This is a genomic window from Massilia aerilata, from assembly GCF_042656905.1.
In the GTDB taxonomy this organism is placed as follows: Bacteria; Pseudomonadota; Gammaproteobacteria; order Burkholderiales; family Burkholderiaceae_D; genus Telluria; species Telluria aerilata.
This window is the reverse complement of sequence record NZ_JBHSMZ010000007.1, coordinates 1-55,119: the sequence shown is the minus strand read 5'-3', so window position 1 is coordinate 55,119 and position 55,119 is coordinate 1. Positions and strand designations below refer to the sequence as shown.

Sequence of the window (55,119 nt, the reverse complement as noted above, 5' to 3'; positions counted from 1 at the left end):
TCCAACGATTTGCGCAATAAAATTGCGGGATATATCTGAGGACGAGGGTAGGCATGTCAAAAATCGAGCTGGATAAAACCGACCGGAAGATCCTGGCCATCCTGCAGGCCGATGGACGCCTGTCCAACCAGGACGTGGCCGAGAAGGTCAACCTGTCGCCATCGCCCTGCCTGCGCCGCATCAAGCGGCTCGAGGAAGCCGGGGTGATCCGCCAATACGTGGCGCTGCTCGACGCCGACAAGCTGGGCCTGGGCCTGTTGGCCTATGTAAATGTACGCCTGGAAAAGCATGCGGAAGGCGCGCCGAACGCGCGCGTGCCGGCCACCTCGCCGCGCTTCGAATTCGCCCAGGCGGTGTCGGCCTGGCCGGAAGTCGTCGATTGCTATGCGATGACGGGGGAGATGGATTTCCTGCTGCGCGTCCACGTCGAAGACATGGACCATTTCTCGCGTTTCATGATGGGGACGCTGCTGCGGCATCCGGCGGTGCTGGACGTGAAGTCCAGTTTTGCCCTGCAGAAGATCAAGGAGACGACGGCGCTGCCGATCGTCTAGAACGACTAACAAATCCCTTATGGCGGCGTTGCCTCGTCTCGCCGTACTAACGTACTGTCTTCGACGATGCGCCTTGCCCTAAGGGTTTGTTAGCCGTTCTAAAATGCCTATTTTTTAGGCGCCAACCATTTCAAGGCCGCACGCGTGTTTCGCTTGACCGCGTAGTCGAACTTGGCGACCTGCTCTTCCAGCGCCTCGGCCAGCACGCTCGAGGGGCTGGGCGGCGGCAGGTGCAGGTGGGCGTCGGCTTCGCCGTATTCGCGGTGGATCTCCATGCCGGCCTTCTTGGCGATGTGCATCATGGTGCGGTTCGAGGACAGGCACTGCATGTACAGGGTGTCGACATCCACATTGCGGCAGTGGATGGCGGCGCGCTCGAACAGCCGCGTACCCACACCCAGCCCACGCGCCGATGCCGACACCGAGACGCCGAACTCGGCCACTTTTTCCTTGTCCGTGTAATGGATGCTGTCCGGGTGCGCTTCCTTCGAGGTGAAGGCGAGATGGCCGACACCGACCAGCTGGAACAGGCGGTTGTAGACCCCGAACACGATATCGTTCGCAAAATCGAGCTTGCCGACGTACTTGCCGACCTGCTCGTCGGGCAGCTGGGTGCCGAAGCGCAGCAGGCGGTCGCTGCTGTCGAGCGCCATGAAATGCCGCAGCACGCGCCGGCGATCGCGCTCGCTCAGGGCTTTGACGAGTACCGGCTGGCGGCCGTGTTTGCCGATCAGGTTGTTCAGCCAGCGGCGTAGGGGCTTGTCCTGCATGGGGTCAATTGATTTTGTGCACTGCAACAATGCCGACATTGTAGCGGATTCTTACCCGTCATTCCCGCGCAGGCGGGAATGACGTTCAGCAGCTCGCCACCGCCGCCACCCGCGCCGCGTGCACCGCTGCCGGAATCCCCGCCTTGTTCTCCACAAAGCGCCCGGCAATCTCCCCCGCATTCACGCTTCGCGCGGCGTCGAGCGCCCTCAACAGGCGTGGCGCGTGCGTTTCATGGCCGGGCGACGCGCACTCGGCAGCCTCCAGCATCTGCGCAAAACGCTCCGGCTTGCGGAAGGCGTCGCTGCGTTCGAACAGGGTGACGATGGCTTCCGCATCGAGCGCCGGGGTGCGTTTGACGACGCCAAGCTCGCGCGCCGTCATGACGGCCAGGTCGCGGCAGTCGATCGGGACGCGCAGGCGTTTGGCGAGTGCCGTGATCGCGCCCTGGGCCAGCGCATGCATCAGGACGGCAAAGCGCACCGGCAGCCCGGCGCCGCGGCCGGCGGCATCGTCGATCACCTGCATCAGGGCGGCATCGGCCTCGAGCTCCGGGAGGATGCGCGCCAGCGCCCCGCAGTCCTGCAACACGGCAAACATGCGTGAGGGCGTTTGCTCCATCAGCCCGCGCGACAACTCCTGCCAGACCCGCTCGGCCACCAGGGCGTCCACCTCGCCCTCCTCGACCATCTTGCGCATCAAGGCATTCGTGGAACCGGCCACGCGGAAGTCCGGGAAGCGCGCGGCAAAGCGGGCCAGGCGCAGGATGCGCACCGGATCTTCGGCGAAGGCCTCCGAAACGTGGCGGAAAATACGGTCATGCAGATCCTGCCGCCCGCCGTAGGGGTCGACGATGCTGCCGTCCTCGGCGCGCGCCATCGCGTTGATGGTGAGATCGCGACGGATCAGGTCGTCTTCCAGCTTCACGCCGGGGTCGGTGTGGAACACGAAGCCGTGGTAGCCCGGCGCCGTCTTGCGCTCGGTGCGCGCCAGCGCGTATTCCTCGTGCGTCTGGGGGTGCAGGAAGACCGGGAAATCCTTGCCGACGGGACGAAAGCCCCTGGCCAGCATCTGCTCGGGCGTGGCGCCGACCACGACCCAGTCGTGGTCCTGCACCGGCAGCCCCAGCAATTCATCGCGCACGGCGCCGCCGACGACATAAGCCTGCATCGTGCTTACTCCGGCAGCTCGTCTTCGTGGGCGCCGGCGATTTCCGTCTCGCGCATCGCGTCCTCGACCCAGCGCGCCACGGCCGGGTGGGCCAGCATGCGGTCGCAATAGGCTTGCAGGGCCGGCGCCAGCGCCACGCCATAGGTTTTGAAGCGCATGACGACCGGCGCGTAAAAGGCGTCGGCAATCGAAAAATCGCCGAACAGGAAGCGGTGGTGGCCGAAGCGCGACAGGCACTCCTCCCAGATCTCGCAGATGCGGCCGATGTCGGCCTGGGCGCCTGGCGTGCGGCCGCGGCCCGGTAATCTCGCCTTGATGTTCATCGTCATCGCGGTACGCAGGTCGACGAAGCCGGAATGCATCTCGGCGACCACCGAACGCGCCAGCGCGCGCGCCGCCACGTCCTGCGGCCACAGGTGTTTATCGGGGAATTGCTCGGCCAGGTATTCGCAGATGGCGAGGCTGTCCCAGATCGTCATCTCCCCGGCCAGCAGCACGGGCACGCGGCCGGCGTGCGAAAAGCGCGCGATGTTGGCGGCGGTATCGGGCTGGTCGAGCAGCACGCGGACTTCGGTGAACGGAATCCCGCACGCCACCGCCGCCACCCATGGGCGCATCGACCACGACGAATAGTTCTTGTTGCCGATGACGAGGGTCAGGCCCGCCTGGCGCGCCTGATCGAGGGTTTGCGAAAGCGTCGGGTCGAGTTCGATTGTCTGCATGGTCTCTTTCTATTTCGGATGGGGATGTTCCGCATGCGCATGGCGCGCCCGCGAGCGCAGCTCGTCGAGCCGCGCGGTCGGCGCCAGCCAGCCCGGCGCGACGGACTCGAGCGCCGTGAGCTTGATATCGAGCGCCTCCGCTGTCAAGACCTGTTTGGACGGCGTGACGACATTATCGACCTTCATGGAATCCAGGTTGTCGCGGGTGATCAGCGGCGTGCCGGGCAGGCATTCGAAGAACATCGCCTGCAGCCGCGCCAGCGCATCGGGCAAGGCGATAACGGGGCGCGGATGCAGGCGCGGCACCCTGCCGGCCGCGCAGGCGGCGGCGATGCGGCGCGGCAGCTCGACGTGGACGTGGCGGAATTGCGGCCCGTAGGGCGTGCCGCGGCGCGAATGCAGGATGCCGGCCAGGTTGATGACGGCATCCTTGCCCGCCACCAGGCGCCGCAGGGCGGCATCGTCGTGGAGGTCGGCCTGGACGATGTCCACGCCCAGCGGCATCAGGTGCATGGCGTGCGCCTCGTGGCGCGTGACCGCGACGATGCCGACGTTGCGCTCGCTGAGGCGCGCCGCAATGTGGCTGCCGATAAATCCTGTTCCTCCGAACAACACTACCGACAGCAGGCACATGGAAGCCTCCTAGGGCAGGCCGGTCATGGCAGTCCAATCGTGCTGCCGCGCGGCGCGATCGTCCCCAGGCGGGCCTTGAGCGACTGTGGACGCCTCTCGAACAGTGCGGCGTAGTTCGTTGCGTTCGACATCACATTGCGCACGTAGTTGCGCGTTTCCTCGAAAGGAATGGTCTCGACGAAGACCGCGCCTTCCATCGGCGCGTTCAGCAGTCCGCGCCAGGTGCGGGTGCGGCCGGGGCCGGCGTTGTAGGACGCGGTGGCCAGCACCTGCGAGCCCTCGGCATTGTTCAGCACCATGTTCAGGTAGTTGGTGCCGAGCAGGATGTTGGTGCGGATATCGCTCAGCATGCCATGGCCGTAATCGTCCATGCCGATCTTGCCTGCCACCCACTTGGCGGTCGAGGGCATCACCTGCATCAGGCCGGAGGCGCCGACGCCGGACTGGGCGTCGGAGATGAAGCGCGATTCCTGGCGGATCAGGCCGTACACCCAGGCCTGGTCCAGGCCCAGCCCCTGCGCGGCCGGGTGCAGGATGTCGTTGTGCGGGGCCGGGAAGCGCTGGGTGTAGTCGAATTCGGTGCGGGTGCGCTCCGAGGTGTTGACCATGCGGTCCAGGATCTCGTTCTGGCGCGCATACTCGGCCGCCACCAGCAACTGGCGGTCGGTAAAGTCGCGCAGGGTCCAGTTCCACTCGCGCGTGCCTTCGAAGCGCAGGCGCAGGCTGAAGAATTTCAGGGCACGCTTGAAACCCGGATTGGCGGCCATCTGCGCCAGCTCGGCCGCGGTGGGCGGCGATGCGCTGGGCGGGATCGTGATCTGCTGGCCGACTTCTTCCAGCGCCAGCTGGCCGTAGAAGTTGTTCTGGTCGGCGATGCGGCGGAACAAGGCTTGCGCATCCTCTTTCTTGCCTTGCGCCGCATCGGCGCGGCCCAGCCAGTAAGTCCAGGCCGGTTGCGCGCGCAGGTCGGCCGGCATGGCTTCGATGGTGGCGCGCACCATCTTCCAGTCGCCGCGGCGCAGCGCGATCCGGGTCTTCCACTCGGCCTGGGACTCGGACAGCGGAGCGCCGGCGGCGCGCTGCCAGTCGTCGTAGGCATCCGGCGCCAGCACCAGCGAGGCCGCCAGGGCAATATTCGACCAGCCGATCGCCTTTTCCTCGGCGGACAGCTTGGACGCGTTCTTGTTCAGGGCGACGGTGGCCAGCTTCAGGCTGGTCCGCGCCATGCGGCCGACCGCGACCAGGTAGATCTCGTGCTCGGCGCGCGAGCTGCCGATGCCGCGCGCCATCGCCAGCGCCGGGAAGTCGACCGCCTGGGCGGCGCGGGTATCGGAGGCGCCCAGCAGGATGGCGGTGCGGCGCGAGGGGCCGGTGGCATGCATCTCGCCGGCCAGGCGCAGCTGGGCCAGCAGGTCTTCCTTCGTGAACTGGGCGGACTGGGCCAGCTGGCCGACCAGGGCGGCGCAGGCTTCGCCGTACATCGGCGGATTGTCGAGCAGGGCGCGGGCTTCCGAAGCGACGTTCTGCCCCTTCACGGCGCGCGACAGCAGGGCGTAGCAGCGGACCTGGTAGTCGTCGTTCTTGACGAACAAGGGCAGCTCGCGGTCGAAACCGACCCAGTCGCGCTTGCGGCCGAGTTCCAGCAGCCAGTCGTTGCGCAGGCGGTCGGCGATCGCGCTGCCCTCGTAGCGCTTCAGGAAATCCAGCACTTCGTCGTTCGTCGCGTCCTTCAGCCGTGGTTTGAGACGATAATAGTCGACATACGAGGGGATTGCGTAGCCGGGCAGGCGCCCCGCCAGCTCGGCCGCCTTGGCGGCGTCGTTCTGGCGCGCGGCTTCGCGCAGCTGCAGGAAGAGCGCATCTTGCTCGCGGGCAGCGTCGGTGACGGCTTGCGGCATTGCCGCCGCAGGCGCCGTCACCGCCGCGCTTGCAGGCAAGCTTGCAGGCGCTGCAGGCGGCGGGGCCGCCTGGGCCAGCGCAGACACGAAGGGCAACAGGGTAGAGGCAGCAATACTTGCGCCGGCTAACAATTTCAACGGAAACATCAAACCAACCTCAATGTACGTTTCATTTCATCCATGACCGGCAATTCAAGAATACCACGCCCCCTCTCGGGCCTGCCAGACACGAACTCAAGCGTGACGGGGGATAGCCACACGGCAAAGGCGGCGCTGCGCAAGGCGCTCAGAACGACACGTGGGGCGCTCGATCCAGCAATCAAGGTCCAATGGGATGCCCATATCGGCGCCCAGGTCCTGACCTGGTGGCGCCTGCGCCAGATGGACACCGTCGGCGTCTACTGGCCGCTGGCCGGCGAACCCGACCTGCGCGCCGCCTACGCCGAGCTGGCCCTGGCCGGCGTGCGCCTGGCGCTGCCGGTGGTGATGGAGCGCGACGCCCCGCTTGCCTTCACGGAATGGCAGCTGGACGAGCCCATGCTGGCCGACGAGATGGGCGTGGCGGTGCCGGCCACCCTGCGCTTCATCGAGCGGCCCCCTGCCCTCTTGATTCCCTGCCTGGGTTTTAACGCGGAGAATTTCCGGCTGGGCTATGGCGGGGGCTACTACGACCGCACCCTGGCGCTGGCGCCGCGCCCGCTTACCCTGGGCATCGCGTACAGCAACCAGGAAGCGCAGTTCGGGCATGGGCCGCACGATGTGGCGCTGGATGCGATCGTGACGGAGCGTAGCAACATTCGATGACGGATTTGTGACTGCGGATCACAAATCCCTTGGCCATGAAAAATGCCCGCAGGCTTGTGGCGTGCGGGCATTTTTGTTTGCACTGCTTCAGGCCGCTGCTTGCGTCCCGTGCAGGCGCTGCCAGATGGCGGTGGTGGCCGCCGCCTGGTTCATGCTGTAGAAATGCAGGCCCGGCGCGCCGCCCGCGAGCAGCTTCTCGCACAGCTGGCTGACCACATCCAGGCCGAAGGCCTTGATGGAAGCGCTGTCGTCGCCGAAGCTGGCCAGTTTCAGGCGGATCCAGCGCGGGATCTCGGCGCCGCACATCTCCGAGAAACGCATCAGCTGCGTGTAGTTCGTGATCGGCATGATGCCGGCCACGACGGGCACGTCCACGCCCAGTCTGGCGACGTTGTCGACGAACTGGAAATAGGCGTCCGGGTTATAGAAGTACTGGGTGATCGCGGCGTTGGCGCCGGCCTGCACCTTGCGTACGAAGTTCTGCAGGTCGTCCTGCGGCGACTTCGCCTGCGGATGCATTTCCGGATAGGCCGCGACCTCGATGTGGAACCAGTCGCCGGTTTCAAGACGGATGAACTCGACCAGGTCGCTGGCATAGCGCAGCTCGCCGGCGCCGCCATAACCGCTCGGCAAGTCGCCGCGCAGGGCGACCAGGCGGCGGATATTGTGCGACTTGAACTCGTTCAGAATTGCGCGGACCGAGTCGCGGGTGCCGCCGACGCAGGACAGGTGGGGCGCGCCCAGATGGCCTTCCGACTGGATCTCGAGCACGGTGGCCAGCGTACCCTGCTGGGTGCTGCCACCGGCGCCGAAGGTCACCGAGAAATATTTCGGCTGCAGCTCCGCCAGCTTCTGGCGCGCCACGCGCAGCTTTTCCGCACCCTCGGGGGTCTTGGGCGGGAAAAACTCGATGCTGATATTAGGGGTTTCCATCTTTGTTCAGGAGTAAGGTAGAAAGCGCCCACGAAATCACGCTGTACAGGATGGCCGCCAGGAAGGCCGACCAGAATCCGGCCACATGGAAGCCCTCGACCAGGTGCGCCACCAGCCAGAACAGCAGCGCGTTGATCACCAGGATGAACAGCCCGAGCGACACCAGCGTCACCGGCAGGGTCAGGACGACCAGCACGGGACGGATGATGGTGTTGACCAGCCCCAGGACCAGCGCGGCCACGAGGGCGGCGCCGATATTGGTGACGGTCACCGAGTGCATCAGGAAGGGCAGCGCCATCAAGGCGGCGGCGTTGATCAGCCAGGTCAGGAGCAAGCGCATATCGGTATCTTTCGTGAGGGCGTAAGGGGTCCGGGCGCCGCCCCTTGTGGGGCAGCGCCGAGTCACGGAAAGCTTACCAGACTACTAATTAATAGCGATAGTGCGCCGGCTTGTACGGACCTTCCTGGCTCACCGAGATGTACGCCGCCTGCTCTTCGGTCAGCGTGGTCAGCTGGGCATTCAGCTTTTTGAGCTGCAGGCGCGCGACCTTCTCGTCCAGGTGCTTCGGCAGGGTGTAGACGCCGACCGGGTACTTGTCCGTGTTGGCGAACAGTTCGATCTGGGCGATGGTCTGGTTCGCGAACGAGGAGCTCATCACATAGGACGGGTGACCGGTGCCGCAGCCCAGGTTCACCAGGCGGCCTTCGGCCAGCAGGATGATGCGCTTGCCGTCCGGGAAGATCACGTGGTCGACCTGCGGCTTGATGTTTTCCCACTCGTATTTCTTGATCGCCGCGACTTCGATTTCGTTGTCGAAATGGCCGATGTTGCAGACGATCGCCTGGTCCTTCATGCGCAGCATGTGCTCTTCGGTGATCACGTGGTAGTTGCCGGTGCAGGTGACGAAGATGTCGCCGTGTTCGGCAGCGTAGTCCATGGTCACGACGCGGTAGCCTTCCATCGCGGCCTGCAGGGCGCAGATCGGGTCGATCTCGGTGACCCAGACCTGGGCCGACAGCGCGCGCATGGCTTGCGCCGAGCCTTTGCCGACGTCGCCATAGCCGGCGATCACGGCGATCTTACCGGCGATCATCACGTCGGTCGCACGCTTGATGCCGTCGACCAGCGATTCGCGGCAGCCGTACAGGTTGTCGAACTTCGACTTGGTGACGGAGTCGTTGACGTTGATGGCCGGGAAAGCCAGCTTGCCTTCCTGGTGCATCTGGTACAGGCGGTGCACGCCGGTGGTGGTCTCTTCGGTCACGCCCTTGATTTCCGGCAGGCGCTTCGAGTACCACTGCGGATCGACGGCCAGGCGGCCCTTGATCGCGTTGAACAGGCAGATCTCTTCTTCCGAACCCGGCTTGTCCAGCACCGAGATATCCTTCTCGGCACGCACGCCCAGGTGCAGCAGCAGGGTGGCGTCGCCGCCGTCGTCCAGGATCATGTTGGCGTGATTGTCACCCGGCCATTCAAAGATGCGGTGGGTGTATTCCCAGTACTCGTCCAGGGTTTCGCCCTTGATGGCGAACACCGGGGTGCCGACCGAAGCGATGGCGGCGGCGGCGTGGTCCTGGGTCGAGTAGATGTTGCACGATGCCCAGCGCACTTGCGCGCCGAGGGCTTCCAGCGTGCGGATCAGCACGGCGGTCTGGATGGTCATGTGCAGCGAACCGGCAATGCGCGCGCCCTTCAGCGGCTGGCTGGCGGCGTATTCCTCGCGGATCGCCATCAGGCCCGGCATTTCGGTTTCGGCAATGCGGATTTCCTTCTCGCCCCACGAGGCAAGGCCGATGTCGGCAACGAGGTAATCCTGGGAAGTGTTTTTGAGTACGGCGCTCATCACGCCCTCCTTTCAAGTTAAGAAAAAAGTAACGTGAGCGCGGTGTTGATGATCCGAGCCTGGCGAAAGTGGGAACTTTCGTCGCAACGCTCCTCGGAATTCATAAGTTTAACACGGGTAGAACAAGCAGTGTGCCGGCAAACTTGAACCGTCGGGTGGGGTCCTGAGGCCGGGGGCCTCAGGACGGGCGTGCCCACCATGCGTCCGCGCAATGCCGGCAACCGTGGGCTCGGAGAGCCCACCCTACCTGATTACGCCAGTCCGGCTTCGGCGCGCAGCAGCGCCGCCTTGTCGGTGCGCTCCCAGCTGAACTCCGGCTCTTCGCGGCCGAAGTGGCCGTAGGCGGCGGACTTCTGGTAGATCGGGCGCAGCAGGTCGAGCATCTGCACGATGCCTTTCGGGCGCAGGTCGAAGTGTTCCATCACCAGCTGGGCGATTTTCTCGTCGGAGATCACGCCGGTGCCTTCGGTATAGACGGTGATGTTGATCGGCTTGGCCACGCCGATCGCGTAGCTGACCTGCACCTGGCACTGGCGCGCCAGGCCGGCGGCGACCACGTTCTTCGCCACGTAGCGGGCGGCGTAGGCGGCCGAGCGGTCGACCTTGGACGGGTCCTTGCCCGAGAACGCGCCGCCGCCGTGCGGGGCGGCGCCGCCGTAGGTGTCGACGATGATCTTGCGGCCGGTCAGGCCGCAGTCGCCCTGCGGACCGCCGATGACGAAGCGGCCGGTCGGGTTGACCAGGTAGCGGGTGTCCTGCAGCCACTCTTTCGGCAGCACCGGCTTGATGATCTCTTCGATCACGGCTTCTTCGATCTGGCTGTGGCTGACTTCCGGCGCGTGCTGGGTCGACAGGACCACGGTGTCCACCGCGACCGGGCGGCCGTTGACGTAGCGCAGGGTGACCTGGGACTTGGCGTCCGGGCGCAGCCAGGCCAGGCGGCCATCCTTGCGCAGCTGCGACTGGCGCTCGACCAGGCGGTGCGCGTAGTAGATCGCGGCCGGCATCAGTTCCGGGGTCTCGTCGCAGGCGTAGCCGAACATCAGGCCCTGGTCGCCGGCGCCCTGGTCGAGATCCAGGCCGGCGCCTTCGTCGACGCCCTGGGCGATGTCCGGCGACTGCTTGTCGTAGGCGACCAGCACGGCGCAACCCTTGTAGTCGATGCCGTAGTCGGTGTTGTCGTAGCCGATGCGCTTGATGGTGTTGCGCGCAACTTGAATATAATCGACGTTGGCGTGCGTCGTGATTTCACCCGCCAGCACGACCAGACCCGTGTTGCAAAGGGTTTCGGCTGCCACGCGCGCACGCGGGTCCTGCTCGAGAATGGCGTCGAGGATGGCGTCGGAAATCTGGTCGGCGACTTTGTCCGGGTGGCCTTCCGAGACGGACTCGGAAGTGAAGAGGTAGTCATTGGAAGACATCTAGGCTCCTGATACTGTTGAGATAAATGCCGCAGTACCATTGCCTGCGACGCTTTAGCGATATTTATATTCCGCTTCGCAAGTTGTCATTAACTCCGCGGATCCTGCTTCAAAGTGGTATTTTACGCTCCTTAAAAAATTTTGGTGTAGCAACCCGCATCACCTCTACCCTGAATCAATAGATGCTTGTTCTCTTGTTCCGCCTCTTATCCAGGTTCCCCCTCCCTGTGCTACACGCATTGGGAGCGGCACTCGGCTGGCTGGTTTATCTCATTTCCCCTTCCTATCGCCGGCGCCTGCGCAGCAATCTCGCGCTGGCCGGCTATGGCGCCCTGCGGCGCGCCGCCATCGCCGAATCCGGCAAGGCCCTCGTCGAACTGCCTTTCGTGTGGTGCGCGCCGCAGGAGCGCGTTACCAGGCATGTCACGATGGAAAACTGGGAGCTGGTCCAGCGCCAGCTCGACACCGGGCGCGGGATTGTGTTCCTGACGCCACACCTGGGTTGCTTCGAATTGACTGCTCAACAAGTCTCGCTGCGCCAGGAATTGACGGTCATGTATCGTCCGCCGCGCAAGAACGCGCTGAAGCCCCTGGTCGAAGGCGCCAGGGCCCGCCTCAAGATGCACCTGGCCCCGGCCAACCTGTCGGGCGTGCGCATGCTGGTCAAGGCGCTGAAGGGCGGCCAGCCGGTCGGCGTGCTGCCGGACCAGGTGCCGCAGGAAGGCGAAGGCCTGTGGGCGCCCTTCTTCGGCCGCCAGGCCTACACCATGACCTTGCCTGCCAAGCTGGCCCAGCTCGGGAAGGCCGACATCCTGCTGACCTACGCCGAACGCCTGCCGCACGGGCGCGGCTACGTGATCCGCTTCGTCCCCTTCGACGGCGACCTGTCCGGCACCCCGGCCGAGCAGGCAGCCAGCATCAACCGCGCCATGGAACAATTGATCGCACGTTGCCCGTCCCAGTATTTCTGGAGTTATAACCGCTACAAGCGCCCGCAGGGCGTGGCCGCACCGGACACCGAGGCAGTCGCATGAGAATCCTGATTGCCTTGTTGTGGCTGCTGCACTGGTTGCCGCTGCCTGTCCTGGGCCGCATCGGCAACGCCGTCGGCAGCCTGATGTATGTGGCGATCCCGAAGCGCCGCAAGATCGCCCTGACCAACCTGCGCCTGTGCATGCCCGAGCTGAGCGAAGCGGAACGCGTCGCCATCGCCAAGCGCCACTTCCGGGGCTATTCGCGCAGCATCCTGGAGCGCTCGCTGCTGTGGTGGGCGCCGATCCCGCGCCTGCGCAAGCTGATCCACATCGAACCCTCGGTGCCCCAGGCCGAGATGGAGAGCGGCCCGACCATCCTGCTGTGCCCGCACTTCGTCTGCCTCGACGTGGCGGGCGTCGGCGCGCGCGTGATTCCGGTGTCCTCGATTTATTCGCCGCAGAAGAACAAGGCCTTCGACCGCCTGCTGCGCTACGGCCGCGAACGCTTCGGCCCGGTGCGCCTGTTTACCCGCGACGAGGGCGTCAAGCCGATCCTGCGCGCGCTGCGCGACGGCCTGCCCTATTTCATGCTGCCGGACATGGATTTCGGCGAGAAAGATTCGGCCTTCGTGCCCTTCTTCGGCATCCCGGCCGCGACTCTCACCGCCCTACCGCGCCTGGCAGCTGCCGCCAGGGCCAAGGTGATCCCGGTGATCGCCACCTTCCTGCCCAACTACCAGGGTTATCGGGTGGTGTTCTATCCGGCCTGGGAAAACTACCCTGGCGACGACATGATCGCCGCCACGCGCCGCATGAACGAATTCATCGAGGAACGGGTGCGCGAAAACCCGGCCGAGTATTTCTGGACGCACAAGCGTTTTAAAACCCGGCCAAACGGCGAGCCGTCGTTCTACGAGTAAGGAACACAACATGAAACTGAAATTTACCAAGATGCACGGCGCCGGCAACGACTTCATCGTCATCGACGCCGTCAACCAGCAGGTCGACCTGAGCCCCGAACAGTGGGGCCGCCTGGCCGACCGCCGCTTCGGCATCGGCGCCGACCAGATCCTGATTGTCGAGCGCCCCACCGAAGAAGGCTGCGATTTCCGCTACCGCATCTTCAACAACGACGGCGGCGAGGTCGAACAGTGCGGCAACGGCTCGCGCGCCTTCGTGCGCTTCGTCAGCGACAAGGGCCTGACCGACAAGCGCAGCATCCGCGTGCAGACCATGGCCGGCATCATCGCGCCGCGCCTCGAAGACGACGGCAGCGTGACCGTCGACATGGGCGCTCCGGTGCTGGAAGCTTCGAAGGTCCCATTCGACAGCGACGGCCTGCAAGGCGTGCCGCAGGGCTGCGACACCCTGTGGCCGCTCACGGTGCGCGCGCGCGGCGCCGAGCAGACCGTGCTGGTGTCGGCCGTCTCGATGGGCAATCCGCACGCCGTGCAGGTGGTCGACGACGTCGACACCGCCCCGGTGGCGGAGACCGGCCCGCAGATCGAACACCACCCGCGCTTCCCGAAGCGGGTCAACGCCGGCTACCTGCAGGTGCTGGACCGCCGCCACGTCAAACTGCGCGTGTTCGAGCGCGGCGCCGGCGAAACCCTCGCCTGCGGCACCGGCGCCTGCGCAGCGGTCGTGGCCGGCATCCGGCGCGGCCTGCTCGACGCGAAGGTAGCGGTCGAAGCGCGTGGCGGCCGTTTGAGCATCGCCTGGGCGGGCGAAGGCCAGCCGGTCTACCTGAGCGGACCGGCTGAAACGGTATTCGAAGGCGAGATCAACATCTAATCAAGACAAGAGCGCGCTCAAGCCGCTAAATCCAGGTCGAGCGGCGCATCCGGCCCGCCCGACTCCGGCAGCAAGGTCCGCAGCCGGTACAGGCGCTGCCGGTAATTCCCTTCCGGTCCGCCAGGACCGCAGTCGACATTCTCGAACAGGCGCACCACGCGATCGAGCAACTGGCGTTCCTGGGCCGTTTCGACCGGCACCAGGCGGCGCCGGCTGCGGCCGTAGCTGGCGCGGATATCGACCACCAGGCAGTGCCCGCGGTCCGCATGCCTGACGTCCAGCAGCAGGGCCTCCGCGCGGCTCAGGCCGAACGCCAGCGCCAGCTCGATCCGCGCCGCCAGCAAGGGGTACTCCGACATGTCGCGCCCGGGCAGCGCGCCCAGCTCGCGCCAGGCGCCGGCCTCGCGCGGCGCGATCTTGCGCAGCATCGCCGCCGCCTTGGCGCAGCCCTGGGCTGCCGCCTTCTGCAGCCAGAACACGGCGCGCACGTCATTGCCCTCGTTCTCGCGGCGCGCGCGCCAGGCGGCGTTGCCGCATTCCAGCCGGGCGTCCCGGTAACCCATCTCGGCGGCGCGCTCGAGGTATTTCTGGGCCTCGACCACATTCCTTTGGGAAAACTCCGGCTTCACATAGATGCGCGACAGCGCGTACCAGGCTTCGGCCAGGCCCTGCTCGCCGGCCTGCTGCAGCCAGCGCACTGCTTTCTTGAAGTTGGCGGCGCCGCCGTTGCCGGCGTTGTCGCCGGGAATGCGGCGGCCGTCGACGCGCATGCGGGCGCAGCACAGGCCCAGGGCGAACTGGGCATGACGGTCCTGCTCGGCGGCGGCCAGTTCCCAGAACGCGTGCAGTTCGTCGGGCGCGACGTCGTGGACAGCCATCCCCTCGTCCACCAGCCGGGCGCAGCGCGACAGCAGGGTGACCTCATCCGGCGCCAGGCGCGCGCAGGCCCCGTCCTGCGCCACTTCGGAGCGGGCCAGGGCGCGCGCCAGCGGCAGCGCGCGTTCGAGGTAGGCCTGGTGCTGGCCGGCGTTCCACTCCTGCTCCAGCAAGGCGAACTGGGCCGGCGTCACGCCGCTGTCGGCGGCGCTGCGCAGCCAGCGCTGGCCGGCGCGGTCGGGCGCGCCGTTGCGCGATGCCCCCGGCTCATCCGGGCGCCGGGGTTCGGGGCGCGGCATACGGGCATCCGGCGTGCGGGCATCCGGCATACGGCCATCCCCTTGCCCGGCCGCCGCTTCGCCTGCCGGGCCGCCGAAACGCGGCGGCGTCGCCCCATGTTCACGCGCCAGCAGCCACTGCGCTTCGGGAAAGCCGCCGCGTGCCGCGTCTTCGAGCGCGCGCAAGGCCTTGGCGCGCTGCCCGGCCGGCACGCGCTCGCCGCCCAGCACCAGTTGCGCATACACGAGGCCGGCCCGCGCCAGCCCGCCGTCGTAGGCGCGCTCGTACCAGCAGGTAACGGGCTGCGGGCTCTGGCGGGCCAGGTCGAGGGGTATGTGGTTGCCGATCAGCTGCCAGGCCTCGGCGCAGCCCTGGCGCGCGGCGCGATCCAGCCAGTGCAGGGCCGTGGGCAGGCTCTTGGGCAGGCCGGCGCTGCCGAACAGGTAGAGCCGGCCCAGCGCCAGCTGGGACTCGGTCCGCCCGGCGCGCGCGCCACGGATGATTGCTAACTCTTCACGGTTTGCCATCGTTCTTTTTCGGTAGTGAGACACTGCCGCAGATGCGCGCAGATACATGCAAATCACGCCAGGCAGGTGATGGATCAGGCCGCCAGATCGCCGGCTGCAGCATGTACTTGTCGGATTGGCCAGAGTCTATAGCCGGCTCAGGGGCGATTCGTTTGCGATTCCATGTGCATTTGAGGCTGCACAAATCTTATCGGTCGGGCAGGACTGGTATGATGACGTAGGGAAACTTAATCAATGCTTAAGGTTTCCATGCTGAACGGCCTCAGCCGTTTCGAAAATACAACAGCACGATTGGATTTATTGGCTTTCCACCAATTGAAGCCGTCATAATTGACTAATCCGACAACCTTGACGCATTGAGCAATTAAGGTTCACACATCCGAGTGTTCAGCAACAATAAAAAGTCTCAATGCTCTCTGGATTCCTGCGTTTCACTTTATAAGGATACAAATAGATGAAAAAATCACTCTTGGCAGTCGCTCTGCTGGGCGCATTCGCCGGTGTGGCGCAAGCGCAAACCGCCGTGCAGATCTACGGTAACATCGACGCCGGCCTGGTCAAGCGTACCGACCAGACCCTGGCCATCGGCAAGCGCGCCTCGAACACCCTGGGCTTCAAGGGTACCGAAGACCTGGGCAACGGTCTGAAAGCACTGTTCCAGATCGAAATGCGTTACGAGCCGGACACCGGCACCACCGAGAACAACGGCCGTCCGCTGTTCCAGGGCCAGAGCCGCGTCGGCCTGCAGGGTGATTTCGGTATGGTCCGCCTGGGCCGTGGCCTGACCCCGTTCCAGGAAGTCGTCGGTTCGTTCGAACCGTGGCACGGCCTGCCGACCCCGGCCGGTTTCTATACCGACATCTCGGTCGCTGGCTACAACTCGACGCCGCTGGACACCAACACCAGCGGCGGCTCGCCGAGCAACAACCGTTTCTCGAACGCGATCTTCTACAACTCGCCGGTCGCCAGCGGCTTCCAGGTGAACGCTGCCTGGGCAAGCAAGGAATCGACCGGCGGCGCGCTGGCCGGTATCGGCGCAGGCGCAGCTTCGTACGCTGCCAACTCGGAAGCCACCGTGAACCCGTTCTCGGTCGCCGGCACCTACAACAACGGCCCGGCCGCTGCGATGGTTGCCTACGAGCGTAACGCCGTCGAAAGCAAAGTCTGGTCGATCGCCGGTTCGCTGGCTGCCACCCCGGAACTGAAACTGATGGGCACCTACACCCGTCAAGACCAGGGCCACACCAACACCCTGCGTCCGAAGACCAAGGGCTGGGTGCTGGGCGCAACCTACGCTGTCGGCCCAGGCAAGGTCCTGGCTGGCTATGGCCGCAAGCACATCGACAACACTGCTTCGACCAAGCAGTTCTCGCTGGGCTATGAGTACAACCTGTCGAAGCGTACCTACCTGTACGTCGACGCATCGCGCAAGAAGGACATCGTCAACGCCACCACCGGCAACCTGGCTGGCGTCCCGACTGTCAACCACTACGACGTGGGCGTGAACCACTCGTTCTAAGCTGCCTGGGGGTTCGCCCCCTTCAGCTGGAAGTCCGCAAGGGCGGACCTGGGCAACCAGGTCCGCCCTTGTTGCATCCAGGCCTTGTGCGATTCGCGCAACGCTTACGCGGCTGAGCAATACCAACCCGCGCGAATTGATGGGCATCCGAATGTCATCAGTGGGAGGTGCAATGAAGAAGATCGTGCTGGGCGCGCTCGCCGCCTGTTTTCCGACTTTCGTGCTGGCCCAGTCCAGCGTTCAGCTCTACGGCATCGCCGACGCCGGCCTGATGTGGCAGCGCGGCTCCTCGCCCAAGCTCATCAGCGGCGGCGAAGACGGCTCGCGCCTCGGCTTCAAGGGCAGCGAAGATCTCGGCCGGGGCATGAAGGCCATCTTCAACCTGGAGGCGCGCATCGAGCTCGACACGGGCAGGCAACAGCCCATCCTGCTCAACGAGAACCAGGGCTTCTACCTGACGCGCGGCATGGAGGCCCTGCCACCCAACCTGCTGGCGGCCGTGCGCGGCGCGCTGCAGCAGCGCGGCGGCCCGGCCGTCAATCCGGAGAACGCCCTGTTCGACCGCACTTCCATGGTCGGCCTGGTCACCCCGGTGGGCGCGGTGCTGCTGGGACGCATGTACACGCCGGGCTACGAAGTATTCGCGGCGGCCGACACCTTCGAGGTCGGGACCGGCGGCACCTGGGGCAGCGTGACCGGCGGCACCGCCGGCTTCCAGGCGCTGGGCGCCGACATCCGTTCCCAGCGCGCGCTGCAGTACCGGTTCGCCCTGCCCTCCGGGCTCGGCGGCTCGCTGATGATCGCCGGCCGCGGCTCGGGCTACTATGGCCTGTACAACAAATTCTGGGGCGCGGCCATCACCTATAAAGCGCGCGGCTGGGACGTCGGCATCGGCCACAACCATGGCTACGATCCGTCCGGCGCGCCGAGCCTGCGCACGACCACGGCCGGCGGTTCCTATACCTGGAACGACTGGAAATTCTTCGCCGGCTGGCACGACCAGCGCAACCAGCATTCGACGCTGCTGCCTACCTATGTCGCCGGCTGGGATGCCCTGATCGCGCCACAGCTGGCGCCGCTGGGTCCGGCCACCGCCGCCGTCCTGCGCGCGGTGTTCGTCAACAATATTGCCGCCAACACCCGGCAGGATGCGGTCAGCGTCCAGGCCGGCGTGCAGTACCGCGTCGGCCCCAACCGCTTCCTGGCCTCGGTCGCGCGCCAGAACGACCGCACGCCGTCCAACAGCGACGCCACCCTGTTCGCGCTCGGCTACAACTACTTCCTGTCGAAGCGTACCGACATCTACGCCGTCGCCGCCTTCATCAAGAACGACAACGAAGCCCAGTACAGCCCGGCGTCGGCGGGCGTCCCCGGCGGTTTCACCAAGACCCCGGGCGAGGATGGACGCGCCTTCCAGCTGGGGGTAAGGCACCGCTTCTGAGCTTGGCGCCACGGTGGCGGTGGAATCGCATGATTATCTGCTGATGGCGGTTGCAGTCAGGTAAAATTAGCGGTCTACCTATTTTGCAAGACCATGCAATGACCGCAACACTGGATTCCGCTGCCATCGCCCAATACCTGGCCGATCATCCGCAGTTTTTTGAAGAATATGCCGGCCTGCTGGGCGAAGTAAAACTGTCGAGCCCCTTGACCGGCCGCGCCGTCTCGCTGCAGGAGCGGCAGATGGAAGTGATGCGTGACAAGTACAAGGCGCTCGAGCTGCGCATGGCCGAGCTGATGCGCCATGCCGAGGAAAACGCGGCGATCGCCAACCGCTTCCATGGCTGGACCCGCCAGCTGCTGGAAGCCGGCGCGCCCGACGAAGCGCCTGCCGCGATGCCGCGCGCCGTGGTCGATGGCCTGATCCAGCACTTCATGGTGCCGCAGGCCACGCTGCGCCTGTGGAGCCTGGCGCCGGAGCACGCGTCCGAGTGGTATGCGAGCGACGTTTCCGACGACGTACGCCTGTTCGCCAACAGCCTGCGCGCGCCCTACTGCGGTCCGAACCGTGATTTCGAAGCCGTGCGCTGGCTCGAGGATGCCGCCGGGGTGCGCTCGACGGTGCTGGTGCCGCTGCGTGCGGCCGGCGCGGCCTTCGGCCTGCTGGTGCTCGGCTCGCCGGATCCGGAGCGCTTCAGCGCCAGCATGGGGACCGACTTCCTGGTCCACATCGGCGAAACCGCCAGCGCCGCGCTGCTCCCCCTGCGCGCCGCCTGAGGCCAGGCGAGCCCGCCATGGACATCCCGGCCGCCGACGACTGGACCGGCCGCTACCTGGAAGAGCTGCGCACCCAGCGCAAGCTCTCCGGCCACACCATCGCCGCCTACGCGCGCGATCTCAAGGAACTCGCCCACCTGGCCGGCCACACCGACTGGACCGGGCTGACCCACTTCGAGATCCGCCGCTTCACCGCCAAGCTGCATGCCGGCGGCCAGAGCCCGACCTCGATCGCGCGCAAGCTGTCCGGCTGGCGCGGCTTCTTCAACTGGCTGGCGCGCCACACTCTGCTTCCGGCCAATCCGGTCGACGGCGTGCGTGCGCCGCGCCGCGCCAAGCGCCTGCCGAAAGCCTTGCCCGTCGACGAGGCCGTGCGCCTGATGGACGCCAACCGGCACGGCCATCCCGAGCCGGCCGAGCTGTGCGAACGCGCGATGTTCGAGCTCCTGTATTCCAGCGGCCTGCGGGTGTCGGAACTGGCCGGCCTGGATGTCGCCTTCACGCCCGCCAGGGATGGTGCCCCCGCCTCGCTGGGCTGGCTGGAACTGGAAGCCCAGGAAGTCGTGGTCACCGGCAAGGGCAATAAAATGCGGAGGGTGCCGGTCGGCGGCCCGGCACGCGAGGCGATCGCGGCCTGGCTGGCGGTGCGTCCGCCCGCCGCCGACGGCAGCAATGCCCTGTTCCTGTCCGCGCGCGGCGCCCGCGTCAGCCCGCGCGTGGTCCAGCACCGCCTGAAGAACCATGCGATCAAGGCCGGCCTGCCGGTCCATGTGCATCCGCACGTGCTGCGCCACTCCTTCGCCTCGCATCTGCTGCAATCCTCGGGCGACCTGCGCGCGGTGCAGGAACTGCTGGGCCACGCCAGCATCACCTCGACCCAGATCTATACCTCGCTCGACTTCCAGCACCTGGCGGCGGTCTACGACAAGGCCCATCCACGCGCCAAGCTGAAATAAGGAATTCAAGTACTCAGGACTGGATCAAACGAACGCCACGGCACAAGACCGTGGTCGGTGGTGACATTCCACAAATTCCGGCATAATCCCCCGATTCTCGGCCGCCGGACGGCCTATTTAAATCGGATAGCGAAATATGGAATTGATCCCCAGCACCATCCTGACCGGCTTCCTCGGCGCCGGTAAAACCACGCTCCTCAACCGCATCCTGCAGGAAAACCACGGCCTGCGCATCGCCGTCATCGAGAACGAGTTCGGCCAGGAAAACATCGACAACGAAATCCTGGTGCAGGACTCGGGCGAGCAGATCGTCGAGATGAACAATGGCTGCATCTGCTGCACCGTGCGCGGAGACCTGATCGTGGCGCTGGGCAAGCTGGCTGCCAGGCGCGACGCCGGCGAGCTGCGCTTCGACCGCGTCGTCATCGAAACCACCGGCTTGGCGAATCCGGGCCCGGTGGCGCAAACTTTCTTCGTCGACGAGGAAGTAGGCGCTCACTACCTGCTCGACGCCGTGGTGACCGTGGTCGACGCCCGCCATGCCATGGACCAGCTGGACCGCCACGAGGAAGCCCAGCGCCAGGTCGGCTTCGCGGACAAGATCCTGCTGTCGAAAACCGACCTGGTCGATGCCGCCGCGCTCGAGGAACTGAAGGCGCGCATCCGCCGCATCAACCCGCGTGCGCCGATCAGCACCTCGGACTTCGGCCGCGCGCCGATCCAGGAGGTGCTCGACCTGCGCGGTTTTAATTTGAACGACAAGCTGGAGCTCGACCCGGCCTTCCTCACCGCCGACGAAGCCGACGAGCATGGCCACGATCACGATCACGACCATGATCACGTGCACACCGAGGCGTGCGACCACAGCCATGACCACCATCACGGCCACCACAGCGACGATATCGCCGCCTTCGTCTTCAAGAGCGAGCGCGCTTTCGATCCGGAACGCCTCGACCAGTTCCTCGGCAGCATGGTGCAAGTGTTTGGCCCCAACATGTTGCGCTACAAAGGCGTACTCTTGATGGCAGGCGCCGACCGCAAGGTCGTATTCCAAGGCGTGCATCAAATCATGGGCAGCGACCTGGGTGCAAAGTGGGGCGATCAGGAGATCCGCGGCAGCAAAATGGTGTTTATTGGTAAAAATTTACCGAAAGATGTCTTTATCCGAGGATTGGAACAATGTTTGGTATAAACTACTCCGGTTCTGCAAGCCGGTAGTTGAACGACTGAACACGGCGGGGTGTCCAAACCCGCCTTTACGGCAGCGAACCAGCGCGCACGAAGCAACAGAAGTAACCGCTGAGTAAGCTGATAAAATGGAAACTCTGTCGTATCAAAGGTAGTGAAGTCATGACTAAAACAACGAAACCGAATACCGTGGCGCAGCCCGAAGACCGCCTCCTGACGGAAGAAGAGATTCGGGCGATGGGCGACGACGACTACATGAACCCGGCCCAGCTGGCGTTCTTCAAGAACCGCCTGCAGGAGCTCGAAAAAGAGTTGCTGAAAAATGCGGGCGAGACCACCGAGCACCTGCGTGAAACGGTGCTGGTGCCGGACCCGGCCGACCGCGCCACGATCGAGGAAGAGCATGCGCTCGAGCTGCGTACCCGCGACCGCGAACGCAAGCTGCTCAAGAAGGTGCAGCAGTCGCTGGCGGCCATCGAATCCGGCGAATACGGCTGGTGCGACGAGACCGGCGAGCCGATCGGCGTGGCGCGCCTGATCGCCCGCCCGACCGCGACGCTGTCGCTGGAAGCGCAGCAGCGCCGCGAACTGAAGCAGAAGCTCTACGGTGATTGAACCGTGACAGGCTGACCCGAAAAAAGCATGCGTACTCCGCATGCTTTTTTTATTTGGGCGCCAAAGATATTTCCCGTGGGATACACTAGCGTCGACTTGACGCAGCTCAGGCGTGCGCACCACGCATCACGGGCCGCCGTGCTACTGTCTCGACCGGTGAAAACGGGTACAAGGACCGACGTGGGACTCTTTTCCTTCCTCAAGAAAAAGAACGAAGCGCCCGAGGCGCGGGCCGGCGCGCGCCCGCGTCCCGAGCTGGCCAATCCCGCCAGCGTGTTCGCCCCCACCACCCGCATGCCGCTCGACACCGAATCCGAACGCGAGCGCCAGCGCGAGATCGCGCGCGCTACCGCCGCCAAGATCGACGAGATCGAACTGGAGATGGCCAACGACATCTTCGACGACCATGCCTGGGCCGGCAACCGGCGCGCCCCGGCGGTGGCGGCCGGCGCCCCCAGCGCGCCCCTGCTCGACCTGAACACGGCCGACCTTTTGGTCGAGGAAGGCATGCCGGATGCCGCCATCGCGCCGTCCAGTGCGCCGGCGGTCGAGGAAGCCGCCATCCTGTATGCCAACGGCCAGTTCGAGGCCGCAGAAGCGGCCCTGCGCGCCTGCCTGGTCGGCGCCTGCCGCAACGAGCGCCAGCCCTGGTGGATGCTGTTCGACCTCTACCAGGCCGGCGGCCGCGAGCCGGAATTCGAGAGCATCGCGATCGACTACGCCAGCCATTTCGAGACCTCGCCGCCCGCCTATTCGCCGGCCTTCGCGCCGTCCGCGGGAAGGGCTGCGCAGGCGGCGGGGCAGCCTTTTGCCGGCGTGACTCCGACCGCCACCCTGTCGGGCCAGCTCGACGCCACCGCCGGCGCCCAGCTGGCGCGCGTGCTGGCCTCAAGCATGCCGCTGGTGCGGCTGGAGTTCAGCACCATCGCCTCGGCCACGCCGGCAGGCTGCGCGGTCCTGCTGCAGGCATTGCAAACCCTGCGCCGCGCCGGCCGCGAGCTGGTCGTGGCCGGCGCCGACCAGCTGATTGCCGTGCTGCGCCCGATGCTGGCGATCGGCGACCGCGGCGCCGGCGAAGCGCCCTGGCTGCTGCTGCTCGAGCTGCTGCTCCTGATGAACCGCGAAAAGGATTTCGAGGAGACCGCGATGGATTATTGCGTCACCTTCGAGGTCTCGCCGCCCTCGTTCGAGGCGCCGGCGCGGGCCGCCGTCAGCGTCGGCGCCAGCAGCCCGAATACGGTCACCGGCGACCGCTTCCTGCTGCCGGGCATCATCGAAGGCGCGGGCACGGCCCTGCTGGACGCGATCTCGGTCTATGCCGGCCAGCACGCATCCCTGGTGCTCGACTGCTCGCGCCTGGCGCGCATCGACTACACGGCGGCAAACGCCCTCGGCGCGCGCCTGCGCCAGCTGGCCGACAAGCAGGGCGAAGGCGACGGCGCCGAAAAGCGCAGCATCGAGCTGCGCGACCTGAACCACCTCGTGGCTGCCCTGCTGCGCCTGCTGGGCGTGGGCGAGCACGCGCGTCTGTACGCACACAAGTACTGAGCAGCCACCTTCTTGCAATATGGTGAATGGTCCCCACGTTCGGTGGGCAATCAAACCACGAGGCAACTATGGAACAATTTCACGGCACGACCATTCTGAGCGTGCGGCGCGGCGAACAGGTCGCGCTTGGCGGCGACGGCCAGGTCACCCTGGGCAATGTCGTCATGAAGGGCTCGGCCCGCAAAGTACGCAAGCTGTACCAGGGCAAAGTGCTGTGCGGCTTCGCCGGCGGCACCGCCGACGCCTTCACCCTGCTCGACCGCTTCGAAGCCAAGCTGGAAAAGCACCAGGGCAACCTGCTGCGCGCCTCGGTCGAACTGGCCAAGGACTGGCGCACCGACCGCGTGCTGCGCCGCCTGGAAGCGATGCTGCTGGTGGCCGACCGCGAGAAAACCCTGATCATCACCGGCAACGGCGACGTGCTCGAACCCGAGGACGGCATCGGCGCGATCGGCTCGGGCGGCGTGTATGCGCAGTCGGCCGCCAAGGCGCTGCAGGAAAATACCGATTTGGCCCCGGCTGAGGTCGTCAAGAAGGCGCTCACCATCGCCGGCGAGCTGTGCATCTATACGAACATGTCCCACATCGTCGAGACGCTGTAATGAACAATCACCTGAACACCCACATGAGCATGACCCCGTCCGAAATCGTGTCGGAACTCGACAAGCACGTGGTCGGCCAGGGCAAGGCCAAGCGCGCGGTGGCGATCGCCCTGCGCAACCGCTGGCGCCGCCAGCAGGTGGAAGAATCCCTGCGCCACGAGATCACGCCGAAGAACATCCTCATGATCGGACCGACCGGCGTCGGCAAGACCGAGATCGCGCGCCGCCTGGCCAAGCTGGCCGATGCGCCCTTCATCAAGGTCGAGGCGACCAAATTCACCGAGGTCGGCTATGTCGGCCGCGACGTCGACACCATCATCCGCGACCTGATCGACATCGGCGTCAAGCAGACCCGCGCCAGCGAGATGAAGAAGAACCGCCAGCGCGCCGAGGACGCGGCGGAAGACCGCGTGATCGACATCCTGGTGCCGCCGGCGCGCGACTTCGGCTTCAACACCGCCAGCGCCGATGCGAAGGACAGCGACACCACCCGCCAGACCTTCCGCAAGCGTCTGCGCGAAGGCGCCCTCGACGACAAGGAAGTCGAGATCGAGGTGGCCGACGCCGCGCCCCAGGTCGACATCATGGCACCGCCGGGCATGGAAGAAATGACGGAGCAGATCAAGTCGATGTTCGCCGGCGTCGGCACAGCCCGCAAGAAGCCGCGCAAGCTGAAGGTCAAGGATGCGATGAAGATCCTGATCGACGAGGAGGCCGCCAAGCTCGTCAACGAAGACGAGATGAAGCAGAAGGCGATCCAGAACGTCGAGCAGAACGGCATCGTGTTCCTGGACGAGGTCGACAAGATCGCTTCGCGCTCCGAGCATGGCGGGGCCGATGTCTCGCGCGCCGGCGTGCAGCGCGACCTGCTGCCGCTGGTCGAGGGCACCACCGTCAACACCAAATACGGCATGATCAAGACCGACCACATCCTGTTCATCGCCTCGGGCGCGTTCCACTTGTCCAAGCCTTCGGACCTGATCCCGGAGCTGCAAGGCCGCTTCCCGATCCGCGTCGAACTGGAAGCGCTGTCGGTGGAAGACTTCAAGAGCATCCTGACCTCGACCGACGCCAGCCTCACCAAGCAGTACGAGGCCCTGCTGGAAACCGAGGGCGTGAAGCTGGAATTCGCGCCGGAAGGCATCCATCGCCTGGCGGAAATCGCTTATTCCGTCAACGAGCGCACCGAGAACATCGGCGCGCGCCGCCTGTACACGGTGATGGAAAAGCTGCTCGAGGAGATCTCGTACTCGGCCACCGAGAAGTCGGGCCAGACCCTGGTCATCGACGCCGCCTACGTCAACGAGCGGCTGGATGCGCTGGCGGTCAACGAAGACCTGTCGCGTTATGTACTGTAACTAAGCAAGGAGGAGGCGAAGATGGCGAACAAGGCGCTTGCAACCCGGCAGAGGATGATGCTGCGCGTCGAACCGGCGCCGCTCAAGCCGCGCAACCCGTTCGCCGGCTTCGCCAAGCAGCGCGCGGCCGGCTCGCATGCGAAGCCGGTGGCCAGCGAACGGCAGGCCGCCAAGCGCGCGCTCAAGAAGCTCAAGCTGACGCCCGACGAGGAGTGACAGGCGGGCCCTTCTTCTGTACAGTCAGAACCCATGAGCTCCCCTGACATGGTCCTGGATGTCCTGCGCGCCGAACTGCGCGCCGCCGGCATCACCTACAAGATGCTGGCCGACCGCATTGCAATGAGCGAGTCGAGCATCAAGCGCATGTTCGGCCAGAAGGACATGACCTTGTCACGCCTGGCCCAGATCTGCCAGGCGGCCGGCATTGCGCTGGAAGACGTGCTGCGCCGCGCGGCCGACGCCCGGCCCCAGACCGACACCCTCACCCTCACCCAGGAAACCTCGCTGATCGCCAAGCCGCACCTGCTGCTGATGGCGATCTGCTGTCTCGGGCACTGGAGCCTGGAACAGATCACCGAAACCTACCGCCTGACCGAACCCGAATGCATCGGCCTGATGGCCGAACTGGACCGGCTTGGCCTGATCGAACTGAAACCCCTGAACCGCTACAGCCTGCGGGTGTCGAACGCCTTCCGCTGGCTGCCGGATGGTCCGGTGCAGCGCTATTTCCGCGAGCATGTGGTGGGGGATTATTTCGACGGCCGCTTCGACGGCCCCGGCGAGGCGCTGATGTGCCTGCCTGCGCGCCTGTCGCTGGCCAGTGCCGGCGAACTCACGGAAAAGATCCATCAGCTGGCCGGCGAACTGGCCCGGCTGCACCGCAACGACCGCCGCCTGGCGCCGAACGATCGCGACGGCTTCACCCTGCTGGTGGGGTTCCGCTCGTGGGAGTTTTCGGCGTTCACGGCCTTGCGCCGTTAAACGCTACAGAAGTAAAGCTTATTGGGTGTTTGGCGATGCGCCGCTGACCGGGCTGCCGGCCGGACGGGTCGGCGGCGGCATCTGCACCGGCGTCGGCGCCTGGTTGTTCGCGTTTGGATTGTTGAGGTTGGCCGGTGCGCTGTTCGGGTTGGCCGGTGGCGGTGCGTCGTGCTGGCCGACGTCGCCCGGGCTGGCGAATTCCTGGTTCTGCGGCTGCTGCTGCGGCACCGGACCCGGCGACATCGGCGGCTCCGGCACCGTCGCGCCCGGAGCAAGCGTGGCCGGCATCGCGGCCGCGGCCGCTCCCGGAGGCACGGCTGCGCCACCCATCGCCGCCGCCGGCTTGGTGTCCGCCGCCAGGTCGAGCCGCTTCATGACGCCGCCATCGGACAGCATCACATAGCGCGCATGCACCTCGGCCAGGGTAATGCCCGGCACCAGTTCCTTGCCCACCACCAGCGCCTTCGGCGGTGAGCCCTCGGCCACGATGATGGCCACGCTTTCGCGTCCGGCCGAGACGATGCCGGTCAGCTGGTAATTGGCGGCGCTGGCCGTGGCGACCTGGCCGCCGAACAGGGTCGCGGCGGCATCGATGCTGGGGTCCGGCAGGCTGGTGTGCGGCACCGCGGCGATCGGACGCTGCGGCGGCTGGTACAGCTGCAGGATCCAGTACGCGAGCGACGCGGCCAGCAGAATCACGCCCAACAGGCTCAAAAGAAGGGGCAAACGCTTGTTCATCTGGTTCCTTGTCAGCGCACCAACTGGTTGATTTCAATAATCGGCATCAGCACCGCCAGCACGATCAGCAGCACGACCAGGCCCATGGCCAGGATCAGCACCGGCTCGAGCAGGCCGGCGATGGTCAGCGCACGGCGCTCGAGGTCGGCCTGCTGCGCATCGGCGGCGCGCTCCAGCATGGCCGGCAGCTCGCCGGTGATCTCGCCGGCGCGGATCATGTGCACCAGCATCGGCGGAAAATACTTCTGCACCGACAGCGCGCGCGCCAGGCTCACGCCCTCGCGCACGCTGGCGGTCGCGTCTTCGACCAGGCCTTTCATGGCCACGTTCGACAGCGTGTCGCGGCTGGTTTCGAGCGCGCGCAAAATCGGCACGCCGGAACCGGTGGTGATCGCCAGCGTGCTGGCGAAGCGCGCCGTGTTCAGGCTGCGCTCGAAGCGGCCGTAGACCGGGGCGTCGAGCAGCCAGGCATGCCAGCGCAGCTTGAGCGCGGGATTGCGCAGCGCGCGGCGCCACATGATCCAGGCCCCGACGATGGCCAATCCCACATAGATGCCATAAGCGCGCGTAAAGTTCGACACGCCGAGCATCATGATGGTCAGGAAAGGCAGTTTCTGCTTGGTGTTGGCGAACACCGAGACGATCTGCGGCACCACATAGGTGAGCAGGAAGATCACGATCGCGAACGCGACCACGGTGACGATGGCGGGATAGGTAAATGCCAGCCGCACCCGCGACACCAGCGCGTTGCGGCGCTCGATGTAGTCGGCCAGGCGCGCCAGCACGCGCGCCAGCTGGCCGATCTGCTCGCCGGACGAGACCAGCGCGCGGTAGATCTCGGCAAAGTCGCGCGGATGCCGCGACAGTGCGCTGGAGAAGGACGCGCCGCCCATCACTTCGGAACGGATCGAGGCGATCAGGTCGCGCATGTAGGCGCGCTCGGCCTGTTCCAGCAGCGCGGTAAAGGCCTGCTCGAGCGGCAGGCCGGCTTCCAGCAGGCTGGCCAGCTGGCGCGTGAACAGCGCGAGTTCGACCTGCGACAGGCGCTCGCCGAAGCCGCGCGCGCGCGCTGTCCCGCTGTCGTCGACCTGGGCCGCGATGGCCTCGACCGCCAGCGGCGTCAGGCCCTGCAGGCGCAGGTCGGCGCGTGCGGCGCGCGGGCTGTCGGCGTTCAGCACGCCCTTGCGAGTGACGCCGCCGGTGTCGACGGCTTCGTAGCGGAAGGCCGGCATCAGGCAGCCTTCGTCACGCGCAGCAGCTCGGCTTCGGTAGTGACGCCTTCGCGCACCCAGCGTTCGCCGTCGTCATGCATGGTCTTCATGCCGGAGTGCAGGGCGGCGTCGCGGATGTCGGCTTCCGATACCTGGTTGTGGATCTGCGCGCGGATCTGCTCGTTCGTTTCCAGTAGCTCGTAGACACCGACCCGGCCGTGGTAGCCGGTATGGCCGCAGCGGTCGCAGCCGACCGCGCGCCAGCGGCCCGGGCCTTCCTGCTGCTTGCAGTACTCGCACAGCTTGCGCACCAGGCGCTGCGCCATCACGCCCAGCAAACTCGACGAAAGCAGGAACGGTTCGATGCCCATGTCCAGCAGGCGGGTCACGGCCGAGGCCGCATCGTTGGTGTGCAGGGTCGCCAGCACCAGGTGGCCGGTGAGCGAGGCCTGCACCGCGATCTGCGCGGTTTCCAGGTCGCGGATCTCGCCGATCATGATCACGTCCGGGTCCTGGCGCAGGATCGCGCGCAGGGCCTTGCCGAAGGTCATGTCGATGCGGGCATTGACCTGGGTCTGGCCGACACCGTTCAGGTCGTATTCGATCGGGTCTTCCACCGTCATGATGTTGGTGGTCGAGGCGTTCAGGCGCGACAGCGCGGCGTACAGCGTGGTGGTCTTGCCGGAACCGGTCGGGCCCGTCACCAGCACGATGCCGTGCGGCTGGTTGATCATCCTGTCGAACTGCGGCAGCAGGCCTTCGCTCATGCCGAGATGGCTGAGGTCGAGGCGGCCCGCTTCCTTGTCGAGCAGACGCAGCACCGCGCGCTCGCCGTGGCCGGTCGGCAGGGTCGACACGCGCACGTCGACCGGCTTGCCGCCCACGCGCAGGGTGATGCGGCCGTCCTGCGGCAGGCGTTTTTCGGCGATGTCCAGCTGGCTCATGATCTTGATACGAGAAATGAGCGAAGCGTGGATCGCCTTGCGCGGGCGCACGATGTCGCGCAGCGCGCCGTCGATGCGGAAGCGCACCACCGAGGTCTGTTCAAAGGGCTCGATGTGGATATCGGAGGCACCTTCGCGCAGCGACTGCGTCAGCAGCGCATTGATCATGCGGATGACGGGCGCATCGTCGGACGATTCCAGCAGGTCTTCGATGGCCGGCACATCCTGCAGCAGCTTGGTGAGATCGAGGTCGGCATCGAACTCGTCGGCGACCTGGGAGGCGTCGCCGCCGGCGTTCGCGTAGGCGGCGGCGATCGCCGCTTCCAGCTCGGCGCGGTCCATGCGGTGCAGCACGATGCGCCCGAAGCGGCGCGAGACTTCCGCGATCGCGGCCGGTTTCGTTGCGTTCGACACCAGGACTTCGACGGCCTGCGACGGGTCGCCGTTGGAACGCGCCAGCACGCCGTAGTCGCGTGCAAATGCGTAGGGCAACAGGTTATTCATGGTCTTCAGTTCCGGATCGGCGATGCCGGCCGGTATTCCGGCTGCGCCGGCTGGGGCTGCACCGGCCGGAATTCGGGCTGCGGCTGCTGCCCGCGCTGGCCCGGCTGCACCGGCTGGGTCGTGCCCGTGCCGGTAGCGGCGCCCGGACGCGGCGCGACTGGCGCCGGCGGCGGCATCGTGGCCATCGCACCGCCCGCGGGCGGCTGGCCATTGTTATTCAAAGGCGGCAGCATCGGCGCGCCGAGGTTCTTGATCAGGATGGAATCGTCGGCCGGCTGGCTGGTAGCGCCGGCTGCGCGCATGAGCTCGTAACGGTCCATCGAGATACTGTTGTTCTGTTCCTTGCTGCGCACCACCACGGGGCGCAGGAAGACCATCAGGTTGCGTTTGTTGCGGGTGCGCGTCTTGTACTTGAACAGGTTGCCGAGCACCGGGATATCGCCCAGGCCGCGCACCTTCTGTTCGCTGTCGCTCTCGTCGTCCGAGATCAGGCCGCCCAGCACGATGATCTGGCCATCGTCGGCCAGCACATTGCTTTCGATGGCGCGCACGGTGGTGATGATGCCCGACGCATTCGTGGTCGAGTCGATGCCCGAGTTCTCGTGGTAGATCGAGAGCTTGATCGTACCGCCTTCGGAAATCTGCGGGCGCACCTTCAGCAGCAGGCCCACGTCTTTCCGGTCGACCGTCTGGAAGGGGTTGCTGGCGCCGCTCGCGCCGGTCGTGAACGAACCGGTGATGATCGGAATGTTCTGGCCGACCTTGATCGTTGCCAGCTCGTTATCCAGCGTGATCATGTTCGGCGTGGACAAGATGTTGGCGTTACCCGTGTTTTCAAGAGCGCTGGCGATCGCGCCCAGGCCCAGCTGGCCATTGATCTGGCGGAAGATGCCGATCGACAGGCCGCCCAGCGTCGGCAGGCTGCTGCCGGTGGTGCCGGTGGTGCTCGTTCCGCCCGCGCCGGTCGCCGCGGTGACCAGGTTGACGATATTGTTGCCGGTGGTGCCGTTGGTAAAGGATTGCAGGCCGCCGACGCGATAGCGGCTGCTGTCGTCGCCGGAAATGCCGACCCACTGCACGCCGAATTCCGAAGCCTTGTTCGAGGTCACTTCGACCACCAGGGCCTCGATATAGACCTGGGCGCGACGCACGTCGAGCTGGTCGATGACGCCGCGCAGGTTGCGGTAGACCGCGTCCGGTGCGGTGATGATCAGGCTGTTGGTCGAGATGTCAGCCTGGATGAAACCGGAACCCTGGCCGCCGCCGGCGCCGCCGGCCGTGGCCTGGCCCTGCTGGGCGAAGGTGTTGCCGGTGCCGCCCATGCCGACGCTGCTCTGCTGGCCTTGCTGCCCGCCGAGCCCGCCGGCGCCGGCGCCACCTGTGCCGCTGGACTGGATCGAGCCGCCGGCCGTGCCCTGCTGCTGCACCGGCACCGCCGAACTGTCCTGCGACACCACGGCGCGCAGGGTTTGCGCGACCTTGCTGGCGTCGGCATTCTTCAGGTAGACCACGTGGATATTGCCGAGTTCCGAGGTCGGCTGGTCGAGCTTGGCGATCAGGCTCTTGGCCATGTTCGCGCGCGCGGCCGAGGGCGCACGCACGATGACGGCATTGGTGCGCGGATCGGCCAGCACGGTGACGCGGCCGGCGTCGCCGCCCGGGCTCGGCTCCATCAGGCGCGTGACCAGGGTGGCGACGTCGCTGGCGATGCCATTGCGGATCGGCACCACGTCGAGGTCGCCGGTCGAGGGCGCGTCGAGGGCGGCGATGATCTTCGAAAGGCGGCGCAAATTGTCCGCGTAGTCGGTGATGACCAGGCTGTTGTTGCCTGGGTCGGCCATGATCGAATTGTTCGGCGAGATCAGCGGGCGCAGCACCGCGGTCAGGTTGGCCGCCGATTCATGCTGCAGGCGGTAGACCTGGGTCGCGACCTGGTCGCCGCGCACCCTGGAGCCGCCGATCCCGACCTGGGTCGGCGAGGATTGCAGCTTGGCCTCGGCTTCCGGCACCACTTTCGCATAGCCGTCGCCGGTGACCACCGCATAGCCCTGCAGGCGCAGCGCCGAGGTCAGCAGGGAGAAGGCCTGGGCCTTGCTCAGGGTGCGCTCCGACACCAGGGTGAGTGTCCCCTTGACGCGCGGGTCGATGATGAAGGTCATGCCGGTGTAGTGGCCGACTGCCTTGATCACCGACTCCATGTCGGCGTTGACGAAATTCAGTGCGGCGCCATTGCCGTCCTGGGCGAACGCGGGTGCGGGCGGCACTGCGCCGAAGACGGCGCAGCACAGCATGACACGGGCGGCGATGCGGCGCAGGGCCGGGGTTTGCGGGGTCTTTTTCATTATCTGAACTCTAATGCGATTATGTTCTTGCCGTTCACCATACGCCGTTGGCCCAGCAGATTGAGCAGGTTGCCCAGCGTGTCTTCGTATCCGTCCGCCGCTTGCGCCTGGCCCGAAAAGCGGAGGCGACCGTTTTGCAGCGTACCACTTCCGGAGAGTAGTAGCGCACCGCGAACGGTTCGCAGCGCCAAATCGGCCTGCTGTCCGCGCCAATCCATCGCCACCTCGTAGCTGCCCAGCGGCTTCACCGGGCTCATGCGCGATCCCATATCGGTCAGCGACAGCACGGTCCTTCCCTGCACCGCCACCGTCTGGCCCTGGCGCGCGATGTCCAGCAGATTCCAGGACAGCTTGATCGTGCCGGACGGCGCCAGCGTGTTCAGCGGCGCCCCCAGCCCGGCCAGGCCCTCGGCCGGCAGCAGCAGTTCGCCGGCGCTGACCTGCCATTGCGACCAGCTGCCGCTGATGCGCACCGGCTGCGCCAGCGCCTTGTCGTTGGCCAGGTCCATGCTCACCTGGCCGAACAGCACCAGCGGCGACAAACGCCAGCTGAAGCGGCCCGGCAGCAGCGGCGTGACCGATCCGCCCTCGCCCGGCGCGCCGCCCACGAAGGCCGAGCCGCGCCAGAGCGTACCTTGCGCATCTCCGAGAGTCAAACGGCCGCCGGTCTGGCGCTCGACCATCGGCCCCAGCCAGGCAGCCGGCAGGAACAGCAGCACCGTAACGGCGACCGCCAGCACGGTCAGTCCGATCCACAGCAGCGCTCGCTTCATTGGGCGGCGCCGGTGTTCTGACGCAGCGTCATGCTGGCGTCGACCTGGCCGGCCGCCGGCAGGGCGGTGACGACGGCGTCCTGCACCAGCACGCGGTTGGCGCGGCGCTGCTCGTCGAGCCAGGTCGCCAGGTTGGCGAAGGACACGTTGGTCAGCTGCAGCTTGATGTACTCGCCCGTCATCGACAGCGATTGCGGCGTCAGGCCGCGGCCGCTGAGGCTGGTGTTGACGGTTTCGCGCGTGAGCGGGGTGGCCTGGGTGCTCGGCGCGGCCGCCAGCCTGCCGGCTTCCTGGGCCATGGCCTGCAGCTCGGCGGCCTGCTGGCGCAGCTGCGGCAGGCTGCGGCGCAGCTGGGCGCGGCCCTCGACGGCGGGGTCGACCAGGATCATGTACAGCAGCGCCAGCAGCACGACGGCGCCGCCGACGCCCAGGAAACGCCGTTCCTGTTCGGTGCGCGCCAGCCACATGGCGGTGGCGCGCTCGCGGTATTGGGCGATGGTGGTGGCGAGACTCATTGCTTGGCTCCTGTGCTGCGGATCACCCAGCTGCCCGGGGCGGCTTCATCGAGGCTCATGTTGCGCTGCGCGAGGGCGGTGCGCAGCTGGCCCGTCAAACCAGGGTCGACGGTATCGGGTTTGACTTTGACCGAGAGCGCGCGTTCGCGGTATTCGATTGACGCAATGCCGGGTTGGCGTCCGAGCGAACGCGTAGCTTCGCCGAAGGCCGCCGCCATGTAGGTGAATTCGTCGGGCGCCACCTCGCCGGTGTTGGCGCGGGCGCGGGCGATGTTCTGGCGCATCTGGGCGACCGGATCGAGGATCGTGGTCTGGTTCGGATACGCCGAGCGGAAGGTCTGGGTCATCGACTGGCGCACGGTTTCCGCTTCGCGCTTGAGGCGCAGCCATTCGAGGTTCAGGCCGATCAGGTTGACCGCCAGCGCCAGCAGCGCCAGGCGGATCGGCCAGCGCCAGCGGCGCCAGTCGCGCGGCTGGCTGCCGGCGGCGCCGAGGCCGCTGACCAGGTCGAGCGCGGTGGTCTTCGAGCCGGCGATCCAGTGCGCCCAGTCGTCGGTTTCCAGCGTGATGCCGGGCCCGGCTTCCGAAGCCAGGGCCTGGTACTCGCCCAGCTGGCCATGCGGCACGTACAGCACCAGCGGCGCGTCGCCGCTGAAGGCGCGCGCGGTCTGCAGCACCACGGCCGGCACGGCGTCGAGCGCCAGGCCGAAGCCCTGGAACAGGCCCTGGCGCAGGGTGAGTTCCGAACTCTGGATCGCGGCCGAGACGCTGCCCGGCTGCAGCGGCAGGCACAGCTGGGCCGGCAAGGCGCTCACGCTGCGCGCGCCTTGCGCCAGCAGGCTGCGCACGATGCCTTCCAGCCAGTCGCGGTCGATCACGGCGATCGGGCGGCTGTCGTCCGGCTGCTGGGGCGCGGCCACCAGCACGTGATCGAGCGGGTCGCCCAGGATCTGTTCTTCGACCAGGCCGGGCAAGGCGGCCTTCAGGCGCGCGCCGGTCAGCGGCGGCGCCTGCACCTGCAGCAGGCTGACGTCGGCGCCGGCCAGCAGCAGCACGATGCGGCGGCTGGTGCCGACCAGGTCGCCCAGGTTGCGCAACGGGCCTTCGCCCTGCTGCTCGATGACGCCGCCGTCGTTGACGAGGGCGAAGCGGCTCAGCGCATGCTCGCCTTCCGCGCGGGCGGGGTGCCGGATATATAGTGTGCTCAAACCGTCTCTCTCTATTTTTTAGTACTGGCGGATCCAGACCACCTGTGTGCCGCCACCGGCAATCAGCGTCGGAAAGCGGTGGATCAGCGCCTCGGCATCCAGGGCCGCGCGGTCCAGGCGGATGCGGCTGTTCACCAGAAACCAGTCGCTTCTCACGCCCGCCGCATTGGGCGTGATCGGCCTGCTTTGTCCGATCTCCGACGAAAAATAATTCATGTCCCGCCAGGCCGCGCGCTGCCGCCGCACGACCAGCGAATTCGCTTCCGACACCGACATGTTCGGCATCAGCGAGGCCAATACTTCCGCCGGCGCCGTGTTGACGTTCACCAAGGTCACTTCCGGCAGCACGATCACGAAGGGCCGCAGGCGCTCGACCATGGCCGGCGTGAAGCCCGGCACCGTCAATAAATCGTCCACCGCCAGGAACTTGATCGGCGAACCGGCCACGCTGCTGCGCGCGGCGCGCTGCGCCGTCGTCGGCGTACCGGCGCCGCCGCCCGCGCCACCCTCGCCTGCCGCCGCACCGGCGCCACCGCCAGCCGCGCCCGCACCTGCGTCCACACCGCCGCCCGAGCCATCCGGATTCGGCGCCCCGCCCGCCGGCGTCACCGTCTCCAGCGGCTGGCCGGCCGCCACGAAGGAGGCGACCCGCCCCGCCAGCTGCTGGTCCATCTGCAGGTTGCGCAGCAGGCGCCCGAACACTTCGGTCTGCTGGGTGTCGACGATGCCCTTGTCGGCCAGATTACGTAAATTGTAACGTGAGCAGGCGTCGATAATGTTACCCGACAAGGTCGCGTCGAAGTTTTCTCCTTCGACCCGTTCGCGTTCGATGTATTGGTCGAGCCGGGTTTCGGCCAGCGGCGTGGCCCAGACGTGGTCGAGGGCAGTGTAATCGCGGTGGTCGAGGCCGTCCTGGAACAGCACCAGGCTGGCCCAGTCGAGGGCGCCGCGCAGGATCCACTTGGTCTGCAGGTGCAGGCGCTGGTTTTCCATCGAGCGCACCTGCACCTGCTGCTGCCAGAACAGGCTGGCGACGATCGAGATCGCCAGCGTGGTCAGCAGCAGCGCGGTGATGACGGCAACGCCGCGTTCGCGCAGTCCCCGCATGCGTGGCCGGCTCATGGTTCCCCCAGCAGGAAAGACTTGGTCATCGGTACTTGCTGGCCCTGCACCTGCAGCGCCACCTGCATGCCGGTCGGCGGCAGCGGCACGGTATTCGGGTCCTGCTGCTGGGCCTGGCCGCCGGCGGCCGCGGCCGCCGCGGCGGCGCTGCCGGCGTTCGCGGCGCTGGTCGACTGGCGCCAGGCCTTGTTCTCCCAGGTCAGGATCTGCATGCCGGCCACCCCGGACTGCAGCGCGACGGCGCCGCTGGTGTCGGTGTCGCTGACTGCGGCCTGCCACAGGCCGTCGAGCTGGACCAGGTCGCGCACGCCCGGCGACTCGCGCCGCACCAGCGTACCGTTGACGATGCGATAGGCCACCACCTGCAGGCGCGAGGGCTGGTTTTCGGTGAACACCTCGCGCACCATCGTGAAGCGGTCGGTCCCCGTCAGCAGATACGGGCGGCGGTCGAGCACGTCGCGTCCGGCGATGTGTTCGCAGTCGCTCTGCATCTGCGCAAAGGCCAGTTGCATGCCGCGCGTGGTTTCCATCTGGTTCGTGAGCGCCACGCGCGCGCGGATGATGCCGTCCAATCCGCGCCAGCCGAGCACGGCGACGATCGCGAGAATGCTGATCGCCACCAGCAACTCCACCAGGGTAAAACCGCGCTGCCGCTTCGGCTGCTTGCTCATAGACGCGGCCTCAGCACGAGTTGGACCAGTTTGACGATGCGCCGGTTCGGATTTTCGATGTCGAAAACGGAAACTTCGACGCGGCGCAAACGTGGGTTCGGACTGGAGAACACTTCTTCCTGGCAGACCAGGTGCAGATCGCCCTGCGGGCAATCGAAGCCGCGCTTGCCGATTTCCGGGAATTCCTTGCCGAGGCGGATTTGCACGAGCCGGTTCTCGGCCGACCAGGTCGCCATCATCGAGGTCCGCAGGCCGCTGCTGTTGGCGGTCAGGCTGCCGACCGCGCGCAGGCCGGCGCCGAGGGCCGTGCCGACGATGACCAGGGCCACCAGCACCTCGAGCAGCGTGAATCCACCTGAGCGCAAGGTCTTCATGCGGGCTTTCATTCGACGGTGAAATGGCCGACGCCATCGGCGCGGATGGCGACGCGGTTGCCGCCGGTCGCCAGCACCAGCACGAAGGGTTTATCGACCGGCTCGCGGCCGAAGGTGATGCGCAGGGGATTCACGGTGCCGGCGCTGGCCGGATCCAGCAGCAAGGTCAGCGGGCCGTTCTTGAAATCGCGTTCGCGCAGCAGGTCGTCGCCGGTAATCAGGTCCCAGCGCGTTTCGTTGCGGACCAGGAAGTGATAGCGCTCGGGCGTGGCCTCGAAGGTGACCGGGCGGTTGCGCACGATGGCTTCGTCGCGCGCCAGCTGCAGCAGCAGGGTCAGGCGCTGGGCCTCTTTTTGCAGGTCCTGCTGCGGGTTGGGCATGGCGTTGAGCGAAGCCATCCCCAGCGTGATGCCAATGATGACCATCACGACCATGATCTCCACGAGCGTGAAGCCGCGGGTCCGCGCGTGCTTGGTCATCGGGCTTGTTCTCCTCAGGCTGCGAGGCTCCGCTTATTTATCCCAGGAGCCGACGTCGGCATCCTCGCCGGCGCCGCCCGGCTGGCCATCCGCGCCCAGCGAGAACACGTCGATCTCGCCGTGCAGGCCCGGCTGCAGGTACTGGTAATTGTTGCCCCATGGGTCCTTCGGCAGCTTCTCGACGTAGCCGCCCTCTTTCCAGCCATTGGCGGCCGGGCCGGTGGTCGGCTTCTGCACCAGTGCGGTCAGGCCCTGCTCGTTGGTCGGATAGCGCTGGTTGTCCAGCTTGTACAGTTTCAGGGCCTGCATCAGGGTCGCGATGTCGGTCTTGGCGGCGGTCACGCGCGCCTCGCCGGTACGGCCCAGCAGCTTGGGCACGACCAGCATGCCGAGGATGCCGATGATGACCACGACGACCATGATCTCGACGAGGGTGAAACCGCGCTGGCGGCGCCGCTGCATACGATGCGAAATGTTCTGCATAAAATAATGATGGGTGGTGGTCGAAAGAGGCGAAATAATCGAACTAGTATAAAGCCGAATGCCGTAAAACCCTCATTCGGAAGACTTTCCAATTGTAAGCCACCTGGACACTTGCCGAAATGCTCAGCCGCGCGCACCGCAGACCGGGCAGGCGTGATTGCGCCCGACCTGCAGCGCGGTCCATTCCATGGCGCGGCCATCGAGCATCAAGAGGCGCCCGACCAGCGGCTGCCCGCAGCCGGCCAGCAGTTTCAGGGCTTCGGCCGCCTGCACGGCGCCGATCACGCCGACCAGCGGCGCGAACACGCCCATCGTGCTGCAGGCCACGTCCTCGACACGGCTGTCCTCGGGGAACAGGCAGGCGTAGCAGGGAGACGCCGGGTCGCGCACGTCGAACACCGAGACCTGGCCGTCGAAGCGGATCACGGCGCCGGCCACCAGCGGCACGCGCGCCGCCACGCAGGCGCGGTTGACGGCCTGGCGGGTGGCGAAGTTGTCGCTGCAGTCGAGTACGACATCGCTGTCCGCCACCAGTTCCCGCAGCCGTTCGCCCCGCACCCGCTCGCGCAGGGCAATAACCTCGATCTCGGGATTGATCTGGAGCAAAGCCTCGCGGCCGGACTCGACCTTGGGCTGGCCGATGCGCGCCGTGCTGTGCATGACCTGGCGCTGCAGATTGGTGAGATCGACCTCGTCGTCGTCGACCAGGGTGATGCGTCCGGCGCCGCTGGCGGCCAGGTAGAGCGCGGCGGGCGAGCCGAGGCCGCCGGCGCCGACGATCAGGACGCGCGCGCCCAGCACCCGTTCCTGCCCTTCGATGCCGACCTCGTCGAGCAGGATGTGGCGCGAGTAGCGCAGCAGCTGGCGGTCGTCCATGTTTCCCCGATTACTTCCTGGGGCTGCCCTTCACCTCGGGCGGCTTCTGCTCGGTGCCCGGCAGCCTGGCCGGCGCCGGGGCGTCGTCGAGCGGGTCGGCCTTGGCCAGTTTCACGGGCAGGCCCTTGAAGTGGTTGATGGCCTGGGCCAGCTGGAAGTCGTCCTTGCCGCCAAACTCGGGCGCCTTGCCGCTTTTGAGGATCGCCAGCGCGCGCTGTTCTTCCTCGAGCTCGTCGCGCTTGGCGCTGACGGCGTTCGGCTTGGCTTCGCCTTCGTTCGACAGGTGGCGGTCGAGGTCGGCTTCGCGCACGCGCAGGGCGTTCAGGCCATCGCCTTCCGGGGTCTCGTCGACTTTCAGGTCCGGGACGATGCCCAGCGCCTGGATCGAGCGCCCTTTCGGCGTGTAGTAGCGCGCGGTGGTGAGTTTCACCGCGGTGTTCTCGGTCAGCTGGCGCAGGGTTTGCACCGAGCCCTTGCCGAAGGTCTGGCTGCCCATCACGATGGCGCGCTTGTAGTCCTGCAGGGCGCCGGCCACGATTTCCGAGGCCGAGGCCGAGCCGGTGTTCACCAGCACCACCATCGGCACCGTTTTGAGGGCCGCCGGCAGCTTGGCCAGCGGATCGACGCCCGGCCTGGCGTAGAAGTCGCGGCGGCCGTAGAAGGTGGCATTCGATTCCGGCAATTGCCCCTTGGTCGAGACGATCACCTCGTTCTGCGGCAGGAAGGCGCTCGACACCCCGATCGCGCTCGGCAGCAGGCCGCCCGGGTCGTTGCGCAGGTCGAGCACCAGGCCCTTGATGTTCGGGTTCTGCGCGTACAGTTCCTTGACCTTGCTCGCCAGCTCATCCACCGTCTCTTCCTGGAACTGGCTGATGCGCAGCCAGGCATAGCCCGGCTCGACCAGCCTGGCCTTGACACTGGCCACGCGGATCTCTTCGCGCTCGACCGGCACCACCCAGGGCGTGTCGGCGCCGCGGCGGGCGATGGTCAGCAGCACCTTGCTGTGCGGCTCGCCGCGCATGCGCGAGATGGCCTCGTCGAGGGTCAGGCCCTTGACCGGCACGTTGTCGATGCGGGTGATCAGGTCGCCGGCCTTGATGCCGGCCTTGAATGCGGGCGTGTCCTCGATCGGCGAGACGATTTTCACGTAGCCGTCTTCCATCGCCACCTCGACGCCGACGCCGACGAATTTCCCTTGCACGGATTCGCGCATTTCCGCGAAGTCCTTCTCGTCGAGGTAGACGGAATGGGGATCGAGCGAGGCGACCATGCCGGCAATCGCATCCGACAGCAGTTTCTTGTCCTGCACCGGTTCGACGTAGTCGCTCTTGATCAGGCCGTAGACGTCGGCCAGCTGGCGCAGCTCGTCCAGCGGCAGCGGTGCTTCGGCGCCAGCCTTCTGCGCCATTGCCGAGAACTGGACCGAGGCCGCCACGCCGGCCACCATGCCGATGCCGACCAGGCCGAGGCTCTTGAGTTTATTGCCCATTGCTATTCCTAACGACTTAGAATTTGACCCAGCCGGCCGGATCGATCGGTTTGCCCAGATGCCTGAGTTCGAAGTATAGACCCGATTCTCCGTTACCGCCGCTGCTGCCCGCGCTGGCAATGACTTCGCCGGCCTTCACCGAATCGCCCACGTGCTTGATCAGGGTTTCGTTGAAACCGTAGATGGACAGGTATTCGCCGCCGTGGTTGACGATGATCATATTGCCCCAGCCGCGCATCCATGCCGCATGCACGACCCGGCCCGGGCCGATCGCGCGCACGTCGGTCCCTTCCGGCGCCTTGATGAACATGCCCTTCCACACCGGGCCGTCGGCGCGCTTGGCGCCGAAACGGGCGGCGATGGTGCCGGAGATCGGCGCCATCAGGCGGCCGCGCAGGTTCTCGAAGGTGCCGCTCGGCAGGTCGGCGGCGAGAGCGGTGTCGGCCGATCTGGCCGGCGGCTTCGTCTCGGCAGGCTGCTCGGCCACCTGCGGTTCTTCTTCCTTGACCGGTGGCGGCGGTTTGTACGGCTTGCCGTGCTTGGCCGCTTCGCGCGCCAGGCGTTCGCGTTCGGCCTGCCGTTCCCTGGCGCGGGCCAGGGCGCGCGCTTTCGCTTCCGCCTGCGCCTTGGCGCGTGCAGCGGCAAGCTCCTGCTGGCGCTTGCGCTCTTTCTCGGCAGCGATTTCCTGTTCGCGGATCAGTTTCGTCAGGCGATCGACCAGGCCGCTCATGCGCTGGGCATCCTGCTCCAGCTTGCTGGCTTCCTTGCGCTGGCTCACCAGCTTGCTAGACAGGTTGGCCACCAGCGAGGCGTGTCTGGCCTTCTCTTTTTCCAGCAGCGCCTTCTGGTCGCGCTGCTCCTGGGCGATTTCTTCGAGTTCGTCCCTGGCGTTCTGGGTCTCGGCCTGGTTGGTCTCGACCGCCGCCAGGTTGGTGCGCAGCGAGCCCAGCAGCTTGGCCTGGGCCTGCGACACATAGGCCATCATCTGCAGGTCGCGGTTGATGCGGTTCGGGTTGTCGCCCGACAGCAGCAGCTTGATGCGGTCTTCATTTCCCGCCACGTATTGTTCGCGCAACAGCTTGGCCAGTTGCTGCTTTTGCAGCGCGATGGTCTGTACCAGGCGCTCCTGCTGGGAGGCAAGCTCCTGCAGCTTGGTATTGGTCGCGGCCTGCTCGCCGGCCAGTTCGCGCAGCGAGCGGTTGGCGTCCGAGATCGCGCTTTCCGACTCGGCCAGCTCGTCGGCCGCGTCGTCCTTTTCGTTCTCGGTGCGGCTGATGTCCTTCTTCAGCGCGTTCAGCTTTTGCTGGATGCCGGCGCGCTGGGCCTCGGCCTGCGCCTTCTGCTTGCTGCGCGCGGTCTGGCGTGGCGCTGCCTCGGCGGCGCCGATCGACAGCGCACAGGCCAGCAGGCCGCACAGCAGCGCGCTGCCGGCGGACTTCAATGCGGGAAATGACAAGGTTACTTCGCTTTCCCTTGGTTGGCCACGGCGGCCATCGCGGCGGCGATCGCATCCTGGTCGCCCAGGTAGTAATGGCGGATCGGCTTCAGGTTCTCGTCCAGCTCATACACCAGCGGGGTGCCGTTCGGGATGTTGAGGCCGACGATGTCGGTGTCGCTGATGTTGTCGAGCATCTTGATCACGGCGCGCAGGCTGTTGCCATGGGCCGAGATCAAGATCTTCTTGCCGGCGCGGATGGCCGGGGCGATTTCCTCGTCCCAGGCCGGCATCACGCGCGCCACGGTGTCCTTCAGGCATTCGGTCAGCGGGATCTGGCCCTTGTCGAGACCGGCGTAACGCGGGTCGGCGAACGAGGTGCGCGGGTCATTGTCTTCCAGCGCCGGCGGCGGGGTGTCGTAGCTGCGGCGCCAGACCAGCACCTGCTCGTCGCCGAACTTGGCGGCGGTCTCGCCCTTGTCCAGGCCCTGCAGGGCGCCGTAGTGGCGCTCGTTCAGGCGCCAGTCGTTCTTGACCGGCAGCCACATCATGTCCATCTCGTCCATGGCCAGCCACAGGGTGCGGATGGCGCGCTTCAGCACCGAGGTATAGGCCAGGTCGAAGGTGAAGCCGGCTTCGCGCAGCAGGCGGCCGGCGGTTTTCGCCTCGTTGACGCCCTTCTCGGTCAGGTCGACGTCGGTCCAGCCGGTGAAGCGGTTTTCGAGGTTCCAGGTGGACTCGCCGTGGCGCATGAATACGATTTTGTACATAAGCTCTTCGGATCGGATAAAAGTGAGAAGGAATACGGATTCAGCTTCTATTTTATAATGCGACGATTCAATTCAGTTCAACCGACGGAAACTTCGTGAAATTCATCCTAGACCATATCTTTGTTGTAGCGATCGCCGTGATTTCCGGAGGCGCCCTGCTGTGGCCGGCGCTGGCTCCGCGCGGCCGCCGCGCTTCCCCGCTCCAGGCGACCCAGATGATGAACCGCGGCAAAGGCACCGCCGTGGTCGACGTCCGCAGCAACGAGGAGTTTGCCGCAGGGCACCTGCGCGACGCAAAACACATTCCGCTGGCAGACTTGGGCAATCGCATTGGCGAATTCGACAAGTCGAAAACCAAGACCGTGATCGTGGTGTGCCAGAGCGGCGCGCGCGCCGACAAGGCGGTGCGCCAGTTCCAGGCGGCCGGCTTCGAAGACGTCTACGCACTGGAAGGCGGTCTTGCAGCCTGGACGGCTGCCGGCCTGCCCGTGACCAAATAATCGTACGAAAGGATTACTGATGACTGCCCATGTCGTTCTCTACCACACCGCAAGCTGCCCCTACTGCGTGCGCGCCGAGCGCCTGCTAGAAGCCAAGGGCGTGACCGACATCGAGCGCATCCGCGTCGACCTCGACCCGGAACAGCGCGCGATCATGATGCAGCGCACCGGCCGCCGCACCGTGCCGCAGATCTACGTGGGCGAGACCCACGTCGGCGGCTTCGACGACCTGTACGCGCTCGACCAGCAAGGCCGCCTGGACCCGCTGCTGCAGGGCGGCGCGGCCTGATCGCAGGCTTAAAAGCCACGTAAACGCCAGTAAACTGCAGGGTCGTCGGCAATGCTATTGCAACCGAATTGGTTTTGATACAATTGCCGACGCCTTGATATTCAAGCATGCGGCAGCCTTTGCTGTCCCTTACATACAAACTGAAAGCGTTCCATGGCTGACGAAAATCTGCAACCCGTGTTCCAAATCCAGCGTATCTACCTGAAAGATATGTCGCTGGAACAACCGAATTCCCCGGCAGTCTTCCTCGAGCAGGAAGCCCCGACCATCGAGGTCTCGCTGGACGTCGGCGCCGAAGGTATCGCCGATGGCATCTACGAATCGACCGTGACCATCACCGTGACCGCCAAGGTCAAGGACAAGGTCGCTTTCCTGGTCGAAGGCAAGCAGGGCGGCATCTTCGAAGCCCGCAACATCCCGGCTGACCAGATGGATCCGCTGCTCGGCATCGGCTGCCCGAACATCATCTACCCGTACCTGCGCGCGAACATCGCCGACCTGATCACCCGTGCCGGCTTCCCGCCTGTGCACCTGGCCGAGATCAACTTCGAAGTGTTCTACCAGCAGCGTCGCCAGGCACTGGCCGAGCAGGCTGCCACCGCCGGCACCCCGGCAGGTAACCAGTAATTTGTTGTCCCGGGCGTTCCGGCCGCTCCTTTCGCGGGCAGGCCGGAACGCCTTGCCGTTCTCTTTTCCGCCTTTTGGCGCGTGTTGCGCTGTTGTTCCCCCCAAAGGCCTGTCATGCTCTCCGCCCCACTTCGGCTACGTCTGATCGCAGGCAGCATCCTGATGCTGGCTTCCTGCACGGCCTTCGCATTCGATTTCAAGACCGTGGGCCCGCGTTCCGTGATCCTGTACGACGCCCCGTCCGCCAAGGGCGGCAAGCTGTACATCGCCCCGAGCGGCATGCCGGTCGAGGTCATGCTCAGCTATGGCGAATGGGTCAAGGTGCGCGACGCCAGCGGCGACCTGGCCTGGACCGAAGCGCGCGGCCTGTCCGCCAGGCGCAACGTGATCGTGCGCGTGGCCGGGGCCAGGGTGCGCGCCGCACCGGAAGAGAATGCCGCCGTCCTGATGACGGCCGATAAGAACGTCCTGCTCGAACTGATCGATCCCGAAGCCGGCCCGTGGGTGCGTGTGCGCCACCGCGACGGCATCAGCGGCTACGTCAAGGCCGCCGACGTCTGGGGCATTTAAGCCCCGCATCTCAGCTCGCTCCTCCATGCCCGATACCAAACAACACCAACCCATCACTGTCCTCGGCGCCGGCGCCTGGGGCACGGCGGTCGCGATCGCACTGGCCGCCCGCCACGACGTCCTGCTGTGGGGCCGCAACCCCGAGCAGATGGCCGCCACCGAAGCGGCGCGCGACAATGTTTCTTACCTGCCCGGCCATCCGCTGCCTTCGTCCTTGCGCGTCACGGCCGATTTCGAGGCCGCCCTCGCCCACGTCACCGGCGCTGCGCCCGGCGCCACGCCGCTGCTGATCGCGGCTAGCCCGGTGGCCGGCCTGCGCCCGCTGTTGCAGCAGCTGAAGGGACGCGCCATCCCGAACATCGTCTGGCTGTGCAAAGGTTTTGAATACGAGACCGGCCTGCTGCCGCACCAGGTGGTGCGCGAGGTGCTGGGTGACTCGGTGCCCGGCGCAGCCCTGTCCGGCCCCTCCTTCGCCCAGGAAGTGGCGCGCGGCCTGCCCTGCGGCCTGACCGTGGCGTCCGCCGACGCCGAATTGCGCGAGCGCGTGGTCTCTCTGGTGCACGGCGGCAGCGTGCGCGTCTATGCCTGCGACGACATGGTCGGCGTGGAAGTCGGCGGCGCCGTCAAGAATATCCTGGCCATCGCCACCGGCGCGGCCGACGGCCTCGGCCTGGGCCTGAATGCGCGCGCGGCCCTGATCACGCGCGGCCTGGCCGAAATCACCCGCCTCGGCGTCACGCTCGGCGCCCAGGCCAGCACCTTCATGGGGCTGACCGGGATGGGCGACCTGATCCTGACCTGCACCGGCGACCTGTCGCGCAACCGCCGCGTCGGCCTGGCGCTGGCCCAGGGCAAGCAGCTCGACACCATCGTCCGCGAACTCGGCCACGTGGCCGAGGGGGTCCCCTGCGCAAAGGCGGTGCGCGAACTGGCGGCGAAACTCGGCGTGGACATGCCGATCACGAATGCCGTGGCCGGCGTGCTGTTCGACGGGGCGTCGGTGCAGGAGACCGTGGATCGTTTATTGGCGCGCGATCCGCGTAATGAACTAGCTTAACCGCTCGACTCGCGGCGCGTCGGACCGCCGCCGTTGTCGCCCGGGCGCAGCAGGATGGTCAGCAGCGCCACCGCGTCCTGGTTGGCGCGCACCGCATGCGGTTCGCCGCCGGCCAGGTAGACCAGCTCGTTCGGGCGCAGGATGGTGGTGCGGCCGTGGGCCTCGAAGGCGATTTCCCCCTCCAGGCAGAGCAGGGTCATTTCCCCCTCGACCCAGTGTTCGGGCATCGGCTTTTCCTTCGGCAGCACCAGCCGGATCAGCTCCATGTGGTCGGTCTTGATCAGTGCGATCGATGTGAAGTTCGCGATGTCGTCCTCACCGCGCTCGAGCGCGATGCATTCGCCGGATCTCGCATGCTGCAAGGCCATGGTGGTTCTCCTTTACGCTGTCTCTTCGAATACCTGCGGCACCCCGCGCAGCCAGTTCACCAGCGCGGTGGCGTCCTTGAATCCTTGCGCGAGCTGGGGCACCAGCTTTTCCGGGGCGTTGATGTCGAGCTTCACCTCGGTCCAGACAAAATAGCTCTTGAGCTTCAGATACTCGACCAGCGGATGGTCCGGGTCGAGGCCCTTTGGCGGACGCTGCAGTTTGTCTTCGGCCGTCAGGTCGCCATAGGTCTCGCGCAGATGTTTATTCTTCAACATTTTGGCGAAGCCTGTCGCATCGTTGACCACGTGTTCGCGGATCGCTTTCAGGCGCGCCGCCGGCGGCAGGTATTCACCGGCGCCGAAATGCAGGGTGCCGTTGGCCTCGATGTGGAAGTAGTAGGTCGGGCCGCCGGCCGCGCTGGGACGGCGCTTGTCGCCCGGCGCGATGCCCGCCGAAAAATGCGTTTTATAGGGCGTCTTGTCGTGCGAGAAGCGGGTGTCGCGCTGGAAGCGGAACGCCGCTTTCTTCGGATCGCAAGCCGCCACCTGGCGGTCGAACTGCGACACTGCCTTGATCAGTTCCGCCAGCGTTTCCAGGAATTCGGTGCGCAGGATGTCGTAGCGGGGCTTGTTCCAGAGGAACCAGGGGCGGGTGTTGTTGTCTTTGAGTTCGGTGAGGAATTGCGTCAGGTCGCGCAGATGCATAAGTTTTTCTTATTCATTAAAGTAAAATCAGGGAGCCTGGCGTGGGCGGCGGCCGACCGTGACGGCCAGGGTCGCCTGGCGGTTCTTGCGCATGACCGTCATGGTCGATTTGCCGCCAGGCGCCAGCTCGGCGATCAGGTTGAGCATGTCGTTGGTGCTGGAGACTTTCTTGCCATCCACCGACAACAGAATATCACCCGGGCGCATGCCGGCGCGGTCGGCCGGACCGCCACGCACCACGCCGGCGATGATGGCGCCGCTGTCGCGCGCGAGGCCGAAGCTGTCGGCCAGTTCCGGCGTGATGTCCTGGGATTCGATGCCGATCCAGCCACGCACCACCTGGCCGTTCTTGATGATGGAATCGAGCACCGTCTTCGCCGTCGAGACGGGAATCGCGAAGCCGATGCCGACCGAGCCGCCGGTCTGCGAATAAATCGCGGAATTTATGCCGAGCAGGTTGCCGCGGGTATCGACCAGGGCGCCGCCCGAGTTGCCGAAGTTGATCGCGGCGTCGGTCTGGATGAAATTTTCGAAATGGTTGATGTGCAGGTTGTTGCGGCCCAGGGCGGAGATGATGCCGAGGGTAACGGTCTGGCCCACCCCGAACGGGTTGCCGATCGCCAGCACGACATCGCCGACCCGCGCTTCATTGGGGTCGCCCAGCACGATCACCGGCAGCTTATCGGTCTTGATGCGGATAACGGCCAGGTCCGTCTCCGGATCGGTGCCGACGATGCTGGCGGCGGCTTTCCGGCCGTCGGCCAGGCCGACTTCGATCTCGTCGGCGCCCTCGACCACGTGGAAATTGGTCAGGATGTAGCCGTCGGCGCTGACGATCACGCCCGAGCCCAGGCTGGCCATCTGTTCCTGCGGCGGCAGCTTGTCGCCGAAGAAGCGCTTGAAGAACGGATCCTTCAGCAGCGGATGGGTGTCGCGCAGGGCTTTACTCGTCAGGATGTTGACGACCGCCGGCATGGCCCGGCCGGCCGCCTCGCGGTAGCTGCCCGGTGTCGGCATCCCCGCCGGGCCGCCGCCCGGCGCCTGCAGCACCGGCACCGCGCGTCCCGGCCCGCCAATGCCGACCTGGACCGGCTCCCGGCTCGATGGCAGCGAGCTTATCCATTCCGGGCGCAGGGCCGCGATCGCGGCATAGACGCCAAGGGCGATCGTGACGGTCTGCGCGAACAGGAGCCAGAAGCGCCGCATGGCCGGAACTTATCTGCCCTTCAGCGAGTCGCGGATCTCGCGCAGCAGCAGGATTTCTTCCGCGGTGGCGGCCGCGGCCACCTCTTCTTCCCTGGTCACGAAGGTCGCCCGCATCCGGTTCATGACACGCACCATCTGGAAGATGATGAAGGCCAGAATGATGAAGTTCAGCAGGATGGTGAGGAAATTACCGTAGGCCAGCACCGCGCCGGCCTTCTTCGCTTCGGCCAGCGGCAGGCCATAGGCTTGTCCGTTCAAGGGCAGGTAATAACTGGCGAAGTCGAGGCCGCCGAAGAGCTTGCCGATCGGCGGCATGATCACGTCCTGCACCAGCGAATCGACGATCTTCCCGAAGGCCCCGCCGATGATCACGCCGACGGCCAGGTCGACGACATTGCCCTTCATTGCGAACTGCCTGAACTCCTGCATCATGCCCATTTGCGCCTCCGTTGAAGTTTTCGACATACCCCCGGCGATCATACCTGAAAGCCGGGCCGTTTCTGGCGCGAGAGAGTTCCGATGCCCCAGTACGGGGAAGCGGAAAATGCGCATTTGGAAGGCATCATGACCCAAAGAACATTTTTTCTTTAATTTGCAAAACTGTTCACATATAATCGACTGTTGCAAAAAAGGTTTTTACCTGATTGCAATCTATTGCATTGCAGCATTTCGCATTTGACGAATGGAGTTGGTATGAGTGAAGAGAAGCAGGTCGATTCCGGCCGGCGAAACTTGCTCGTGGCTACATGCGCGGCGGGTGGCGTTGTCGGTGTTTCAACGGCCGGAGTCCTGGTAAGTACTTTCCAGCCTTCGGAACGAGCAAAGGCGGCGGGCGCGCCGGTCGAGGTGGATATCTCCGACGTCAAGCCTGGCGAACTGAAAGTGGTGGAATGGCGCGGCAAGCCGGTCTGGATCCTGCGCCGCACGCCGGAAATGCTGGCGAGCCTGAAGAAAAACGATGCTTTAGTCGCAGATCCGAACTCCGACAAGCCGTATCAGATGGATACGCCAGGCTATGCCAAGAACGAGACCCGTTCGCGCGCCGAGCACAAAGAAGTGCTGGTGGCGGTGGGCATCTGTTCGCACCTGGGCTGCTCGCCCTCTTCACGCTTTGCCGAAGGCCCGCAGCCGAACCTGCCGGACGACTGGCATGGCGGCTTCCTCTGCCCTTGCCACGGCTCGACCTTCGACCTGGCCGGCCGCGTCTTCAAGAACAAGCCGGCGCCGGCCAACCTCGACGTCCCGCCGTACATGTACCTGGCCGATAACAAGATCGTGATCGGCAAAGACGAGAAAGGCGAGGCATAAGATGGGCGCAGCGTTCAAGGAAACCAAACTCCCGGCGGATGCCCCGAAGAGCCAGAAAGCCCTGGCCTGGATCGACGACCGCTTCCCGCTGACCAAGCTGTGGAACGACCAATGGGGCAAGTACTACGCCCCGAAGAACTTCAACGTCTGGTACATCTTCGGCTCGCTGGCCATGCTGATCCTGGTGCTGCAGATCGTCACCGGCATCTTCCTGACCATGCACTACAAGCCGGACGCCGCCCTGGCCTTCGGTTCGGTCGAATACATCATGCGTGAAGTCCCGTGGGGCTGGCTGGTGCGCTACATGCACTCGACCGGCGCCTCGATGTTCTTCATCGTGGTCTACCTGCACATGACCCGCGCCCTGCTCTACGGTTCCTACCGCAAGCCGCGCGAACTGATCTGGCTGTTCGGCTTCGCCACCTTCCTGTGCCTGATGGCGGAAGCCTTCTTCGGCTACCTGCTGCCCTGGGGCCAGATGTCGTACTGGGGCGCCCAGGTGATCGTCAACCTGTTCAGCGCGATCCCGGTCATCGGCCCGGACCTGTCGCTGTGGATCCGCGGCGACTACGTGGTGTCGGACGCGACCCTGAACCGCTTCTTCGCCTTCCACGTGATCGCGATTCCGCTGGTCCTGCTGGGCCTGGTGGCCGCCCACCTGATCGCGCTGCACGAAGTCGGCTCGAACAACCCGGACGGCATCGAGGTCAAGGAAAACGTCGGCCCGGACGGTCATGGCGTCGACATGATCCCGTCGCATCCCTACTACACCACCAAGGACTTGTTCGGCGTGTCGGTGTTCCTGTTCATCTACAGCGCGGTGATCTTCTTCGCGCCCGAGATGGGCGGCTACTTCCTGGAGTACAACAACTTCATCCCGGCCGATTCGATGAAGACCCCGCCGCACATCGCGCCGACCTGGTACTTCACGCCTTTCTACTCGGTCCTGCGCGCCACCACCTCCGACTTCATGTGGGTCGTGATGGCCGGCGTGGCGGCCTACGTCGTGTTCATCTGGCTGCGTTCGCGCCTGTCGTACAAGACCAAGGTCGCCATCACCGCGATCGCCGTGGTGCTGGAAATCGGCATGCTGTTCCTTGATGCGAAAGTCTGGGGCGTGGTGCTGTTCGGCTCCTCCGTCGTGATCCTGGCCCTGCTGCCGTGGCTGGACCACTCGCCGGTGAAGTCGATCCGCTACCGCCCGAGCTGGCACAAGTACGTGTACATCGTGTTCGGCATCTGCTTCGTCGCGCTGGGCTACCTCGGCACCCAGCTGCCGACCCCGGCCTACACGCTGATCGCACAGGCTTGCACGCTGATCTACTTCAGCTTCTTCCTGCTGATGCCGTGGTGGAGTGCGTCGGGCCGCTTCAAGCCCGTGCCGAATCGCGTGACGTTCACCCCGCACTGATCGCCAAGGAATAGGACAACCATGAAATTATCGAAGAAGATACTCGCGGTCCTTGCCTTGCTGCCGGGACTGGTCTTTGCGAACGAAGGCACTTTCCCGCTGGATCACGCGCCGGAACGCAACGACGTCGCCTCGCTGCAGAATGGCGCCAAACTGTTCGTGAACTACTGCCTGAACTGCCATTCGGCGTCGGCAATGCGCTACAATCGCCTGAGGGATCTGGGCCTGTCTGAAGACCAGATCAGGAACAATCTGCTGTTCTCCGGCGAGAAGGTGGGCGACATGATGACCATCGCGATGCGCCCTGCGGACGCGAAAGCCTGGTTCGGCGCAGTGCCGCCGGACCTGTCGGTGATCACGCGCGCCCGCGCATCCGGCGCCGGTTCGGGTGCGGACTACCTGTATACCTATCTGCGTACTTTCTACAAGGACGATACCCGCCCGACCGGCTGGAACAACATGGTGGTGCCGAACGTGGCCATGCCGCATGTGCTGTGGCAGCTGCAGGGCGTGCGCACCGTGAAGATGGTCGAGGAAGACGATCCGCACGAGCACGGCAAGAAGGTGCACAAGTTCGCCGGTTTCGAGCAGGTCGGCAAAGGCCAGCTCACGCAGCAGGAGTTCGATACCCAGGTGGCCGATCTGGTCGCCTACATGAACTGGATGGCGGAGCCGGCGCAGGATCTGCGCAAGCGCCTTGGTGCAATCGTGTTGCTGTTCCTTGCTTGTTTCGCTTTCCTTGCGTGGCGTTTGAACGCTTCTTATTGGAAAGACGTAAAGTGATTTGATTGCCCGGTTATAATGCGGGCAATTATTATCCTGGGGTGAGCCGCATGGCGCTTCACCCCTTTGTTTCTTGAAGGAACTATAAACCATGATGGTTCTCTACTCCGGCACCACGTGCCCGTTCTCCCAGCGCTGCCGTCTGGTCCTGTTCGAAAAGGGCATGGACTTCGAAGTGCGCGACGTGGACCTGTTCAACAAGCCCGAGGACATCTCGACGATGAACCCGTACGGCCAGGTGCCGATCCTAGTCGAGCGCGAGCTGATCCTGTACGAATCGAACATCATCAACGAGTACATCGACGAGCGCTTCCCGCATCCGCAGCTGATGCCGGCCGATCCGCTGATGCGCGCGCGTGCCCGCCTGATGCTGTTCAACTTCGAAAAAGAGCTGTTCGTGCACGTGAACACGCTCGAGAACGAGCGCAACAAGGTTGGCGACAAGAGCCACGACAAGGCCCGCGCCGAAATCCGCGACCGCCTGACCACCCTGGCTCCGCTGTTCTTGAAGAACAAGTACATGCTGGGTGACGAGTTCTCGATGCTGGACGTCGCCATCGCCCCGCTGCTGTGGCGCCTCGATCACTACGGCATCGAACTGTCGAAGACCGCCGCCCCGCTGATGAAGTACGCCGAGCGCATCTTCTCCCGCCCGGCCTACATCGAAGCGCTGACGCCTTCGGAAAAGGTCATGCGCCGCTAAGCTGCACCGTTGCACGCCAGTCGTTCGACGCCCTCCGGCGAATCGGATTACACTGGCGTGTAACAACTTGTAAGCAATCTGATCCTGAACATGCCAGACATTTCAACGAAGCCATATCTCCTCCGCGCCATCTACGAATGGTGCACGGACAGTGGCTACACGCCTTACTTGGCGGTCAAGGTCGACGCCGCCACCACGGTTCCGATGGAATACGTGAAGAAGGGCGAGATCATCCTCAACATCAGCTACGGCGCAACTTCCGGGCTGAAGATGGACAACGACGCCATCACCTTCCGCGCCCGCTTCAACGGCGTCTCGCGCGAGCTCTACATTCCCGTGCAGAACGTGCTGGCGATCTACGCCAACGAGAATGGCCAGGGCATGGCTTTCGATGTGAGCACCACGGCTGCCGATATGGCGCCGCCTGCTGCTTCTCCTTCTGCTCCCGAGGCCGTTCCAGCTTCGCCCGCTCCTGCAGGGCTGTCCGCTGTACCGGGCAAGACTTCGAGTGTGCCGACTGCCGAGGTGTCGCATCTACCCGACGGCGACAATGAGCCACCGAAAAAAGGTGGCCGCCCGACGTTGACCAGGATCAAATAAGGGTATAATTCTGGCCACATTGCCGGCTTAGCTCATCAGGTAGAGCAGTTGATTTGTAATCATCAGGTGGCGGGTTCGAGTCCTGCAGCCGGCACCAATAAATTCAAGCACTTAGCCCAGCCTTCATGGTTGGGCTTTTTGCTTTCTGGGGTTCATGTAACCGCTGTGTAACCCAGCTTTGCAATTTCTCGATTCTATTGCAGCAAGCAACGGGTCCATGGTCCATATGGTCAGGTCCGGCCAAGCCAGGTCCGAACAGAAAGTTTTATAATCCGTGAACAACATCCTGCCGCGTTAGCGCCGAAGGCCAAGGCTGGCCTTCATAAATCATTCACTTATGAAATTTGACCTAAGCACCATAGCTGACCTAGCGGCTTTTTCCGAGACGGTGTCTCTAGAATGTAAGTTAGCGCAGGGCGAGGATGGAAAAGGAGCGGTACCAAAAGATTTTTGGCGCACCTACTCAGCCATGGCGAACACACAAGGTGGCATCGTCTTGCTTGGCATTCGAGAACAGGCGGGCAAGTTCTCCATAGCTGGTATCGAGGACATTGATCGGGTGCGTCGCGACCTCTTTAACAACCTCAATAACCAAAGCAAGGTCAGCACGAACCTGCTGCTTGATTCTGATGTGGAAGAGGTGTCCTTAGAAGGCAAAAAGGTTCTCGCTGTCCACATCCCCCAGGCACCACGTAAGAGGATGCCAGTGTTCCTTAACGGACAGCCGTTAGGTAATACTTGGCGTCGGCTCAATGATGGTGATCGCCTTTGCGATGAGGAAACTGTCAAGCGGATGCTGGCGGAGCAAATCGAGGATGTACGTGATCGACGCGTATTACCACATTACGGTTTAGCTGATCTCGATCAGGAGAGCGTACGCATCTATCGCCAGATGCTCAAGGATGAGTCGCCAGCCCACCCGTGGTTGGAGCTTACGGATGCCGACTTCCTCCGGCAAATCGGGGCTTGGCGACGTGACAGAGAGAGCGGGGATGAGGGCTTGACCTTAGCTGGGCTGCTGATGTTCGGCAAGTGGAGTTCAATTCAAGAGGCAGTTCCTCATTACTTCGTTGACTATCAAGAGCGACCGGAAGCTCGTACTGAACGTCGTTGGGTAGACCGTCTAGTGCCAGACGGCACTTGGTCAGGGAACGTTTTCGACTTTTATCGTAGGGTGTATCGTAAGCTCGTAACTGACTTGAAAGTCCCGTTTGCGCTTAAGGATGGCCAACGTCAGGACGATACTCCAGTTCACGAAGCTTTGCGGGAAGCTCTTGTGAACGCACTTGTGCATGCAGATTACACAGGCCGCGTGTCAGTACTTATCGTTAAGCGTCCAGATATGTTTGGCTTTCGCAATCCTGGATGCTTACGGCTACCGCTAGAGCAAGTTCTGCAAGGCGGAGAAAGCGACTGTCGTAACCGTCTAATGCACCAGATGTTTCTCATGATCGGACTGGGAGAGCGCGCGGGATCAGGAATGCCAAAGATCCTAAGCGGCTGGCGTAGCCAACATTGGCGTCAACCGTTGTTGAGAGAAAAGAACGAGCCAGATCAAACGCTGTTAGAGCTGCACATGCTTGATTTGTTACCAGATGCAGTAGTGCAACAACTTCGGGCACGCTTTGGAGAGACGTTTGATACTCTTGATCACGGTGAGCGCCTGATTATGGCAACAGCTTCGATCGAACAGGTAGTTAACCATGCTCGCCTTATCGAAATACTGGACCTTCATCCACATGACCTAAGTATGAAGCTTGCACGTCTTGAAAGAGACGGGTTACTGCAATCATCAGGGCAGTCGCGCGGTAAGGTGTACTACTTACAGGGCGAACGCCCCCTATCTCCGGAGGACGTCTTCCCTGCTTCGAGTACGGATACCTTCAGCCTTCCAGGCGTTATTGAGTTTACCTCCGGAGGTAAGACAGTAAGGTTCGTACCTAACGTCCCCAGCTCCGTACATAGCATTACTAGCTCCGTACATAACGACGCACTAGACCGAGATAGCGATGGTTGCCTGCTTGCCCAGCGTCTAGACGCTCCTGTAGTAGACGACTTGCAGGCAATAAGTGCTGACCTAAAGGAAGAGCTGGAACAGCGAGCAGCACTGCCCAGGAGCAAACCTCGCTTGAACCCGGCTGAGATGGAACCAGTCATCCTCTCTGTGTGTCGTGGACGTTACATCCGGCTCAATGTGCTAGCAGAACTCCTGAACAGGAACCCCGATGCCCTACGTCGGCAATACATGGATAAACTTGTAAAGAGTCAGCAAATGCTACGCGCATTCCCTACTAAGCCTAACCATGAAATGCAGTCTTACCGGACGAAAGATTAGCCCACGCCTTAGATATCCGAACCAATGTTGCAATTGATTGCAAGGGTGATCCAATCAATTGCAACCCAACTACGTCGCAGCCCTGCTAACTGCATGGGCCTTAGACCAACAGTGATGTGAAAAAGCCCTTTACTTTGTCGAAGAGAGTGGTCGCGATTGGCTACATGTACAGCGTGGCACACCTTTAGCAATCTTATGGGCGGTGCTCCTTCCATGGGGCCGCTGACAGCATGTAAACAAGGCCCACCCACTGTATGCTTCGCCGTCTGGCTTCAGCTTGAGCGCTCCCATCGGTTTTAAAAAGGCCCCGCCAAGCTGGGGCCGGGCAGAAGCTAATCATTGAGACATGCTGGTTTTGCCTGTAAGACATTCAACTCTCTAGGCACTACTCAACTGATGCACTGCGGTGCTTGACTGCAGCGTTTTAATTACGAACGAACGAGAACACCGACAACACATGCCGATTAAGAAGTCTTGATGTTGCCCCGCTATTCCCGGACACAGCCTGATGCTTAGTTAGCGTCAGTTTTCAGAGCCTGACG

At 64.9% G+C, this 55,119-nt stretch carries 57 protein-coding genes, 1 tRNA gene and 1 riboswitch; of the genes, 28 read left to right on the top strand and 30 right to left on the bottom strand.

From position 1 onward, the window contains the following. The first annotated feature begins 53 nt into the window (after window positions 1-53). The gene (locus ACFPO9_RS12420; RefSeq protein WP_230025014.1) at window positions 54-554 is read left to right on the top strand and encodes an Lrp/AsnC family transcriptional regulator; all 501 of its coding nucleotides are present in this window, start codon (window positions 54-56) and stop codon (window positions 552-554) included. A gap of 107 nt (window positions 555-661) precedes the next feature. On the opposite strand, the gene ACFPO9_RS12415 is transcribed toward ACFPO9_RS12420, so the two are convergent. The 5 genes from ACFPO9_RS12415 to ACFPO9_RS12395 form a co-directional block, all read right to left on the bottom strand. Further along, on the bottom strand, window positions 662-1,324 hold the full coding sequence (locus ACFPO9_RS12415) for a GNAT family N-acetyltransferase (protein WP_379771165.1): 663 nt from the start codon (window positions 1,322-1,324) through the stop codon (window positions 662-664). A gap of 85 nt (window positions 1,325-1,409) precedes the next feature. After that, a complete protein-coding gene (locus tag ACFPO9_RS12410; protein WP_379771162.1) occupies window positions 1,410-2,492 on the bottom strand; it encodes a multifunctional CCA tRNA nucleotidyl transferase/2'3'-cyclic phosphodiesterase/2'nucleotidase/phosphatase in 1,083 nt (360 codons plus the stop codon). Window positions 2,493-2,497: 5 nt separating this feature from the next. After that, window positions 2,498-3,214, bottom strand: coding sequence for a glutathione S-transferase family protein (locus tag ACFPO9_RS12405; protein WP_379771159.1), 717 nt, complete (start codon window positions 3,212-3,214; stop codon window positions 2,498-2,500). 9 nt (window positions 3,215-3,223) lie between these two features. Next, a complete protein-coding gene (locus ACFPO9_RS12400; RefSeq protein WP_379771157.1) occupies window positions 3,224-3,847 on the bottom strand; it encodes an NAD-dependent epimerase/dehydratase family protein in 624 nt (207 codons plus the stop codon). A 23-nt stretch (window positions 3,848-3,870) separates the two neighbouring features. Then, window positions 3,871-5,892, bottom strand: coding sequence for a lytic transglycosylase domain-containing protein (locus ACFPO9_RS12395; RefSeq protein ID WP_379771155.1), 2,022 nt, complete (start codon window positions 5,890-5,892; stop codon window positions 3,871-3,873). Between the two features lie 93 nt (window positions 5,893-5,985). On the opposite strand from ACFPO9_RS12395, the gene ACFPO9_RS12390 reads away from it, so the two are divergent. Beyond that, complete coding sequence (locus tag ACFPO9_RS12390) at window positions 5,986-6,549, top strand: 5-formyltetrahydrofolate cyclo-ligase (protein WP_379771152.1); 564 nt, start codon at window positions 5,986-5,988, stop codon at window positions 6,547-6,549. An 87-nt stretch (window positions 6,550-6,636) separates the two neighbouring features. Here ACFPO9_RS12390 and metF read toward each other — a convergent pair whose 3' ends face one another. The 4 genes from metF to metK all read right to left on the bottom strand — a co-directional run bounded on the left by metF (window position 6,637) and on the right by metK (window position 10,747). Beyond that, complete coding sequence (metF, locus tag ACFPO9_RS12385) at window positions 6,637-7,482, bottom strand: methylenetetrahydrofolate reductase [NAD(P)H] (protein WP_379771150.1); 846 nt, start codon at window positions 7,480-7,482, stop codon at window positions 6,637-6,639. Further along, window positions 7,469-7,822 carry a phage holin family protein gene (locus ACFPO9_RS12380; protein WP_230025029.1) on the bottom strand — a complete coding sequence of 118 codons (354 nt, stop codon included), beginning with the start codon at window positions 7,820-7,822 and terminating at the stop codon, window positions 7,469-7,471. Before ACFPO9_RS12380 ends, metF begins: the two co-directional genes overlap by 14 nt. A gap of 88 nt (window positions 7,823-7,910) precedes the next feature. Further along, window positions 7,911-9,326 (bottom strand): adenosylhomocysteinase, encoded by a 1,416-nt coding sequence (gene ahcY / locus ACFPO9_RS12375; RefSeq protein ID WP_379771147.1) that lies wholly within the window; start codon window positions 9,324-9,326, stop codon window positions 7,911-7,913. Between the two features lie 28 nt (window positions 9,327-9,354). Continuing rightward, window positions 9,355-9,427: riboswitch (S-adenosyl-L-homocysteine riboswitch) on the bottom strand. 150 nt (window positions 9,428-9,577) lie between these two features. Beyond that, window positions 9,578-10,747 carry a methionine adenosyltransferase gene (metK, locus tag ACFPO9_RS12370; protein ID WP_379771144.1) on the bottom strand — a complete coding sequence of 390 codons (1,170 nt, stop codon included), beginning with the start codon at window positions 10,745-10,747 and terminating at the stop codon, window positions 9,578-9,580. Window positions 10,748-10,929: 182 nt separating this feature from the next. Here metK and ACFPO9_RS12365 point away from each other — a divergent pair, with 182 nt between their 5' ends. Genes ACFPO9_RS12365 through dapF form a run of 3 tightly spaced genes read left to right on the top strand, consistent with a single transcriptional unit; the run spans window position 10,930 to window position 13,515 of the window. Then, the gene (locus ACFPO9_RS12365) at window positions 10,930-11,781 is read left to right on the top strand and encodes a lysophospholipid acyltransferase family protein (protein ID WP_379771142.1); all 852 of its coding nucleotides are present in this window, start codon (window positions 10,930-10,932) and stop codon (window positions 11,779-11,781) included. Beyond that, window positions 11,778-12,641, top strand: coding sequence for an LpxL/LpxP family acyltransferase (locus tag ACFPO9_RS12360; RefSeq protein ID WP_379771139.1), 864 nt, complete (start codon window positions 11,778-11,780; stop codon window positions 12,639-12,641). The genes ACFPO9_RS12365 and ACFPO9_RS12360 overlap by 4 nt, the downstream gene beginning before the upstream one ends. Before the next feature lie 10 nt (window positions 12,642-12,651). Continuing rightward, complete coding sequence (gene dapF, locus ACFPO9_RS12355; RefSeq protein ID WP_379771137.1) at window positions 12,652-13,515, top strand: diaminopimelate epimerase; 864 nt, start codon at window positions 12,652-12,654, stop codon at window positions 13,513-13,515. Window positions 13,516-13,532: 17 nt separating this feature from the next. Here the strand turns inward: dapF and ACFPO9_RS12350 are convergent, their stop codons facing one another. Further along, on the bottom strand, window positions 13,533-15,197 hold the full coding sequence (locus ACFPO9_RS12350) for a tetratricopeptide repeat protein (protein WP_379771135.1): 1,665 nt from the start codon (window positions 15,195-15,197) through the stop codon (window positions 13,533-13,535). A 454-nt stretch (window positions 15,198-15,651) separates the two neighbouring features. On the opposite strand from ACFPO9_RS12350, the gene ACFPO9_RS12345 reads away from it, so the two are divergent. The 11 genes from ACFPO9_RS12345 (at window position 15,652) to ACFPO9_RS12295 (ending at window position 26,181) form a co-directional block, all read left to right on the top strand. Beyond that, a complete protein-coding gene (locus ACFPO9_RS12345) occupies window positions 15,652-16,716 on the top strand; it encodes a porin (RefSeq protein ID WP_379771132.1) in 1,065 nt (354 codons plus the stop codon). Between the two features lie 172 nt (window positions 16,717-16,888). Next, the gene (locus ACFPO9_RS12340; RefSeq protein WP_379771130.1) at window positions 16,889-18,157 is read left to right on the top strand and encodes a porin; all 1,269 of its coding nucleotides are present in this window, start codon (window positions 16,889-16,891) and stop codon (window positions 18,155-18,157) included. Window positions 18,158-18,255: 98 nt separating this feature from the next. Further along, window positions 18,256-18,933 (top strand): DUF484 family protein, encoded by a 678-nt coding sequence (locus ACFPO9_RS12335; RefSeq protein WP_379771128.1) that lies wholly within the window; start codon window positions 18,256-18,258, stop codon window positions 18,931-18,933. Between the two features lie 17 nt (window positions 18,934-18,950). Beyond that, a complete protein-coding gene (xerC, locus tag ACFPO9_RS12330; protein WP_379771125.1) occupies window positions 18,951-19,889 on the top strand; it encodes a tyrosine recombinase XerC in 939 nt (312 codons plus the stop codon). 136 nt (window positions 19,890-20,025) lie between these two features. After that, on the top strand, window positions 20,026-21,081 hold the full coding sequence (locus ACFPO9_RS12325) for a CobW family GTP-binding protein (protein ID WP_379771123.1): 1,056 nt from the start codon (window positions 20,026-20,028) through the stop codon (window positions 21,079-21,081). A 158-nt stretch (window positions 21,082-21,239) separates the two neighbouring features. Next, entirely contained in the window at window positions 21,240-21,692 is a 453-nt protein-coding gene (gene dksA / locus ACFPO9_RS12320) for an RNA polymerase-binding protein DksA (protein WP_379771120.1), read from the top strand. Between the two features lie 180 nt (window positions 21,693-21,872). Beyond that, window positions 21,873-23,240, top strand: a complete 1,368-nt coding sequence (locus ACFPO9_RS12315; protein WP_379771118.1) for an STAS domain-containing protein — start codon at window positions 21,873-21,875, stop codon at window positions 23,238-23,240. Window positions 23,241-23,308: 68 nt separating this feature from the next. Further along, a complete protein-coding gene (gene hslV / locus ACFPO9_RS12310; protein WP_230025057.1) occupies window positions 23,309-23,842 on the top strand; it encodes an ATP-dependent protease subunit HslV in 534 nt (177 codons plus the stop codon). Between the two features lie 23 nt (window positions 23,843-23,865). Further along, window positions 23,866-25,200, top strand: a complete 1,335-nt coding sequence (hslU, locus tag ACFPO9_RS12305) for an ATP-dependent protease ATPase subunit HslU (protein ID WP_379771232.1) — start codon at window positions 23,866-23,868, stop codon at window positions 25,198-25,200. Between the two features lie 21 nt (window positions 25,201-25,221). Beyond that, window positions 25,222-25,416 (top strand): hypothetical protein, encoded by a 195-nt coding sequence (locus tag ACFPO9_RS12300; RefSeq protein ID WP_379771116.1) that lies wholly within the window; start codon window positions 25,222-25,224, stop codon window positions 25,414-25,416. Window positions 25,417-25,449: 33 nt separating this feature from the next. Continuing rightward, a complete protein-coding gene (locus ACFPO9_RS12295; RefSeq protein ID WP_379771113.1) occupies window positions 25,450-26,181 on the top strand; it encodes a helix-turn-helix domain-containing protein in 732 nt (243 codons plus the stop codon). Window positions 26,182-26,199: 18 nt separating this feature from the next. Here the strand turns inward: ACFPO9_RS12295 and ACFPO9_RS12290 are convergent, their stop codons facing one another. The 16 genes from ACFPO9_RS12290 to gpmA form a co-directional block, all read right to left on the bottom strand. Next, the gene (locus ACFPO9_RS12290; protein ID WP_379771111.1) at window positions 26,200-26,919 is read right to left on the bottom strand and encodes a type II secretion system protein N; all 720 of its coding nucleotides are present in this window, start codon (window positions 26,917-26,919) and stop codon (window positions 26,200-26,202) included. 11 nt (window positions 26,920-26,930) lie between these two features. Next, window positions 26,931-28,151 (bottom strand): type II secretion system inner membrane protein GspF, encoded by a 1,221-nt coding sequence (gspF, locus tag ACFPO9_RS12285; RefSeq protein WP_379771108.1) that lies wholly within the window; start codon window positions 28,149-28,151, stop codon window positions 26,931-26,933. After that, complete coding sequence (gene gspE, locus ACFPO9_RS12280) at window positions 28,151-29,578, bottom strand: type II secretion system ATPase GspE (protein WP_379771106.1); 1,428 nt, start codon at window positions 29,576-29,578, stop codon at window positions 28,151-28,153. Before gspE ends, gspF begins: the two co-directional genes overlap by 1 nt. 5 nt (window positions 29,579-29,583) lie before the next feature. Next, entirely contained in the window at window positions 29,584-31,920 is a 2,337-nt protein-coding gene (gspD, locus tag ACFPO9_RS12275) for a type II secretion system secretin GspD (RefSeq protein WP_379771104.1), read from the bottom strand. Continuing rightward, the gene (gene gspN / locus ACFPO9_RS12270; RefSeq protein ID WP_379771101.1) at window positions 31,920-32,693 is read right to left on the bottom strand and encodes a type II secretion system protein N; all 774 of its coding nucleotides are present in this window, start codon (window positions 32,691-32,693) and stop codon (window positions 31,920-31,922) included. Before gspN ends, gspD begins: the two co-directional genes overlap by 1 nt. Beyond that, window positions 32,690-33,208, bottom strand: a complete 519-nt coding sequence (gene gspM, locus ACFPO9_RS12265) for a type II secretion system protein GspM (protein WP_379771099.1) — start codon at window positions 33,206-33,208, stop codon at window positions 32,690-32,692. Before gspM ends, gspN begins: the two co-directional genes overlap by 4 nt. Then, a complete protein-coding gene (gene gspL, locus ACFPO9_RS12260) occupies window positions 33,205-34,416 on the bottom strand; it encodes a type II secretion system protein GspL (RefSeq protein WP_379771096.1) in 1,212 nt (403 codons plus the stop codon). The genes gspM and gspL overlap by 4 nt, the downstream gene beginning before the upstream one ends. An 18-nt stretch (window positions 34,417-34,434) precedes the next feature. Then, complete coding sequence (gene gspK / locus ACFPO9_RS12255) at window positions 34,435-35,538, bottom strand: type II secretion system minor pseudopilin GspK (protein WP_379771093.1); 1,104 nt, start codon at window positions 35,536-35,538, stop codon at window positions 34,435-34,437. Continuing rightward, the gene (locus ACFPO9_RS12250; protein ID WP_379771091.1) at window positions 35,535-36,209 is read right to left on the bottom strand and encodes a PulJ/GspJ family protein; all 675 of its coding nucleotides are present in this window, start codon (window positions 36,207-36,209) and stop codon (window positions 35,535-35,537) included. Before ACFPO9_RS12250 ends, gspK begins: the two co-directional genes overlap by 4 nt. After that, window positions 36,206-36,583, bottom strand: coding sequence for a type II secretion system minor pseudopilin GspI (gene gspI / locus ACFPO9_RS12245; RefSeq protein WP_379771089.1), 378 nt, complete (start codon window positions 36,581-36,583; stop codon window positions 36,206-36,208). The genes ACFPO9_RS12250 and gspI overlap by 4 nt, the downstream gene beginning before the upstream one ends. A gap of 8 nt (window positions 36,584-36,591) precedes the next feature. Then, window positions 36,592-37,062, bottom strand: a complete 471-nt coding sequence (gene gspH, locus ACFPO9_RS12240) for a type II secretion system minor pseudopilin GspH (protein WP_230025085.1) — start codon at window positions 37,060-37,062, stop codon at window positions 36,592-36,594. 33 nt (window positions 37,063-37,095) lie between these two features. After that, on the bottom strand, window positions 37,096-37,524 hold the full coding sequence (gene gspG, locus ACFPO9_RS12235) for a type II secretion system major pseudopilin GspG (RefSeq protein ID WP_379771085.1): 429 nt from the start codon (window positions 37,522-37,524) through the stop codon (window positions 37,096-37,098). Window positions 37,525-37,668: 144 nt separating this feature from the next. Beyond that, window positions 37,669-38,421, bottom strand: a complete 753-nt coding sequence (locus ACFPO9_RS12230) for a HesA/MoeB/ThiF family protein (protein WP_379771083.1) — start codon at window positions 38,419-38,421, stop codon at window positions 37,669-37,671. A gap of 10 nt (window positions 38,422-38,431) precedes the next feature. After that, entirely contained in the window at window positions 38,432-39,910 is a 1,479-nt protein-coding gene (locus ACFPO9_RS12225; RefSeq protein WP_379771080.1) for a S41 family peptidase, read from the bottom strand. Between the two features lie 16 nt (window positions 39,911-39,926). Then, the gene (locus ACFPO9_RS12220; RefSeq protein ID WP_379771078.1) at window positions 39,927-41,366 is read right to left on the bottom strand and encodes a murein hydrolase activator EnvC family protein; all 1,440 of its coding nucleotides are present in this window, start codon (window positions 41,364-41,366) and stop codon (window positions 39,927-39,929) included. A 2-nt stretch (window positions 41,367-41,368) separates the two neighbouring features. Next, a complete protein-coding gene (gene gpmA / locus ACFPO9_RS12215; RefSeq protein WP_379771075.1) occupies window positions 41,369-42,115 on the bottom strand; it encodes a 2,3-diphosphoglycerate-dependent phosphoglycerate mutase in 747 nt (248 codons plus the stop codon). Between the two features lie 95 nt (window positions 42,116-42,210). On the opposite strand from gpmA, the gene ACFPO9_RS12210 reads away from it, so the two are divergent. The 5 genes from ACFPO9_RS12210 to ACFPO9_RS12190 all read left to right on the top strand — a co-directional run bounded on the left by ACFPO9_RS12210 (window position 42,211) and on the right by ACFPO9_RS12190 (window position 45,158). Further along, window positions 42,211-42,615 carry a rhodanese-like domain-containing protein gene (locus ACFPO9_RS12210; RefSeq protein ID WP_379771072.1) on the top strand — a complete coding sequence of 135 codons (405 nt, stop codon included), beginning with the start codon at window positions 42,211-42,213 and terminating at the stop codon, window positions 42,613-42,615. Between the two features lie 19 nt (window positions 42,616-42,634). Then, a complete protein-coding gene (gene grxC / locus ACFPO9_RS12205; protein ID WP_379771070.1) occupies window positions 42,635-42,904 on the top strand; it encodes a glutaredoxin 3 in 270 nt (89 codons plus the stop codon). Between the two features lie 153 nt (window positions 42,905-43,057). Then, entirely contained in the window at window positions 43,058-43,531 is a 474-nt protein-coding gene (secB, locus tag ACFPO9_RS12200) for a protein-export chaperone SecB (RefSeq protein WP_379771068.1), read from the top strand. 114 nt (window positions 43,532-43,645) lie between these two features. Further along, window positions 43,646-44,101, top strand: coding sequence for an SH3 domain-containing protein (locus tag ACFPO9_RS12195; RefSeq protein WP_379771066.1), 456 nt, complete (start codon window positions 43,646-43,648; stop codon window positions 44,099-44,101). A gap of 25 nt (window positions 44,102-44,126) precedes the next feature. Beyond that, entirely contained in the window at window positions 44,127-45,158 is a 1,032-nt protein-coding gene (locus ACFPO9_RS12190) for an NAD(P)H-dependent glycerol-3-phosphate dehydrogenase (RefSeq protein ID WP_379771064.1), read from the top strand. Here the strand turns inward: ACFPO9_RS12190 and ACFPO9_RS12185 are convergent. From ACFPO9_RS12185 to mscL, 4 genes are read right to left on the bottom strand one after another with little or no spacing between them, the layout of a single operon-like run. Next, a complete protein-coding gene (locus ACFPO9_RS12185; protein WP_379771061.1) occupies window positions 45,155-45,526 on the bottom strand; it encodes a cupin domain-containing protein in 372 nt (123 codons plus the stop codon). The two genes, ACFPO9_RS12190 and ACFPO9_RS12185, sit on opposite strands and share 4 nt — an antisense overlap. A gap of 12 nt (window positions 45,527-45,538) precedes the next feature. After that, a complete protein-coding gene (locus ACFPO9_RS12180) occupies window positions 45,539-46,231 on the bottom strand; it encodes a DUF2461 domain-containing protein (protein ID WP_379771058.1) in 693 nt (230 codons plus the stop codon). Window positions 46,232-46,258: 27 nt separating this feature from the next. Further along, window positions 46,259-47,437: a Do family serine endopeptidase gene (locus ACFPO9_RS12175; protein WP_379771056.1), complete on the bottom strand. Its 1,179-nt coding sequence runs from the start codon at window positions 47,435-47,437 to the stop codon at window positions 46,259-46,261. Window positions 47,438-47,446: 9 nt separating this feature from the next. Further along, window positions 47,447-47,875, bottom strand: a complete 429-nt coding sequence (mscL, locus tag ACFPO9_RS12170; protein ID WP_379771053.1) for a large conductance mechanosensitive channel protein MscL — start codon at window positions 47,873-47,875, stop codon at window positions 47,447-47,449. Window positions 47,876-48,130: 255 nt separating this feature from the next. Here mscL and petA point away from each other — a divergent pair, with 255 nt between their 5' ends. From petA to ACFPO9_RS12135, 7 genes are all read left to right on the top strand, one after another. Continuing rightward, window positions 48,131-48,745, top strand: a complete 615-nt coding sequence (gene petA, locus ACFPO9_RS12165; RefSeq protein ID WP_379771051.1) for a ubiquinol-cytochrome c reductase iron-sulfur subunit — start codon at window positions 48,131-48,133, stop codon at window positions 48,743-48,745. A 1-nt stretch (window position 48,746) separates the two neighbouring features. Then, on the top strand, window positions 48,747-50,156 hold the full coding sequence (locus ACFPO9_RS12160; protein ID WP_379771048.1) for a cytochrome b: 1,410 nt from the start codon (window positions 48,747-48,749) through the stop codon (window positions 50,154-50,156). A 21-nt stretch (window positions 50,157-50,177) separates the two neighbouring features. Beyond that, window positions 50,178-50,939 (top strand): cytochrome c1, encoded by a 762-nt coding sequence (locus tag ACFPO9_RS12155; protein WP_379771046.1) that lies wholly within the window; start codon window positions 50,178-50,180, stop codon window positions 50,937-50,939. A gap of 91 nt (window positions 50,940-51,030) precedes the next feature. Then, window positions 51,031-51,642, top strand: a complete 612-nt coding sequence (locus ACFPO9_RS12150) for a glutathione S-transferase N-terminal domain-containing protein (protein ID WP_036231132.1) — start codon at window positions 51,031-51,033, stop codon at window positions 51,640-51,642. A gap of 90 nt (window positions 51,643-51,732) precedes the next feature. Next, entirely contained in the window at window positions 51,733-52,242 is a 510-nt protein-coding gene (locus ACFPO9_RS12145; protein WP_379771043.1) for a ClpXP protease specificity-enhancing factor, read from the top strand. A 21-nt stretch (window positions 52,243-52,263) separates the two neighbouring features. Further along, window positions 52,264-52,339, top strand: a tRNA-Thr gene (locus tag ACFPO9_RS12140). Window positions 52,340-52,579: 240 nt separating this feature from the next. Next, a complete protein-coding gene (locus tag ACFPO9_RS12135) occupies window positions 52,580-54,577 on the top strand; it encodes an RNA-binding domain-containing protein (RefSeq protein ID WP_379771041.1) in 1,998 nt (665 codons plus the stop codon). The last annotated feature ends 542 nt before the right edge of the window (window positions 54,578-55,119 follow it).

Coding starts and splice junctions, on each gene's coding strand:
- ACFPO9_RS12420 (WP_230025014.1), top strand. CDS start 54: ATGTCAAAAATCGAGCTGGATAAAACCGACCGGAAGATCCTGGCCATC.
- ACFPO9_RS12415 (WP_379771165.1), bottom strand. CDS start 1,324: ATGCAGGACAAGCCCCTACGCCGCTGGCTGAACAACCTGATCGGCAAA.
- ACFPO9_RS12410 (WP_379771162.1), bottom strand. CDS start 2,492: ATGCAGGCTTATGTCGTCGGCGGCGCCGTGCGCGATGAATTGCTGGGG.
- ACFPO9_RS12405 (WP_379771159.1), bottom strand. CDS start 3,214: ATGCAGACAATCGAACTCGACCCGACGCTTTCGCAAACCCTCGATCAG.
- ACFPO9_RS12400 (WP_379771157.1), bottom strand. CDS start 3,847: ATGTGCCTGCTGTCGGTAGTGTTGTTCGGAGGAACAGGATTTATCGGC.
- ACFPO9_RS12395 (WP_379771155.1), bottom strand. CDS start 5,892: ATGTTTCCGTTGAAATTGTTAGCCGGCGCAAGTATTGCTGCCTCTACC.
- metF (WP_379771150.1), bottom strand. CDS start 7,482: ATGGAAACCCCTAATATCAGCATCGAGTTTTTCCCGCCCAAGACCCCC.
- ACFPO9_RS12380 (WP_230025029.1), bottom strand. CDS start 7,822: ATGCGCTTGCTCCTGACCTGGCTGATCAACGCCGCCGCCTTGATGGCG.
- ahcY (WP_379771147.1), bottom strand. CDS start 9,326: ATGAGCGCCGTACTCAAAAACACTTCCCAGGATTACCTCGTTGCCGAC.
- metK (WP_379771144.1), bottom strand. CDS start 10,747: ATGTCTTCCAATGACTACCTCTTCACTTCCGAGTCCGTCTCGGAAGGC.
- ACFPO9_RS12365 (WP_379771142.1), top strand. CDS start 10,930: ATGCTTGTTCTCTTGTTCCGCCTCTTATCCAGGTTCCCCCTCCCTGTG.
- ACFPO9_RS12360 (WP_379771139.1), top strand. CDS start 11,778: ATGAGAATCCTGATTGCCTTGTTGTGGCTGCTGCACTGGTTGCCGCTG.
- dapF (WP_379771137.1), top strand. CDS start 12,652: ATGAAACTGAAATTTACCAAGATGCACGGCGCCGGCAACGACTTCATC.
- ACFPO9_RS12350 (WP_379771135.1), bottom strand. CDS start 15,197: ATGGCAAACCGTGAAGAGTTAGCAATCATCCGTGGCGCGCGCGCCGGG.
- ACFPO9_RS12345 (WP_379771132.1), top strand. CDS start 15,652: ATGAAAAAATCACTCTTGGCAGTCGCTCTGCTGGGCGCATTCGCCGGT.
- ACFPO9_RS12340 (WP_379771130.1), top strand. CDS start 16,889: ATGAAGAAGATCGTGCTGGGCGCGCTCGCCGCCTGTTTTCCGACTTTC.
- ACFPO9_RS12335 (WP_379771128.1), top strand. CDS start 18,256: ATGACCGCAACACTGGATTCCGCTGCCATCGCCCAATACCTGGCCGAT.
- xerC (WP_379771125.1), top strand. CDS start 18,951: ATGGACATCCCGGCCGCCGACGACTGGACCGGCCGCTACCTGGAAGAG.
- ACFPO9_RS12325 (WP_379771123.1), top strand. CDS start 20,026: ATGGAATTGATCCCCAGCACCATCCTGACCGGCTTCCTCGGCGCCGGT.
- dksA (WP_379771120.1), top strand. CDS start 21,240: ATGACTAAAACAACGAAACCGAATACCGTGGCGCAGCCCGAAGACCGC.
- hslV (WP_230025057.1), top strand. CDS start 23,309: ATGGAACAATTTCACGGCACGACCATTCTGAGCGTGCGGCGCGGCGAA.
- hslU (WP_379771232.1), top strand. CDS start 23,866: ATGAGCATGACCCCGTCCGAAATCGTGTCGGAACTCGACAAGCACGTG.
- ACFPO9_RS12300 (WP_379771116.1), top strand. CDS start 25,222: ATGGCGAACAAGGCGCTTGCAACCCGGCAGAGGATGATGCTGCGCGTC.
- ACFPO9_RS12295 (WP_379771113.1), top strand. CDS start 25,450: ATGAGCTCCCCTGACATGGTCCTGGATGTCCTGCGCGCCGAACTGCGC.
- ACFPO9_RS12290 (WP_379771111.1), bottom strand. CDS start 26,919: ATGAACAAGCGTTTGCCCCTTCTTTTGAGCCTGTTGGGCGTGATTCTG.
- gspF (WP_379771108.1), bottom strand. CDS start 28,151: ATGCCGGCCTTCCGCTACGAAGCCGTCGACACCGGCGGCGTCACTCGC.
- gspE (WP_379771106.1), bottom strand. CDS start 29,578: ATGAATAACCTGTTGCCCTACGCATTTGCACGCGACTACGGCGTGCTG.
- gspD (WP_379771104.1), bottom strand. CDS start 31,920: ATGAAAAAGACCCCGCAAACCCCGGCCCTGCGCCGCATCGCCGCCCGT.
- gspN (WP_379771101.1), bottom strand. CDS start 32,693: ATGAAGCGAGCGCTGCTGTGGATCGGACTGACCGTGCTGGCGGTCGCC.
- gspM (WP_379771099.1), bottom strand. CDS start 33,208: ATGAGTCTCGCCACCACCATCGCCCAATACCGCGAGCGCGCCACCGCC.
- gspK (WP_379771093.1), bottom strand. CDS start 35,538: ATGAGCCGGCCACGCATGCGGGGACTGCGCGAACGCGGCGTTGCCGTC.
- ACFPO9_RS12250 (WP_379771091.1), bottom strand. CDS start 36,209: ATGAGCAAGCAGCCGAAGCGGCAGCGCGGTTTTACCCTGGTGGAGTTG.
- gspI (WP_379771089.1), bottom strand. CDS start 36,583: ATGAAGACCTTGCGCTCAGGTGGATTCACGCTGCTCGAGGTGCTGGTG.
- gspH (WP_230025085.1), bottom strand. CDS start 37,062: ATGACCAAGCACGCGCGGACCCGCGGCTTCACGCTCGTGGAGATCATG.
- gspG (WP_379771085.1), bottom strand. CDS start 37,524: ATGCAGCGGCGCCGCCAGCGCGGTTTCACCCTCGTCGAGATCATGGTC.
- ACFPO9_RS12230 (WP_379771083.1), bottom strand. CDS start 38,421: ATGGACGACCGCCAGCTGCTGCGCTACTCGCGCCACATCCTGCTCGAC.
- ACFPO9_RS12225 (WP_379771080.1), bottom strand. CDS start 39,910: ATGGGCAATAAACTCAAGAGCCTCGGCCTGGTCGGCATCGGCATGGTG.
- gpmA (WP_379771075.1), bottom strand. CDS start 42,115: ATGTACAAAATCGTATTCATGCGCCACGGCGAGTCCACCTGGAACCTC.
- grxC (WP_379771070.1), top strand. CDS start 42,635: ATGACTGCCCATGTCGTTCTCTACCACACCGCAAGCTGCCCCTACTGC.
- secB (WP_379771068.1), top strand. CDS start 43,058: ATGGCTGACGAAAATCTGCAACCCGTGTTCCAAATCCAGCGTATCTAC.
- ACFPO9_RS12195 (WP_379771066.1), top strand. CDS start 43,646: ATGCTCTCCGCCCCACTTCGGCTACGTCTGATCGCAGGCAGCATCCTG.
- ACFPO9_RS12190 (WP_379771064.1), top strand. CDS start 44,127: ATGCCCGATACCAAACAACACCAACCCATCACTGTCCTCGGCGCCGGC.
- ACFPO9_RS12185 (WP_379771061.1), bottom strand. CDS start 45,526: ATGGCCTTGCAGCATGCGAGATCCGGCGAATGCATCGCGCTCGAGCGC.
- ACFPO9_RS12180 (WP_379771058.1), bottom strand. CDS start 46,231: ATGCATCTGCGCGACCTGACGCAATTCCTCACCGAACTCAAAGACAAC.
- ACFPO9_RS12175 (WP_379771056.1), bottom strand. CDS start 47,437: ATGCGGCGCTTCTGGCTCCTGTTCGCGCAGACCGTCACGATCGCCCTT.
- mscL (WP_379771053.1), bottom strand. CDS start 47,875: ATGGGCATGATGCAGGAGTTCAGGCAGTTCGCAATGAAGGGCAATGTC.
- petA (WP_379771051.1), top strand. CDS start 48,131: ATGAGTGAAGAGAAGCAGGTCGATTCCGGCCGGCGAAACTTGCTCGTG.
- ACFPO9_RS12160 (WP_379771048.1), top strand. CDS start 48,747: ATGGGCGCAGCGTTCAAGGAAACCAAACTCCCGGCGGATGCCCCGAAG.
- ACFPO9_RS12155 (WP_379771046.1), top strand. CDS start 50,178: ATGAAATTATCGAAGAAGATACTCGCGGTCCTTGCCTTGCTGCCGGGA.
- ACFPO9_RS12150 (WP_036231132.1), top strand. CDS start 51,031: ATGATGGTTCTCTACTCCGGCACCACGTGCCCGTTCTCCCAGCGCTGC.
- ACFPO9_RS12145 (WP_379771043.1), top strand. CDS start 51,733: ATGCCAGACATTTCAACGAAGCCATATCTCCTCCGCGCCATCTACGAA.
- ACFPO9_RS12135 (WP_379771041.1), top strand. CDS start 52,580: ATGAAATTTGACCTAAGCACCATAGCTGACCTAGCGGCTTTTTCCGAG.